Source organism: Aeromonas sp. CA23 (genome assembly GCF_002587065.1).
GTDB classification, from domain to species: domain Bacteria; phylum Pseudomonadota; class Gammaproteobacteria; order Enterobacterales; family Aeromonadaceae; genus Aeromonas; species Aeromonas bestiarum.
This window is the reverse complement of record NZ_CP023818.1, coordinates 386,961-444,498: the sequence shown is the minus strand read 5'-3', so window position 1 is coordinate 444,498 and position 57,538 is coordinate 386,961. Positions and strand designations below refer to the sequence as shown.

The window sequence follows — 57,538 nt, the reverse complement described above, 5'->3', positions numbered from 1 at the left end:
CATGCTGGTGGTGGTTTCCGCCATCGACAATCTGCTCAAGGGCGCCGCCTCCCAGGCTGTGCAATGCATAAATATCAAATTCGGATTTGAACCGGCCACCGGCCTGATTTAAGGACTTAAGGAAGGATTGCAACGATGGACAAACAGACGCTGGTAATCAAGTTGGGTGGTGCCCTGATCGAGAACGACGAGGCGCTGACCGCCCTGTTCGCCACCCTCAAAACCTTTCTGGATGAGCAACACAGACCCCTGGTGCTGGTGCACGGCGGCGGCTGCCTGGTGGATGACCTGCTCAAGGGGCTGGGTCTGACTTCCACCAAGAAGAACGGCCTGCGGGTGACCCCGTTCGAGCAGATCCCCTTTATCGCCGGGGCGTTAGCTGGCACGGCGAACAAGCAGATGATGGCCAAGGCCATCGCCACCGGCATTCCGGCCGTGGGGCTCTGCCTCGCCGATGGTGGCCTGTGCCAGGTAACCCAGCTCGACCCGGATCTCGGTGCGGTCGGCGACTGCAAACCGGGCAACCCGGCGCTGGTGACCGGCATACTGGGGCAGGGCTTCCTGCCGGTGGTGAGCTCCATCGGCATCACGGCCGATGGCCAGCTGATGAACGTCAACGCGGATCAGGCGGCCACCGCCATTGCCGAGGCGCTCGGCGCCGATCTGGTGATGCTGTCGGACGTGAGCGGCATCCTGGATGGCAAGGGCAAGCTGGTGCCGCAGCTGAACAAGGCGACCGCACTGGATCTGATGGAGAAGGGGGTGATCAGCGATGGCATGGCGGTCAAGGTGAAAGCCGCGCTGCATGCCGCCGAGACGCTCGGCAAGCCGGTCTGTGTGGCCAGCTGGCGTTACCCGGATCAACTGCTCAAGCTGCTGGCCGGTGGTGCCGTCGGCACCCAGGTCACCCTCTAACCCGGCCGGAAAAAGGAACATCCGATGCAACATCTTCTGAAAGACAGCGACTTGAACAAATCCCAGATCCTGGCGCTGATCGCCCTGGGCAAATCGGTCAAGGCCGACCCTAAAAAGTACAGCCAGGCGCTGGCGGGCAAGAGTGTGGTCACATTGTTCGAGAAGCCCTCCCTGCGTACCCGGGTCACCTTCGACATCGGCATCGCCAGGCTCGGCGGCCACAGCGTCTATCTGGATCAACAGAACGGTGCGCTGGGCAAGCGCGAATCGGTGCAGGACTTTGCCGCCAACCTGTCGCGCTGGTGTGACGCCATAGTCGCGCGGGTATTCGACCACCAGACGCTTGTTGGATTAGCAGAGCACGGCACAGTGCCCGTGGTGAATAGCCTGTGCAACCTCTACCACCCCTGCCAGGGGCTGGCCGACTTTATGACCATTGCCGAGCACTACGCGGATCTGTCGAAGGTGAAACTCGCCTACCTCGGTGATGGCAACAACGTCAGCCACTCTCTGCTGCTGCTGGGGGCGACGCTCGGTACCGACGTGACCCTGATCTGCCCCAAGGGCCATGGCCCGGATACCCAGATCTTCCTGCAGGCCCAGGCGCTGGCGGTCGATTCCGGCGCCACCATTCACATCAGCGATGACGTGGGGGATATCGAAGGGTTTGACGTGGTTTACACCGATACCTGGGTCTCCATGGGTGACAACACGCCAATGGAGCAGGTAAAAGATATCTTTATGCCTTATCAGATCAACCAGGCCCTGCTCGACCGCACCGGCATCCAGCATGTGCTGCACTGCCAGCCGGCGCACCGGGAGCTGGAGATCACCTCCCAGGTCATGGATGGCCCAGCCTCCCTCATCATGGACGAGGCCGAGAACCGTATGCATATCCAGAACGCCGTGCTGCTGACCCTGTTTGGACAGGGGCACAAGTAACGCGGCAACCGAACCAGAAGCACAACCTTTTATCGAATCATCATGGAGAGAAGTAAAATGAGCGGAATCAACAAGATAGTACTGGCTTACTCGGGCGGACTGGATACCTCGGCCATCATTCCCTGGCTGAAAGAGAACTATGACGCGGAAATCATCGCCTTCGTCGCCGATGTCGGCCAGGAGCGCGACGATCTGGAAGGGATAGAGCAAAAAGCCATCGCCTCCGGCGCGACCAAGTGCATCGTCAAGGATCTGCGCGAAGAGTTCGTCAAGGAGTACGTCTACCCGACCCTGAAGACGGGCGCCGTCTACGAAGGCACCTATCTGCTCGGCACCTCAATGGCCCGTCCCATCATCGCCAAGGCCATGGTGGAAGCTGCCCTGGCGGAAGGCGCCGATGCCATCTCCCACGGTTGCACCGGCAAGGGCAACGATCAGGTGCGTTTCGAAGGCGCCGTGGCCGCCCTGGCCCCGCAATTGAAAGTAATCGCCCCCTGGCGTCTGTGGGACATGCGCTCCCGTGAAGATCTGCTGGCCTATCTGGAAGCCCGCGACATCCCCTGCAAGGCGACTTTGAAGAAGATCTACAGCCGCGATGCCAACGCCTGGCACATCTCCACCGAGGGTGGCGAGCTGGAGAGCACCTGGAACGAGCCGTCCGAAGCGGTCTGGCAGTGGACCGTCTCCGCCGAGCAGGCACCGAACGAGCCGGAATACGTCAAGCTGACCGTGGCTCAGGGTGAAGTGGTGGCGGTCGACGACCAGCCGCTGACCCCGCACCAGATCCTGATGACCCTGAACGAACGTGCCGGCAAGCACGGCGTGGGCCGCATCGACATCACCGAAAACCGCATGGTGGGCATGAAGTCCCGTGGCTGCTATGAGACCCCGGGTGGTACCGTCATGGTCGCCGCGCTGCGCGCCGTGGAAGAGCTGGTACTGGACAGACCGACCCGCGCCTGGCGCGAGAAGCTGGGTGCCGAGTTCTCCCACCTGGTCTATGACGGTCGCTGGTTCACCCCGCTGTGCAAGGCCATTGTCGCCTCCGCCAACGCCATCGCCGAAGATCTCGACGGCGAGGTGATCCTGAAGATGTACAAGGGTCAGGTCACAGCGGTGCAGAAGAAGTCGCCGAACAGCCTCTACTCCGAAGACTTCGCCACCTTCGGCGCCGACGAGGTGTACGACCAGAGCCACGCCGAAGGCTTTATCCGTCTCTACACCCTGGCCAGCCGGATCCGCGCCATGAAGGAGCAGCATCAGGCAATCGGCGGTGATCACACCCACGGCTAAGCCTTGAGGTTTCAAGCCGCAGAAAATCGGTGAGGGGGCTTGGCCCCCTCACTTATAAGCGGCTAAGCGGCGACCTGGTTCTCACAGGGATAACCGGTGAGCTGTGACAAGAGCGGCAGCGCCTCGGCTGCTTCTGTGAGATAACAGGGCCAGTTTCCGAATGATATTGGTGTGTTTTGCTCCCTTCTCCCCTTGTGGGAGAAGGGTTGGGGATGAGGGGGAGGTCATTGGCCATTCCCCTCACCCTGGCCCTCTCCCAGAGGGAGAGGGCACAGAGCCATGGCCGCGTGGATTCCAACATAGAACGTTAAGACCTCATGTGCAGGAAAGCACAGGGCAAGGTTTCAATTACGGCAGGCGCAGGCGCCTACCGACAACGCATTCAAGGAGAGCAGTATGGCACTTTGGGGTGGACGCTTCAGTCAGGGAGCCGATAGCAGGTTCAAGCAGTTCAACGATTCGCTGCGGTTCGATTACCGGCTGGCGGAGCAGGATATCCAAGGCTCCATGGCCTGGGCCCGCGCGCTGGTGACGGTGGGTGTATTGACCGCCGATGAGCAAGGCAAGCTGCAACAGGCGATGGAGGTGCTGCTGGCTTCGGTGCAGCAGGATCCCCAGCAGATCTTGAGCTCGGATGCCGAAGACATCCACTCCTGGGTTGAGAGCGCGCTTATCGCCGCCGTCGGCGATCTCGGCAAGAAGCTGCACACAGGCCGCTCGCGCAACGATCAGGTCGCAACCGATCTGAAACTCTGGTGCAAGGCCCAAGGGGAGCTGCTGCTTGCCTCCATCACCGGGCTGCAACAGGGGCTGGTGGCCTCCGCCCGTGCCAATCAGGCCGCCGTGCTGCCCGGTTACACCCATTTGCAGCGTGCCCAGCCGGTTACCTACGCCCACTGGGCGCTGGCCTATGTGGAGATGCTGGAGCGGGATCACTCCCGTCTGCAGGACGCCCTCAAGCGCCTCGACACCAGCCCCCTCGGCTGCGGCGCCCTGGCGGGCACTGCTTACGCCATCGACCGGGAGGCGCTGGCGCTGGACATGGGCTTCGCTGGCGCGACCCGCAACAGCCTGGATTCCGTCTCTGACCGGGATCACGTGGTGGAGCTGATGCACGTGGCGTCCCTCTCCATGGCGCACCTGTCGCGTTTCGCCGAAGACCTTATCTTCTACAACACGGGTGAGGCGGGCTTCGTCGAGCTGTCCGATGCGGTGACCTCGGGTTCCTCCCTGATGCCCCAGAAGAAGAACCCGGACGCCCTCGAGCTGATCCGCGGCAAGACCGGCCGGGTGGTTGGCGCCCAGATGGGCATGCTGATGAGCCTTAAGGCGCTGCCGCTGGCCTACAACAAGGACATGCAGGAAGACAAGGAAGGGCTGTTCGATGCCCTCGACACCTGGCACGACTGCCTCGATATGGCGGCGCTGGTGCTGATCGATCTGAAAGTGAACGTCGAACGCACCAAGGCGGCGGCCCAGGGCGGCTACGCCAACGCCACCGAGCTGGCAGACTATCTGGTGGCCAAGGGGATTCCTTTCCGTGAGGCGCACCATATCGTCGGCGAGACAGTGGTCTATGCGATCGGCGTGAAGAAGCCGCTGGAAGATCTCTCTTTGCCTGAGTTCCAGCGCTTCAGCCCCGTCATCGGCGAGGATGTCTATCCCAATCTGGAGCTGGAAGCGACCCTGGCCAAGCGGGTCGCCAAAGGCGGCGTCGCCCGGGAGCTGGTGGATGCGGCCCTCACCACCGCCGAACAGTGGCTGGCCAAGCGCGGCTAATTGCCGAGCTGGATGAACCGAAGAGGGCTCAGGCCCTCTTTTTTATATCTGTGCCATCGCCTGCCGACCTCGATTGCGCAAGAATGGACCTCTGCATGGAAGCCAAACCGTCGGCCAAGGAGCCCTTATGTATCAGCCACCCCATTTCGCCGTTACCGATCCCGAGACGCTGCACCAGTTGATCCTGGCCCACCCGCTGGGGGCTCTGATCACCCACGGTGAGCGGGGGCTGGATGCGAACCATTTGCCGTTTGAGCTGGACGCCGGCAGTGGCGAGCAGGGCGTCCTGCGCGCTCATGTTGCCCGCAACAACCCGCTCTGGCAGGAGGCCAGGGATGGCGATGAGGTGCTGGTGATCTTCAAGGCTGCCGACGGCTACGTCTCCCCCAACTGGTATCCGAGCAAGCAGGAGCATCACCAGCAGGTGCCGACCTGGAACTACGCCGTGGTCCATGCCCATGGTCGCATCCGGGTGCGCGACGATGCGCGCTTCGTGCGTCGCCTGCTGGCAAATCTGACTCGTCATCATGAGGCCACTGAGCCCGCCCCCTGGAAGATGGCGGATGCGCCGAGGGAATATATCGAGGCCAGGGTGGCGGCTGTGGTCGGCATCGAAATCGAGATAACCGGGCTGGTGGGCAAGTTCAAACTGAGCCAGAACAAGGAGGAGGCGGACCGGCAGGGGGCGGCCAATACCCTGCAGGCTCGCGGGCAGACCACGCTGGCAGAGGCGATGCTGAGTCCACCACCTTCACTACCCTAGCGTTGCATCCTGCTATCCGGCCCGAAAAAAACGGCAACCCCGAGGTTGCCGTTTTTGGAGCACGTATTGTGGTTATTCTTGTTTTGGGCGTCTTAATATCATTTAGCCAGATTACCCTTACTGAAGATATTTGCTCAGCACGGGATCTTTTAGCAGTATTTCTTTAACTACGAAGTCTGAACCTGATAATGATAGATGGCCATAGTCCCATACTAAAGGCATATTGTCGTCATCTACTTTGGCAAGGCATTCACTGTTATTACAGAGATGATCCAGCAATGAAATATAATGTGATTTTGGGTGGTCTCCAAACGTGGCTTTCATTTTTCTGTCACTATTAAATAATGAACTGTCAAAAGAATTGTCATTAAACATTTTTTCATGTGTGGAGAAATGTCTCAGTGCAATGGTCCTGGGTAAGGATGGTTGCCATTGTGGGACTGGTCCTAGCAGGACAACATTCTTGATACCAAGATTGTACAGGTGATCGACAATTTCGCTGTAATTGTTTTTCTCATGTTCACTCTTCTGTACCATTATGACTACATCAGGTTGCAAGCGAGCAATTTCATGCAAGGCAAACTCATTTGAGCGATCACATGCGATCTTGAATTCGCCTTTGGTTGCCGTATCACTGCCAAGATGTGGCTGGCATGCAGATGTTGCAACTTGATATAATGAAGTATTGCTCTGCAAATGTTGTCTCAACCCATAGGACAAAGCTTGCGCATGTGAGTCACCCCAGAGGAACACCCCTCTTTTACTGCCTTGCAGTTGAGTACATGAGGCTGCGATGTCTCCATTTTTAGCGATATACTTTTCATCATCAAAGAAATCACATTCCAATCTGTATTCTGCTCTTACAGAGGATGATAGGTAATTCTCGCGAGAATACTTGTCAATATATGATGACGATGCTGAAGAGGCCCCATGACGCCACGGATAATTAGCACCTTGAGATAAATATATTCCGCATGAGCTCATGATGATCAATGTTGCAGGGATACATATGAACAGGGGCTCTTTATACTGGCCAAGCTTACCAAGCGCTATTCTGGTAGGATTTTCAACGAAACGATAGGAGCATTCCCCAATGATGATTGACAGTATGATACCTGCAATTATTAATGTTGCACTGTTTGAGGCGCCAAGGTAATTCAGTATTACGACCAGTGGCCAATGCCATAAATAAATTGAATATGAACTGGCACCCAGATGTCTGGCAATGAAGTTGTCGGTAAACCATGAATTTTGTCTACCCGCGGCCAATACCAGCATGGCGCCTGCTGTAGGCAGTAGTGCATAAACACCAGGCCAGCCCATGGCAGCATCAAACGATATGATGGCGATCACAATCATGATCAAGCCGACTGCTTCCATTATTCTGGCTTGTTGTGAAGGAATCGCTCTTGATCTGATCACCCACCACACCAGTCCTCCGGCCAGCATTTCCCAGGCTCTGGTTGGTAGAAGATAAAATGCCGCACTAGGCCAACGCTGTGTAGCGTAAATTGATAGAACAAAAGAAAGCAGACCAATAACTCCTAATGCGACCTGAGTTCCTCGCTTACCCAGCATGCGCCATATCAACATCACACCTAGTGGCAGAATAATATAAAATTGCCACTCTACAGATAATGACCATGTATGCAGCAGCCATTTCTCATGAGACGCTGCATCAAAATAACCAGCCTCGCGCCAGAACTGTAAATTTGATACAAAAGTGGTTGCTGCTGCAGCGTGGGTTGCCAGCATATGATAATCCGCGCTAGGCAACCAGAACCAGCCGAGTATGAGCAAGGCTGAGCATAGCACCAGTAATGCCGGGATTATTCGCCGGGCACGAGCGAGATAAAATCCCCACAGTGAAAACTGGCCACGCTCCATTCCTGAAATGATAATGCGGGTCATCAGAAAACCGGAAATGACGAAAAATACATCAACACCAATAAATCCACCGGCAAAGCCAGGTACGCCAAAATGGTACAGCACAACAGCTATTACAGCCCATGCTCTTAAGCCATTAATATCCTGCCGAAACGACTTTGGCTGGACAGGAATAGAAGGTGTTAGCATCGTTCAAGACTCGAATTAATGCGGAATACCGCAGGCATGAAAAGTCAGCATCATACCACAGACCTTTCTACCATCTTCAGGTGCCTGGACGAAAAATAGTCATCTTGTTAAACAAAATTGTTTTTGCCATATCCATTTCAGACACTGGCATTGAGCAGTTTGCCAACCCCTTCCCCCTTGCCATTGGGCAGGGTCTGCTTGAAGGCGCCGAGCAGCTGATCCAGGTTCAGATCGCTGTTGCCCAGTGTGCCCTTGAGGGTATCGAGTTCACTCTGCAGGGCGTCGAGACGGGTGCTCTGGGTGCCGTTGGCCAGCTGGCTGCGGGCCGTGTCTATGGCCTCGGGCAGCGACTGGCCATTGTTCTCCTGACCCAGGGTCTGCAGCAACTCGCTCATGAAGTGGTTGATGGCGGGGCGGTTCGGCTCGCTGTTGGCGTCCTTAACTCCCAGCCGCTGGAACAGGCTCTGCACCGTGGGTGCCAGGCGATCTTCCTGCACGGGGGACTCGGCCTTGGCCTGTGGCGTGCCGTCGCCGAGCAGCTTGCTGCCGAGCTTGAGGGCAAGGGAGGCGAGGGGAAGCAGGGTGCTGATGGCGATCATGATGTCACTCTCCGGTACGGCTGATGACAGTGACAGAGCAGGGATTGGGCCAGTTTGGTGAAAAATGCAGCAGTCGTGGGCAGGCCGCTGATCCTGTTGTGAATTTAGTTTTGCAGGCCGTAGGGGGGAGGGGCAAGTGTGGGGGAAAGCGGCAACCCCTTGCAGCCCGGAAGCTGGCCGGTTTGCCGCCATCGCTGCCGGTTCACAGATTCTTGAACGGGCGGCGCTTCTCCTCTTCGATGACGATGGCTTCCAGAGTGGCGATCCGCTCCCGCAGTTCCTGGATAAGCACATCCTGTTTGCCGAGGCGATCCGTGATGCGGATATCCCCCAGCTGGTAGCGGGCGCGTTTGCTGAGATAGCCGAACAGCATGCTGATAAAGACGATCAGGACTATGCCTGTCCACATTGTCATGGGTGACTCCTTGTCGATAAATACGCGAGAAAACCGCCTTGCAGGCCCTCTGTTGTCTCATACCCAGAAAGGGGTCGCAATGCCCGCGCTGGTGAGGAGTATGAGCCCTCGGCTCAGGCGTGTGCCTATGTGCAAGCCGCGTCACTCCGTTGATCGGTGCGTCGTGCTGGCGCCTTGGCGATCCTCAGACCCCTTGCCAGAGGGGCCGGCCGAGCCAGAGTCCCCACAGGGTGAGGTGCAGCAGCACGATAAACCAGAACACCAGCCGGTAGCTGCCCTTCTGGGTCTTGTGGCGCAGCCAGTGACGGGCCACCAGGGCCCCGGGCCAGCCGCCGCACAGCTCCAGCAGATGGAGGCGGGATTCGGGGATGCGCCAGCCACCGCGAATGGCCTGCCGTTTGTCGTGGGCATAGGCCAGCGCCGTCAGCAGGCTCATTGTGGTGACTATGGCCAGCGGCCACCAGTTGGCGTCAACCAGGCCAAGCCAGGCGGTCCAGAGCAGGGGAAACAGGGCCAGCCAGATCACAGTGCCAGCTCCCAGCCGCGGGGGGCATCCGGCGTCAGGGTGCGGATCACGCGAGCGGGGTTGCCCACCGCCACCGAGTCCGCCGGTATGTCGCGGGTGACCACGGCACCGGCGCCTATGATGGATCGCGCCCCGATCGTGACGCCGGGGCAGATGATGGCGCCGCCGCCGATCCAGCAGTCATCGCCTATGTGAACCGGCTTGTTGTAGGCGGTCCAGTTGCGCCGCTCCAGATAATCCGTGCTGTGGGTGGCGGTGTAGATCTGCACGTTGGGGGCCAGCAGCACATGGTTGCCGATGTGTACCTCGCCCACGTCGAGTATGGTGATGTTGAAGTTGAAGAAGGTCTTCTCGCCGATGTGGATATTGCGGCCGAATTCGCAGGTGAAGGGGGTGCTTATCCAGCAGGAGTCGGGGCAGTGGCCGAACAGCTCGCCGCACAGGCGCTGGCGCAGTGGCTGATCTCCGGCCGGGGAGGCGTTGAGTTGTGCCAGCAGCGCCTGGCCGCGGATCCGGTCGTTCGCTATCTCCTCGCTCTGGCTGTCCAGGGCGCCGCCCGCCAGTACCTTGTCCCAATCGCTTGCCATGCTCACCTCTCCTCATGTGCCAAGAGGGGCCAGTATACGCCAGCGACCCGGCGGCGTCAGGCTGTCACTTGCTGCAACCTCAGGCGCCCGGCCAGATGAGCGGCAGGATCAGCAGGGCAGAAACGAAGTAGGGCAGCAGCACCCTCAGCCCCAGCCTGCGGCCGCCTATCCCCAAGGCCAGCAGCCCCTTCACCAGCGAGTTGACCAGCCCGGCGAGCAGGATGCCGCGGGCTGCCACCTCCAGCGCCAGCTCCTTGTGGGAGAGTTGGGAGAGCGACAGGGTAATGGCGTCCACGTCCGTGATCCCCGAGACCAGCGACAGCAGATAGACACCTGAGTTGCCCACCTTGCTCTGCAGCAGGGTGGCCATGAAGCCGATCAGTGCCAGCAGCAGGCCGAACTTGATGGCGGTGGCGAGATCGAGCGGGTTGCTGGTCTGGGGCTGCACAGGACCATCGGTCAGCTCCTCGCGCTGGCGCCAGAACCAGAAGGCGAAGCCGTAGACGGTGGCCGCCAGCAGCAGCAGGGGCGCCGCCAGGCGCATCGCCAGCTCGCTGTGAATGAGCAGCACCAGCACCAGCAGCCGCAGCCACATGGTGGCTCCCGCCATCAGTATGCCGGTGGCCAGCAGCCGCTCCAGCCCGCCCTGTTCCCTGTTGAGGCGGGCAAACTGCAAGGTGAGGGCGGTGGAGGAGGCGAGCCCCGCCAGTATGCTGGTGAGCACCAGTCCCGAGCGGGTGCCGAGCAGGCGTACCGCGAAGTGGCCCGAGAACGAGATGCCGGCGATCACCACCACCATCAGCCAGATCTTGAAGGGGTTGAAGGCATCGAGGGGTCCCATCTCCTCGTTGGGCAGCACCGGCAGCAGCACCAGGGAGATGAGCAGGAAGCGCAGAGTGGCGTGGAATTCTGTCTCGCTCAGAAACAGCATCCCCTGCTGGATCTTGCCCTTGAGCCCCATCAAGAGGGCCGCCAGCACGGCGCAGGCTACCGCCTCGCTCGGGCTCAGCAGCACGGACATCAGCCCCAGCAGGTAGGTGAGCAGCATGGCCACCGAGCTGGTGAGGCCGAACTCCCCCTGCCAGCGTTGGGCCAGCCAGACCGAGAGACCGCAGCCCGTCACCACCGCCAGCAGGCCGAGCAGCGGCAGCCAGGGCCCCAGGGTCGGCAGCAGCAGGGCGCAGACACCGCCGAGCAGGCCGATGAGGCCATAGGTCCGCATTCCGGCGATGCGCTGGTTGTCCCCCAGCTGGCGCACCTGCCAGCCGCGCTCCAGTCCTATGATGAGGCCGATGGCCAGTGACACCAGGGCACCATTGACGGGGTCTGCATTGATCCACATAACGACTTCCTTTTCGTTGTGCCATGGCCTTGATCCCATGATGGCACAGCCAACAGGGGGGCAGGGAGGCATGGCTCACAGAGTGTGCGAGTGGCGCCGGTCGGCGGGTTGATATGAGCAAAAGAGATAAGCAAAGCGTTATTTCTTGGTTCTCGGCATAACAAGCCCACGGCATGCTGCATTCAACCCAACGAGATATGGAGTATCACCATGAAACTGCGAACGACCGCCCTCACCCTGCTCTCTCTGCTGGCCCTCGGCCAGGCCAACGCCGCCGAGATCCGCCTGCTCAACGTCTCCTACGATCCGACTCGCGAGCTGTTCCAGGAGTACAACGGCGCCTTCGCCAAGGAGTGGAAAGCCAAGACGGGTGACGATGTGGTGGTGAGCCAGTCTCACGGTGGCTCCGGCAAGCAGGCTCGTGCCGTGGTGGACGGGCTGGAAGCGGACCTGGTGTCGCTGGCGCTGGCCTATGATGTCGACGCCGTCGCCAAGCAGGGCTTGATCGCCGCCGACTGGCAGAGCCGGCTGGCCAACAACGCCTCTCCCTATACCTCCACCATCGTCTTCCTGGTGCGCAAGGACAATCCCAAGCAGATCAAGGATTGGGGCGATCTGGTGCGCAAGGACATCGCGATAGTGACGCCGAACCCCAAGACCTCCGGCGGGGCGCGCTGGAACTACCTGGCGGCCTGGGGCTACGCCCTGAAGAAGAGCGGCAGTGAGGAGGGCGCCAAACAGTTTGTCGGCGATCTCTACAAGAACGTGAAGGTGCTGGACTCCGGCGCCCGTGGTGCCACCACCAGCTTCATCGAGCGCGGCCTCGGCGACGTGCTGCTGGCGTGGGAAAACGAAGCCCTGCTGGTGCTCAATCAGCCCGGCAACCGCGACAAGTTCGAGCTGGTGGTGCCGTCGGTCTCCATCCTGGCGGAGCCGCCGGTGGCCGTAGTGGACAAGGTGGCCAAGAAGCACGGCACGGAAGCGGTCGCCAAGGCCTACCTCGAGTACCTCTACTCCGACGAGGGACAGCGCATCATCGCCAAATACCATTATCGCCCCAGCAATCCGGCGATCCTGAAGGAGACGGCGGCCCAGTTCCCGCAACTGACCCTGTTTACCGTCAAGGATCTGGAAGGGGATTGGGACAAGGCCCAGAAGAAACACTTCGCCCAGGGTGGCCTGTTTGACCAGATTTACCAGCCGGGCGGCTAAGGCGCCCCGCTTCCTTGTGGCATGTTCACCCCGCACTGGCCCCTGTGCCAGCTGATAGGAGCACCAAGATGAACAAGATCCTCCTGGTTCCCGGTCTGCACAACAGTGGGCCGGATCATTGGCAGAGTCGCTGGCATCAATATTTCCCCCACTGGCAGCGCATGGTTGGCCTGCCGTGGGACAAGCCGGACCTGACGGTCTGGAGCGCCAAGCTGGCGAGCAAGCTGCGCAGCCGGCGCGGCCGGGCCCATCTGGTGGCTCACTCCTTCGGCGCCCTGGCGGTCATCACGGCGGCGCGCCAGCAGCCCGACAAGGTGGCTTCGCTGTTCATCGTGGCCCCGGCGGATCCGGCCCGCTTCGGCTTGCCAGACGAGCTGCTGGCGGGTTCCCTCAAGGTGTCGGCCCAACTGGTGGCCAGCCGCAACGATCCCTGGATGAGTTTTGAGCGGGCCGAGTACTGGAGCCGCCAGTGGCAGGTGCCGCTGTTCGATGCCGGCGAAGTGGGCCACATCAATGCCCAGTCCGGCCATGGGGAGTGGAGCCAGGGGCTCAACCTGCTCGGCACCCTCTACCGGCGGGCCGAGATGGTGGTCGAACCGGCGCCGGCCGTGTGGGAGCGGCGCGCGGCCCTCAGTTTCCGTTGATGTTTTCGCTGATCCAGTTCAATACGCCGACAAGGAGAGAGATAGCACCCGACACCACAACAGTTGATTTTTGATGGCTTGGTACATTGCACGACGCTCCATTTTTTAGGTCTTTTATTTATATAAAAGACCTTTTTTTCATTTTATGGCTCTAAAAGCCTGATCCGCCGTTGTTAGATAAAAAAGTGCTTAGCAAAGGCATTATTGGTGTTTGTTGCCCCTAACTGGAATGCGCAGAATCGCTCTATCGAATGTTTTTCATAACAAACGGAAGCGTTATGCGATTTGGTTCTTACTCAGTCCTGCCGGGCTTTGGCCCGACCCTCGGCTTCAGCCTGCTCTACCTGGGCGTGCTGGTGCTGCTGCCGATCTCGGCGCTGGTGTTGTTCGCGGTGAACAACCTCACCCTCGCCGAGTTCTGGCAGGTGATAGGCTCCCCGCGGGTGCTCGCCTCCTTTCGCCTGAGTTTCGGGGCGGCCTTTATCGCGGCGCTGCTCAACAGCCTGTTCGGCCTGATCCTGGCCTGGGTGCTGGTGCGTTACACCTTCCCCGGTCGCCGGCTGGTGGATGCGCTGATCGATCTGCCGTTCGCCATGCCCACCGCCGTCTCCGGCATCGCCCTGTGCGCCATCTTCGCCCCCAACGGCTGGATCGGGCAGTGGGTCGCCCCGTTTGGCATAGAGCTCGCCTACAACCCCATCGGGGTGGTGATTGCCCTCACCTTCATCGGTCTGCCCTTCGTGGTGCGCACCCTGCAGCCCGTGCTGCGGGAAGCCGAGACGGAGCAGGAAGAGGCCGCCGCCAGCCTGGGGGCTGACCGCTGGCAGACCTTCCTGCGGGTGCTGTGGCCGACCCTGGTTCCTGCGCTGATCACCGGCTTTGCGCTGGCGTTTGCCCGCGCCGTGGGGGAGTACGGTTCAGTCATCTTCATCGCCGGCAACCTGCCCATGGTTTCCGAGATAGCGCCGCTGATGATTATGAGTCACCTGGAGGAGTACGACTATGCCGGTGCCTCCGCCATCGCCGTGGTCATGCTGCTCATCTCTTTCATTCTGTTATTGCTGATCAACAAGTTGCAGGCCTGGAGCTGGGCGCGCATAGGAGGTAGCCGGATATGAACGTATTTGCCATCAGCTTGAATGCTGTCCCTCATACCGGGGAAGCCGCAGGCAAACACCGGTCGGATATCTCTGAACGGTGCAGGAGCATGATGTTATTGCCGATCAGCCAAGTGCTGCAGGCCTGGAGCTGGGCCCGTATCGGAGGGAGCCGCATATGAACGCCTCACATTCAAGCCTGGACCTTGCCCTCGACGTGGCAAAGGCCACCCCGGTTCGTCATCCCCCCGTGACCCGTGAACCCGTCTGGGTCAAGTGGCTGCTGATCTCCCTCGGGCTGGGCTGGTTTGCCGCTCTGCTGCTGCTGCCGTTGGCCACCGTCTTCATTCAGGCGCTGAGACCCGGGCTGGCCTTCTTCTGGCACGCCATCAGCGAGCCGGATGCCCTGAGTGCGCTCGGGCTGACCGCCCTGGTCACGCTCTGCGCGGTTCCCCTCAACCTGCTGTTCGGGATAGCGGCGGCCTGGGCCATAGCCCGCTTCCGCTTCCCCGGCCGGCAACTGCTCATCACCATCATAGATCTGCCGTTCTCGGTCTCGCCGGTGATCGCTGGGCTGATGTTCGTGCTGATGTTCGGCAGCCGCGGCTGGTTTGGCGACTGGCTGAGCGAGCACGACATCAAGGTCATCTTCGCCACACCCGGCATCATTTTGGCGACCACCTTCATTACCGTGCCCTTCGTGGTACGCGAGCTGCTGCCCCAGATGGAGGCGCGTGGCCCGGAAGAGGAAGAAGCCGCCATCATGCTGGGGGCGAGCGGTTTGCAGATGTTCTGGCGGGTCACCTTGCCAGGCATCCGCTGGAGTCTGATGTATGGCCTGCTGCTCTGTACCGCCCGGGCCGTGGGGGAGTTTGGTGCCGTCTCCGTGGTCTCCGGCCATATTCGCGGCCAGACCAATACCCTGCCGCTGCACATCGAGATCCTCTACAACGAGTACCAGACCGGTGCCGCCTTCGCGGTGGCCAGCCTCCTGGCGCTGTTCGGGATCTTCACCCTGCTGGGAGAAACCCTGCTGGCCCGGCTGCGTGGGCAGCCCACCAAGTCCCATTGATGTTATTGCGACACGGATCTGGCTGCGCGGTCAGCCCGATCCGGATACCCCATTGATATGGATTGGGGTGTGATGGCGAGCAGGACCGGCCGTACGGGCTGGCCAGCTCGGAGACGCCATCCATCCCGATTTAACGGTTCAGAGAGGCAGCCATGAGCATTCAGGTTCAACAACTCAACAAGCATTTCAATCAGTACGCGGCCCTGGCCGACATCAACCTCGACTTTCACGACGGCGAGCTGGTGGCCCTGCTCGGCCCCTCCGGCTGCGGCAAGACCACCTTGCTGCGGATCATCGCCGGGCTGGAGCAGGCCGACAGCGGCAGCGTCATCATCCGCGGGGAAGATGCCTCGGATCTGCACGTGCGCGAGCGCAACGTCGGCTTCGTGTTCCAGCACTACGCCCTGTTTCGCCACATGACGGTGTTCGAGAACGTGGCGTTCGGCCTGCGGGTCAAGCCGCGCAGCGAGCGTCCGGCCGAGGCGACCATCCGCGCCCGGGTCAAGGAGCTGCTGGATCTGGTGCAGCTCAGCCACGTGGCCGAGCGCTATCCGACCCAGCTCTCCGGTGGCCAGCGCCAGCGGGTCGCCCTGGCCCGCGCATTGGCGGTGCAGCCCAAGGTGCTGCTGCTGGACGAGCCTTTCGGCGCCCTCGATGCCCAGGTGCGCAAGGAGCTGCGCCGCTGGCTGCGCGAATTGCACGACGAGCTGCACGTCACCAGCCTGTTCGTGACTCACGATCAGGAGGAGGCGCTGGAGGTGGCGGATCGGGTGGTGCTGATGAACGCCGGCCGGGTCGAGCAGATAGGCACCCCGGCCGAGGTCTATGACCATCCCGCCAGCTCCTTCGTCCACAGTTTCCTCGGCAGCGTGAACCTGTTTCGCGGCCGGGTGGCGGAGCAGGGCTTTGGCATCGGCGAGCAGCTGCTGGGCGGTCCCATCAGCTCCCATCAGCTGGCTCAGGGCAGTGCGGCCATCGCCTATGTGCGCCCCCACGAGCTGGAGATACTGCCGGCGGATGCGCCCGGCGGGATCAGCGCCACCATCACCCGTCTGCTGCCCATGGGGCCGCGCATCCGGGTGGAACTGCGTGGCAATGGGGATACAAACGGTGCACACTTTGAGGCCGAACTGAGCAAGGAGGCGGCCAAAGCCTTCACGCCGGGGCAGGGGGTGCGACTGGTCGCCAAACAGGCTCAACTCTATCCGGACTACCAGATCTGACGGCCATCGCCGCTTGAAATGAACAGATAGGATGGCGGAGTGAGCCCGCCTGGGATACAAGGGTGTCAGGCCGTTGCCGGACTCGATGAGGAGTCCGGCCAGGCAGATAACAAGAAAACGGCGGCGGGTAACCCCGACCGGCCAGTCAGCGCAGGAGGCGATGACGTGAATTTTCAGCAGTTACGTATTATCCGGGAAGCGGCGCGGCGGGATTACAACCTGACCGAGGTCGCCAATGCCCTGTTCACTTCCCAGTCCGGGGTCAGCCGCCATATCCGCGAGCTGGAAGAGGAGCTGGGGATAGAGCTGTTCATCCGCTACGGCAAACGGCTGCTCGGCATGACGGAGCCGGGCAAGGAGTTGCTGGTGATCGCCGAGCGCATCCTCAACGACGCCAACAACATCCGCAAGCTGGCCAGCACCTTTGCCAACCGCGAGTCGGGCCGGCTGCTGGTGGCGACCACTCACACCCAGGCCCGTTACGCCCTGCCGAGGGTGGTGAAGGCGTTTCGCGAGCAGTTCCCGCAGGTGCAGCTGGAGCTGCGCCAGGGCAGCCCGGAGGAGATAGTGCGGCTGGTGCAGACCGGCGAGGTGGATATCGGCATCAGCAGCGAGCAGCTTGACAAGAGCGAAGGCGTGGTGGCGTTTCCCTACTACCGCTGGCACCACAACATAGTGGTGCCCGAGCAGCATCCCCTCACCGCCGAGCGGGAGCTGACCCTGGCTGCGCTGGCGAACTGGCCCATCATCACCTATCAGGCCGGACTGACCGGGCGGGCACGGGTGGATGAGGCGTTTGCCGAGGCGGGAATCGCGCCGCAGATCCTGCTGACCGCCCAGGATTCCGACGTCATCAAGACCTATGTCGAACTGGAGATGGGGGTCGGCATACTGGCGGACATGGCGTTCGACACCCAGCGCGACAAGGGGCTGGTGCAGCTCGACGGCAGCCGGCTGTTTGCGCCGCACACCGCCTGGATCGGCCTCAAGCAGGGGCAGTTCCAGCACAACTTCGCCTGGCAGTTCATCCAGCTCTGCAACCCCGAGCTGGCGCTGGCAGACATCCAGGCCCGCGCCATGGGCGGCGAGCCGGTCCTCGACTTCCAGATCTGAGTCCTGCTGCGAGATAAAAAACAGGGAGCCATGGGCTCCCTGTTTTTTATCTGTCTATCGATGGAAAGCCCGCCTCTGCGGCGAAGCGCCGTCTGCCTATTTGCCGGTGTGGGGCCCCAGCATGCGGTAGAGGGTGCGATCGCCCTTGATCCTGTGGTGATACAGGGCCGCGACCACGTGCAGCATGACCAGGGTGGCCAGCGACAGGCAAGCGAGGCGATGAACGTCGAAGAAGAAGCGGTTGATCTCGGGAGTGTTGATGGGGTTGGCGATCGGGTAGAGCCAGAACAGGGGATAACCCCGCTCCAGCATCAGGAAACCGCTCAGCAACACGGCGAACATCAGCCCGTAGAGCAGGGCATGGGCCAGCTTGACCCACCCATTATGATGGTCGGCCCCGTTCTCGGGCAACGGATGCCTCAGATGTTGCCAGCCCCAGCGCAGCAGGAAGAGCGGGGTGATCAGGGTGGCCATCGACATGTTCAGCACCGACAGAAACTGAAACAGCCGGGGGTGGCTGTCGATCACCAGGTGCATCAGGTAACCGGCCAGGGTGGCGTAGAGAATGACGACAGCCATCAGCCAGTGCAGCAGGCGACTCAGAGGGTCATAGTAGTTTTTCGTCATAGTGTTGGTCCGATGGGGGATCTCGCGGTGCCCAGGGCAGCGGGATCCCGGATAACAGGCGCAAAAAAAGAGGCCGCTCGGGCCTCTTCTGCTCAGGTGTTGCGGGTTCAGTTCACTTGGGTCCAGGCATCCTGCCAGTTGGAACCCACGCCGGGCTCATACTGGGTCGTTGTGCTCGACCAGATGGTGCACCAGCCACTGTAGGGGAAGGGCTTGCACTGATAGACCTTGCCGTTTTTGGGCTGCAGCACCTTGGTGCCGTTGGTGTAGGACTTGAGCCCCTCCGGGAAGCTGAACTGGTAGTCACCAGCGGACGGATCCTTGAGCATCAGATCCAGGGTCTGCTGCAGAGCTTCGCCACCGGCCTTCGGCTTGCCTTCGATCACCAGCTGATGATGACCGGCGCTGAGCCCGGTCAGCGGCATGGTGAAGCTCTGGCTGCTGTCCTTGATGTCGGCGGAGGACTGGCCTTTGGCCACGCCACCGTGGTCATACAGGGTGTTGGTGACCGCGAGATCCCCTTGCGCCGTGACGGTGAAGTTCAGGGTGACCTTGCCGTTGTCGAGCAGGTATTCGCTCTCCAGACCGCTCACGCTGATGTCGTTGCCCACCGGCGGTTGCAGCTGTTCGAGCTGGACCTCGACCCGCTCCAGCGCGCTGCCTGCCTTCAGGTAAACGGGGTTCTGGCCGTAGACGGGGTTGAACTGGCCGTCGGCGTTCTGCTGACCGGCGCGGATCTGGCTCTGCTCTGCATTGATCTTGCTGGCCAGGGCATGAGCCCAGTTGTTCTTCTGGCCCTGCTCCGTGGTGGTGATGGTCAGCTCGGTCTGCAGATCGGGACGCACGCCATTGGCGTCGAATACCAGGGTTCTGGCCTTGTCACCGGCCGCCAGATCGGTGGAGGGATAGATGGTGCCGCCCTGGCTCCAGTTCAGCGGTGGCTGGGTGCCACTCTTGAAGTTGGCATCGATCAGGTTGTAGAAGCTGTTGCTGGTATCCCCCACTTCCCACACGCCGAGGATCAGCTGATAGCCGGTGCGCTCTGGCAGGGTGCACTGGTGAGTGACCTGCTTGGGCGGCTGCACCATGTTGCCATCCACCACGCAGAAGGGGGTGAGATCGAAGGCGGCGCGGGTCAGCGGCTGGTTCGGATTCCAGTCCTGCTTGGTAAGGTAGTAACGCCAGTTGCGGGTCACGTGGTTGGCGGTGAAGGTCCAGCTGATGGCGAAGGGGCCTGCCTGCACTTCCCGGCGGGTCCAGCGATCGCTGGTCTGGGCATTCAGCTCGCTCCAGCGGGAGCTGCCCGCCGAGGCTATCTGACCATCCTGGGGGCCGGATTGCGGGAAGCCGGAGGGGCCTTCCACGCTCTGGGGCTCATACTGCACAGCACCACACTGGCTGTTGCCGCCCGTGTTGCACAGGTAGTTGCGACTCTCGGGCTGGCTGATGTAGCCGTGGGCGAGCACGCCGCCACTGGCCAGCAGCGCCAGCGCCGCCGCGACGTGATTGAGTTGGATTTTTGCTGCCATACATTCCTCTGTTCGATAGATGTGGGCAGTCAAGTTGGCAGGGGAGTTCCCCGATACACACTTGCGTGTGGCAACCCCGCTATCCTGGACGACGTGTCTTTAGACCGGAGGCTTTGCGTCCTGGCCTTTCAACCAGTTTGCCAAATGACTACATAAAGGGTCATGGTGTCGCGTTTGACGACGACACCATCATGACTAGTTTTGATTAAATAATTAAGTGTAAATGTTTGCAGCCTGACCTCATCGGAGTAGAGCAAACACTTAACTTAATGTTTTTAAATGTATATTTAATCTACGCGCCTTACCGAATATCGTTAATCACGTCGATAAAATGCAAAAATATGACATTTTTTATCAATAAAAAATTCCTGCCAGCTTTGCTGGCAGGAATGGTCGTTGCGACAGGGCGGGACGGATCAGTGGCGAGCGCGGGGGCGTTCGGCCTGATGGCTCTGCCGATGCAGCGGTGCCAGCCGCTGTTCCAGCTGCTGGTCGATGGCGCTGCCGAGCTTGAACACCGCCAGCCGCTCGTCCAGGCTGCGGGATAGGCCGGCCAGCAGCTCGCTCTCCCGGGCCAGTTGCGAGGCGGACTGGGACATCTCCAGCGCCGAGTCGTTGATGCCGCTGACGTTGCGGTTCATGTCCTCGGCCACCATGCTCTGCTGTTCGGCGGCTGTGGCTATCTGGGTCGCCATGTCGCTCACGTGCTGGATGTGGTTGACGATGAGGGAGAGATCCTGCCCCGCCTTCTCCGACTGGCTGACGCTGCTCTCCGCCAGCTTGCGGCTGGCATCCATGGCGCTGGCGGCGGTGACGGCCCGCTGTTGCAGCTGGGCTATGGTGCTCTGGATCTCCTCGGTGGACTGGCGGGTACGGCTCGCCAGCTGGCGCACCTCGTCGGCCACTACCGCAAACCCGCGGCCCTGCTCCCCGGCGCGGGCCGCCTCTATGGCGGCGTTGAGGGCCAGCAGGTTGGTTTGCTCCGAGATGGCGCTGATGACGGCGGTCACCTCGCTTATCTGCATCACCCCCTCCTTGAGCTGATTGACCTGCAGCGTGGCCTGCTCCACCTCGGTGGCCAGCGCCTGTATGCCGTGCACGCTGGCATGCACGTCCCGGTTGCCGAGCCCGGCCTCGCTGGTGGCATCCTGGGTATCGCGGGCGGTATTTTCCGCGTGGCCCGCCACATCCGAGATGGTCGCGCTCATCTCGTTCATGGCGGTGGCGAGCTGAGCCAGCTGATCCCGCTGGCTGTTGACCGCCTGATTGGTCTGCTCGGCGGAGGCGGCGATGCGCAGGGCGGCATCCGCCACGTTGCGGGCACCCTGGCTGGCCTCCAGCAGGGCATGGCGAATGGCATCTAGCCCCTGGTTGGTGCAGGTGGCGACGACCCCCAGCTCATCCTTGCCGTGTATCGGTATGCTGACCACCAGATCCCCGGCCGCCACCTGCTGCATGGCGCGTTTGATCTCGGCCAGCGGATTGACGATGGAGCGGCTGATGGCAAACCCCAGCAGCCCCATCAGCAGGATCACCAGCAGGGTGGCGCCCCCCATCAGCTGGTACTGGGACCAGATGGTGGCCTCTATGTCCTGCAGCAGCACGCCGGATCCCAGGATCCAGCCCCAGGGCTGGTAACCCGCCACCAGCGACATCTTCTGGGCCGCCTCACCCGTGGGGGTAATCCATTGATATTCCAGCCGGCCATGCTGGCCCCCCTTGCCAAGATCCACCATGCGTTGCCAGTGCGCCCCGGCGGTTGCGCCGCTCTGTCCCATCTGCTGACCAACCAGCTCAGGCTTGGTGGGGTGTACCACCACGTGGCGGGTCTCATCGATCACGAACAGATAGTTGTCGCCATCGAAGCGCATGCTGTTGAGCATGGCCTTGGCTTCGGCCTGGGCCTGGGGGGCGGGCAGTGTGGTAGCGAGGGCCTGGATCCGGCTCATGGCGAGATCCAGCACGGCCTGTAGCCGTGCCTCCCGCTCACTCATCAGATTGCGATTCAAGGCACTGGCCGAGATGAGCAGCAGTGCGATGAAGCCGACCAGTGCCAGTGAGAGCAGCAGCATCAATTTGCGGCTCACGGCGATATCACCGAGCTTGAACATAATCTCTTCCTTCTTTCCCGTGCGGGTCTGGTGGTGGCCAGTCATGACGATGGACCTGATTATTTCATTATTAACATTTAATTAACTTTCAATAACTTGTGGTCACTAAACGCTAATTGAGTATTTTGACAACCAGTATAGCCAGCAGACAGAAACCCTCGCTTTTGGTAGCGTGGTCGTGCGCATCCCGGCGCACCATTTGCCGTACAATTTGCAGAAAATGTGAATGAGTTGGCATTTCACCAAAAAAGGAGTGGGCGCCCCGGGGGGCAGCCCCATAACAAGAGGGAATTTATGAGTTCCATTGCCAGGAATTACTTGAACCAGCTCAACGCCGACTACCTGCAGGTACACAGGCGCAAGGAGGACCTGTTCTGGTCCACCTACATGGGCACCAGCGACGATCAGGCCGGCTTCACCGCCGCCGAGCAGGCCTACAAGGCCTTCTGTGCCGATCCTGCGCGCCTGCCGGTACTGCGGGAGATGCAGGCCCTGGCCGAGGAGACGGAACTCAAGCGGGGTCTGGGGGGCTGGATCGCCTTCTTCGAATGCAACGTCATCGAGGATCCTCAGGCCGCGGCCTTGATGGACGAGCTGGTGGCCGCCGAGGCGGCGCTGTTCGCTCGTCGCCGGGAGCTCAAGCTCAGCCTGCTGGACGAGCAGGGCCGCCAGGTGGCCGGCAGCCTGCCCGCCGCCAGCACGGCACTGGCTGCCAGCGCCGATGAAGCGGTGCGCCAGAGCGCGCTCGCCATGTTCCATACCCTGGAGCAGTGGGTGGTCGACAACGGCTATCTGGAGATAGTTCGGCTTCGCAACCGCTTCGCCCGCGCCATGGGCTATCGCGACTATTTCGATTACAAGGTGCGCAAGAACGAGCAGATGAGTCCGGCGCAGCTGTTCGGCGTGCTGGATGACTTCATCGCCCGCACCGAACAGCGGGTGCACCAGAGCCTGGCGGAACTCAAGGCGGCCAAGGGGGAGGCGGCGCTGCTGCCCCACAACCTGCGCTACAGCGTGAGCGGCGACGTGACCCGCCAGCTCGACCCTTATGTGCCGTTTTCACGGGCGCTGAAGGACTGGGTCGAGAGCTTCCGCCGGCTCGGCATCCAGTACCGGGACGCGACCCTCACCCTGGATCTGCTGACCCGGGAGGGGAAATACGAGAACGGCTTCTGCCACGGTCCGGTGCCGAGCTTCTGGCAGGAGGGCCAGTGGGTGCCCGCCGTGGTCAACTTCACCAGCCTGGCGGATCCGGCTCAGGTCGGCAGCGGCTGGAGCGGCCTCAACACCCTGTTCCACGAGGGGGGCCACGCCGCGCACTTCGCCAACGTGACCGGCAACGCCCCCTGCTTCTCTCAGGAGTTTCCGCCCACCTCCATGGCCTATGCCGAGACCCAGTCCATGTTCTGCGACAGCCTGTTGGACGATGCCGACTGGCTCAAGCGCTATGCCAGAAACGCCGTGGGGGAGGCGATCCCCGATTCGCTCATCAAGGCCATGATAGAGGCGCGCCAGCCATTTCGGGCCTTCAACGAGCGCCAGATAGCGCTGGTCTCCTACTTCGAGCGGGATCTCTACGCCATGGCCGATGGCGATCGCACCCCGGCCGCCGTGCTGGCGCTGGCCCGTCAGTGGGAGCGCAAGATCCTGGGGACTGAGAGCCCGCGTCCGCTGCTGGCCATCCCGCACCTGCTCAATCAGGAGTCGGCCTGTGCCTACCACGGCTATCTGCTGGCGCTGATGGCGGTGGAGCAGACCCGCGCCTACTTCCTCAGGCGTGACGGCTATCTCACCGACAACCCGCGCATCGGGCCGGATCTGGCCGCCCACTACTGGGGGCCGGGCAACGGCATGACCCACGACCAGACGCTGCAGAGCCTCACCGGCGAGGGCTTCAGTGCCGCGCCGCTGGCACGGGCATGCAACCTGAGCGTGGCTGACGCCTGGGCGCAGGCCGAAGCCTGCATGACGGCGGCGCAGCAGCGGCCGCCGGCAGGCGAGGGCACGCCGCTCAATGCCCGAATTCGGGTGGTGCACGGGGATCTGCTGGTCGCCGACAACAGCCAGTCGGAGGCGGCCATGCTGGCCGACTTCGAGGCCTGGATCCGGCGCCATGGCGAGACCGAGCCCGCCACCCTGGGTTAGAAAACCCCGGCTGCAAAAGAGCCCTGCCAATTGGCAGGGCTCTCTCTTTATATGACGAGCGGGTCAGTCACATCTTCAGCAGGCTCACCGGCTTGCCCTTGAGGGCGACCAGCAGCTGCCTGCCCGGCAGCTTGTGGCCATCGATCATCATGCTGCTGTGGCTGAAGTTGGCCACCAGCCGGCTGCCGTCGGAGAAGCGGGTCTCCTGTACCCGGCCCACCCCGTCCCGCCAGCGAAAACCCACCAGCGCCTTGTCCCACAGCGCCTCGTGCAGCGGGCCGAACTGGCTGTTTAGCCTCACCAGCTCCGGCAGGCGACTGTCCAGGGTGCTGCGGCTCAGGTTGACCAGGGGCGGCGTGTTGTAGAGCAGGCCGAGCAGGGTGCGCTCCTCCTTGATGCCCGGGAACTTGAGGTTGTCCAGCAGCCAGTGGTGGCTGTTGATCACCGAATCGTGGAACACCGCCTGGTAGAGGGGCAGTCGATCCGCCGGGTTGAACACCGTCTTCAGGTAGCGCGGCTTGAGCCGGGCGGGCTGGAAGAAGACCTGGGGCGCCTCGTCCGGCCACCACTTGCCGAGGTAATAGGGTGACTTGGCCTGCTTGCGCATGGCGGCATCCTCCCAGCCGAAGCCCCAGCTCTGGATGCCGTGGGCAAACATCAGCGGCTTGCTGGTGAGGGCGTTGCCATCCTCCGAACCCAGCACCAGCCCGAGCCGCTCCCCCACCCAGCTCATGCGGGCGTTGCGGTCGGCTATCATGGCCTGACTGCCCTGCTGGTGGGCCGGGTTGTAATCGTTGGAGGCCATGGCGGTGCCGTCCACGTCGAGGAACAGGCTGTTGATGCCGCTGGTCTTGGCCAGCTCGCTCATGCGGCTCTTGGCAAACGGCAGGGTGCAGCCCGGGTTGAGGTAGACCCCCTCGCCGCCGAAGCCCGGCTTGGGTTTGCCATTGGCCTCGACGATGGCGCAGCGCTTGCCGATCTCGATCGGCAGCTGGGCTGTGAGCCAGCTGTCGTTGCTGCCGGGGGGGATGGCGGTATCGTAGGAGTCATAGCTGCCCACCAGATAGCCCTGGCGCTGGGCGGCGGTGAGGGCATAACCCTGCTGCAGGGCCGCCGTCCACTGCGGTGTGCCGAGCCAGAGCTTGCGCAGCCCCGCCTGTTGCAGCGCCTCGACCACAGGCAGCGACAGCCCCTGGCCCCAGCGCTCCTGCGCCACCAGCTGCTCGCCGAACCGGCCCTTGACCCACTGCTGGCGCAGGGCCAGCACCTTGCTCTGGGCCAGGGGGCCCTGCTGGGCGGGCAGCGGCAGCTGGTCGGCAATCAGCCGGTTGAGGCCGGCCATGATCAGGGCCTGCTGCCAGGGCTCGGGCGCCTTGGCGGCCAGCGCCTCCCGCTCCTCGGCATGGAAGTCTTGCAGCCACTCAGGCTTTTGCCGGAGCTTGGCCTGCAGGCCGGGCCAATCCGTCACATCCTGCCGATCGAGCAGGGCATCGCCCCACAGATAGACATGGCTGGCGCCGATCAGCCGCCGACCGGCCGGGATGCGGGCAAACTTGTCGGCCAGGGACTGCCAGGCGCCTTCGCCCTGCAGCCACTCCCGGTAGCGGCGGGCGCCGGCCAGCCAGTCATCCCCCACGCTCAGCCGCACCACCATGGGGGCCTGCTGGTTGAAGCTGCTGAACTCGTGGCGGGCGCTCAGCTGCAGCCGTCCCCCCTTGCGGGTGAAGCTGAGCTGGTTGTCATAAGGGTTCTGCAGGATCCAGCTGTAGGTCTGCTTGCCCGAGTCCTGGCTCCAGAGCGGCAGCTTGAGGTCGTAGTGGGTGTTGAGCTCGGCCAGCTCGTCGCCGACATAGCCGAGCCAGTCGCTGTCGCGTACCGAGAAGCGGCTGCCCTCGCCAAAGGCCAGTGACAGGTGGGTCTGGTTTTTCGGCAGGCTGTACCAGGCCAGCTGACGGGGACTGTCGCTGACCAGTGTCAGCAGCAAGTCGTCGCCGTCCAGCTTGACCTCCACCCTGGCGTCCTGGGCGGGCCAGTGCCAGCTGGCCTGCTGCTCGCCCTGCTGCAACTGATCGACCTGGCGGGCGGGCTGGCCGGCGCTGACCGGGATCTTGTTGACCGAAATGGCCAGGGTGTCGGGATCTATGCGGTAACTTTGCGTCTCACCCTGCAGCGTCAGGGGGGCGGCGGCCAGCGGCGCCGCCAGCAGTGAAATCAGCAGCCAGCCCAGTGCTGGCGCCTTTGTCTGTGAAGCCTTCATTCAACATCCTTGACCTGATTGATGCCATCAGGGTACGCCGTCGTCCGCCCCCCGGTACAGCCAAATCTGCTTAACCCATATGGGGTAAATGGCATCATGCCAGTCCTTTTTGGGGCCGTTTTCATGCGCCAAAAAAGCATCATTCGAACCCTTTCCAAGCCCCCGCCAGCACTGGCTTCAGCGACTCGCCCAGAGGGTGTGAACGTCCACCGCCCATTTTTTCGACGCCCCATATAGGGGGGTGTCAGCCTGCCCGCCGGTTTCTAGCATGTCCGCTCAATTTGAATGCAATTCATTGTTTTATAAGGATTATTTTTGACTGGAGTATCAGTATGAAGAGAGCGAAGTGGGGGCTTGGGCTGGGATTGCTCGCCCTCTTGGCCGGGGTGATCGGCGGGTACCTGTGGCCGCAGCCGGCGGCGCCGGACCTGGAGGCCGGCTACAGCGGCGAGCCGTTGGCGGACTCCCCCGGGTGGATAGAGCCGGCTCAGCTTGCCGTGATGCCGACACCCGAGATCAAGCCGGCGCCGGCAGAGGCAGCCGCCAAGCCGGGCCGGCTGCGTGAGGACGGCAGCCAGCAGCTGGATGCTCCCTGGCAGGCGGCCGAGGTGGATGCCGACTTTCCGCTGGCGGAGCCCGGCGAGGGGGTCGAACAGCCCCAGCCGATCGCCCTGCAGGGCGGCGAGCTTGGACAGGCTCAGGTCGGCGACAGCGTGACCCTGCCGCTGCCGGACGGCAGCACGCTGGAGGCCAGAGTGACCAGGGTTGAGCTGCAGCGGGGCGGGGAGCGCAACTGGCAGGGCGAGATACGGGTCGACGGTGACAGCTATCCGGTCAATTTCACCGTCGGCAAGCAAGCCATCTTCGGGTTCATCGGCACGCCGCAAGGCAGTTACTCCGTCGAGACCCAGGGGGGCAAGGGCTGGGTTTACAAGAACCCGCCACTGGATCTGGGTCATGGCGGCAGCGATGCCCTGATCCCGACTCATCAATAACAACAGAAGAAGGAAAATCACATGCAGAAAACAACCTTGGGGATCATGATCGCGGGTCTGCTCGGCGCCACGCCCGTGCTGGCGGAAACCATAGATCTGATGGTGCTGCACAGCCCCGGGCTGGCGGCCCGTTATCAGGGGGATGCCCAGACCCGGATCCAGCACATGATCAACGTCACCAACCAGATCTATGCCGCCAGCGGCCTGGATCTGACGGTGCGGGCCGTGCACAGCCAGCAGGTGAACTATCCGGATGGCGGCACGGACGAATCCGCGCTTAATGCGGTGACCCATCAGAGCGACCAGGCCTTCAAGGCGGTGCCGACCCTGCGTACCCGCTATGGCGCCGACATGGTGGTGCTGATGCGGCCCAACACGGGTGACCACGGCAGTTGCGGGCTGGCCTGGGTGGGCGGTTCAGCCACCTATGCCGATGGTCGCAAGGCGTATGCCGACGGGGATGTTTCCAAGGAAGCCGGCAACATGTTCAGCCATGTCACCGCCACCGGCTGTGGCGACGTCGTGCTGGCACACGAGCTGGGCCACAACATGGGGCTCAACCACTCCCGGCTGCAGGATGGCACGGGCGGCACCTACCACTATGCGCTGGGGCACGGGGTGCAGGGCTCCTTCGCCACCGTGATGGCCTATCCCTCCAGCTTCGGGGTCTACAGCCACGAGTACAAGTTCTCCAGCCCGGACCTGGTCTGCAAGGGGCAGCCCTGCGGCGTGGATCACAGAGATCAGGCCAACGGTGCCGATGCGGTGCGGGCGCTGCGGGTCACCACGCCCCAGATCGCCAGCTTCTACCCCACCATGGTGACGGAGGCGATGCCGGATCTGGGCGAGCTGGAACACTCGCTCGAGGCGCGTCGTCAGGATCTGGCGACGGCCCAGGCCCACTACCGCCAGCAAGTGACAGCCAGTACCGCGCTGCAGGATCGGCAGCAGGCGCTCAAGGCCAACTTTGATCGCTACGATCGCGAGCTGAGAGCCCTGAGCCAGCGCAACAGGCAGACGGTGCAGGAGATCAACCGGCTGGTGCAGGAGCACAACAGCTACAACGGCAGCTACAGCCCGGACGAGTATCGCCGGATCCGCGCCATCCAGGCGAGTCTGAGCACCCGCATCGATCAGCTGTACGATGAAAACAATGCCCTGATCCGCCAGTCCAACGAGATCAGCCGGCGCTTTAACGCTGAGGTGGCCGAGTACAACGGCAGCTGGGATCGCTACAACCAGCTGACGGCGGCGGTGAAGGGCGCCGAAGGCAAGGTGAACGAGGCGCGCCGCGAGCTGGAGCTGGCCGAACACAGGTATCAGCTGGCGCTGGCCCGCCAGCCGGCCGAGACGCTGCCGGCCTGATGAAAAAGCACGCCCCGCCAATGGCGGGGCGTGCTCTGTTTCACGCGGCAGGATGAGCCCGTCTGGTTCGTAGCCGGATTGGTCCATCCGTTTTCCAGCAGGCTTCAATCACGCCTCTTTCCTGCTTATTTCGCTTTCGCTGACAACTGGGCGAGGGCGGCCTGCACCGCGGCTTCCAGCTGGGGATCGCGCCCGGCCAGCATGTCGGCCGGGGTCAGCGCCACCTGCACGTCCGGGATCAGCTCCTGATTTTCGTACAGCGTGCCGTCGGGGTTGCGCAGCCCCAGGGTCGGGATGCCGTAGGCAAGCCCCGGGATCAGTCTGGATTCGTGGCCATAGACCATGGTGCCCGTGCCCGGCACAGGCTCGCCGATGATGGGGCCCACCTTGAGGGTGCGGTAGTACTGGGGGAAGGCCGAGCCTTCCGAGTAGCTGCCCGCGTTGACCAGCACCACCGAGGGCTTGGTCCACTGGCGGGTGGCGGCGTCCGTCTCCCCCTTGCCGAGCCGTGGCCAGCTGCGGGCCATCCCTTTGGCGCTGCCGTTGCCGGTCAGAAACTCCACCAGGGTATTGGCCAGGTAGCCGCCCTTGTTGAAGCGCACGTCCACTATCAATGCCTCGCGATTGCGCTGACGGCCGAGGGCATCGGCCACCATCTCCTCATAGACGGCGCTGCTCATCTCCGGCAGATAGACGTAGCCGACCCGACCCTGACTCAGTTGCGCCACCTGGGCGCGGCGCTTGGCGACCCAGCCATCCAGTTGCAGGCGGTACTCCTGCGGCAAGTCCATGGCGCTGACATCGAGCTGCACCGGATCCTTGCTCCCCTTGGGCAGCAGGGTGAGGGCCAGTCGCTGGCCGGCCTGGTGATTGAGCAGGGCATCCAGCTCGTTCAAGCTGTGCAGCTCTGCGCCGTTGATGGCCAGCAGGCGGGCGCCCGGCACCAGATCCGTCTCCTGATCCAGCGGGCCGCCGGCCAGCAGGGCCGTCAGTTCGACCCCGGCCTTGCTCTCGCGCCAGTAGCCGCCGAGGCTGGCGGTGTCATCGGGCAACCGCGGGAAGGGCGCCGGGCCATAGCCCCAGGTGTGGGAGACGTTCAGCTCGCCGGCCAGCTCCGCCAGCAGGTTGCCGAAGTCCCGACCATTGCCGATGCCGGGCAGCTGGCGGCGATAGGCGGCCACATAGCCATCCCAGTCCACGCCGTTCATGTCGGCCCGATAGAATTCGTCCCGGGTGAGCCGGGTGATCTGGTCAAAGGCGGCTGTCATCCGAGCCTGCCAGCGCCCGCTCTGCAACAGGGCGAAGGGGTGAGGGGTCGCCTCGCCGGAGGCCATGTCTATCAGGGTCACTTCCCCCTCCCGCACCAGGGTGGCGAGGCTGGCGTCGTCATTGAGGTTGGCCAGCGCCGGGCCAGGCTGTTCGGCGAACAGCAGCTTGGTCTCCCCCTTGCGCAGCTCCTGGGCGTAGCCCTTGATCTCGCTCTCGCCATTGGCATCCGTCTCCTCCACCAGATAGATCAGGTGATCATCGACGATGCGGCTGGCGAGGACGGGGCCGCGTGGTTGCAGCTGCAGCGCTTCCCTGTGTGCCAGCTTGTCGCTCTCGAAGCCGTAACCCGTCTTGGGGGGGGCCTGCTCGGCGAGGAAGTCGCTCTTGGCGGCGCGGCTGCTGTAGAGGCCGAGTAGGCTGCCATCCAGCGGCTCGCCGTCGGCGCCCAGCTTGCCGTACTTGGCGGATTGCCAGTAGAGGATGCCGCCATCCTGACTCCAGGCCGGGCTGCCATCCTGATAACCGTTGAGACTGACGTTGACCGGTGTGGCCTTGGCATCCCGGGTGTCGATGACGGCGATCTCCTGCTGGGCCGAGTCGGGCTGTAGGGTCAGCGCCAGGTGGCGGGAGTCGGGGGCGAAGGCCAGCTCCACCGCATGGCGGGAGGGGTTGAACTCGGCGGCGACCAGCGGTCGCTGCTTGCCACTGGCCAGATCCAGCAGGTGCATGGCCTGACCGTCCACCACGAAGGCGAGCTGCTTGCCGTCAGGGGAGAGGGTCGGCTTGCTGATGGCGACGCCCGGCATGGCCAGCAGCTTCTCCTCGATGAGGGGGCCGGGCTCGCTGAACAGCCGGTCCGGCTGCGCCTTCTTCAGGCGATAGAGGGCGGCCGGGCCATGCTGCTCGGAGAGATAAATGAGCCCCTGTTCCTTGTCCACGTAGCGTGGCGATGACTGTTCGCTGGGGTGGCGGGTGAGCTGGCGTACCCGCTCGCGGCGGGTGTCGACCGCAAACAGATCCCCCTGACTCACCAGGATCACCTCCTCCCCATCCTGGCGGACGAGGGCCTCGTCGATGACGACCGGGGTGTCGCTCTGCTCGTCGGGAGCCTGGGCCGAGAGCGGCCGGATCGTCAGCTTGCGCGGCGTCTCGCTGCCGGCATCGAGCCGGTAGAGCTCACCCTGCCAGGACCAGACCAGATCGCCGTGGCGGGAGGCGCTGAGACCGCGCACCGGATGGCCCTGATAGTGGGTGAGCTGGCGATCCTGACCGCTGGCCAGATCCCGTTGCCAGACGTTGAAATCGCCGCTGCGCTCGCTCAGGTAATAGAGCGCCTCGCCCTTGTCATCCCAGACGGGATCGCTGGCGGCGACCCTGTCTTCGGTCAGCTGGCGATGCTGTTTGCCATCGAACAGCCAGAGGCGAGAGACGGCAAAGGAGCGCTGGTGCTTGCGAAACGGCTGATCCATGCCCGGCATCTGATAAGCCAGCTGGCTGCCGTGGGGGCGGGCCAGGGTCGCGGGCAGGGGCTGGGCCGGGGTCAGGGCGCCGCCATCTATGGGGGTCCAGTAGAGGGCGCTGGCCTGCAGTCCCTCTGCCACGAAGTGATCCGCCTCCGGACTGGTCAGGCGCTGGCTGCTCAGCAGCAGCTGTTTGCCATCGGCGCTGAATGCCTGGGGCAGGTCGGGGCGCGAATCCCGGGTCAGCCGCACCATCTCGCCCCCCTCGCTCGGCACCACGAACACGTCTTCGTTGCCATAGAGGTTGGCGGCGAAAGCAATCTGCTTGCCGTCCGGTGACCAGAGCGGGCGCTGGCTCAGGTAGTCGCTGCCGGTGAGCGGCGTGGCGAGGCCGCCGTCCCCCGCACTCAGGTAGATGCGACCCTGCCAGGTGAACGCAAGCTGCTTGCCATCGGGGGAGAGCGCAGGCTCGCGCAACCAGCGCGGCTCGGCGGCCTGCAGGGGGGCACAGATCAGCAGGATCAGCAAGGAGAGTCTGTATCGCATCGTGGAGGTTCCTGAGGGGTGAAAAGCGCCTTATCTTCCCCCAATCCCCCGCGGGGGACTATCCCGAGATAGGGGGGGTATCCCGTTGTTTTGGCAGTTAATTGTAACAATCTATAAAAGATGGCGCGGGATATGTTTCTCTGGATATATTGAGTATTGATGGCGATCCAATATGATGGCGCTCGCCCGCCACTCGGGGCGGTGCAGTTCAGATGATTTGGTAACAAGAAAAGCCCTTACCAGAGGCTTGTCGAGGGATGGAATGAGAGCCGTATTACTGTGTTTGCTGGGGCTGTGGCCCGCACTGAGTTTTGCCACCTTGTCGGCCGACATGATAGTGGTGAAGAAGTCTTCCTATAGCCTGACCCTGATGAAGGATGGCAAGGAGGTCAAACGCTACTGGATCGCTCTGGGGCCGGCCCCCAAGGGTCACAAGCAGCGAGAAGGGGATCAGCGTACGCCGGAAGGGCGTTACATCCTCGACTACAAGAAGACCAACTCCAACTATTACAAGGCCATCCACATCAACTACCCGAACCTGGACGACATCAAGACGGCCAACGAGCTGGGTGTGCGACCGGGTGGCATGATCATGATCCATGGTCAGCGCAACAGCATAGGCAACACCCGCTTGCAGCCGTCCAACTGGACCAATGGCTGCATCGCCATGCTCAACAAGGATCTGGACGAAGTGTGGAACGCCATCGAACCCGGCACCCCCATCGTCATTCAGCCCTGACCCTCTGCAGCGCGCCACCTCCGGGTGGCGTTCTGTTTTTCGGCTCCCCCTGTTCTGTCTCCATCCTCTCTTTATCCGCAGCCCCTTGGTATCTGTCCCCCTGCTGTGCTAGTTTTTCCGGCTCGCCGTGGATGCAACAAGGATGATCCCATGCCGTCAGCAACAAGCTCCCAGCCCGTCGGGGCCGAGAGTCGCCGCGCGCTCTGGTGGCGCGCTTCCATCGATATTCTGCCGCTCTCCATCTCCGTCATTCCCTGGGGGATCCTGTGTGGCGCCCTGGCGCTGCAGGTGGGGCTGAGCCCGTTGCAGGCCCAGCTGATGTCGCTGCTGGTCTATGCCGGCGCAGCCCAGCTCTCGGCTACCACCCTGTTCGGGGCCGGTACGCCCCTGCTGCCCATCATGGGCTCCACCTTCGTCATCACCTCCCAGCATCTGCTCTATGGCTTCACCTTCCGCCGCGATGTGCTGCCGCTCGCCCTGAGCTGGCGTGCCAGCCTGGCGTTTTTCCTGACCGACGAGATGTTCGCGGTGGCGCTGAAAGACAGGGAGCGCAGCGGTGCCTTCAATCCCGCCTACGCCCTGATTGCGGGCTTCGTCTTCTATCTGTTCTGGAATCTGGCGACCCTGCTCGGCATCGCCGCCGGTCAGTACATAGACGGGCTGGACAAGATGGGGCTGGACTTTGCCATCGCCGCCACCTTCATCGCCATGACCATACCCGCCATGAAGAACCTGCCCATGGTGGCGGCGACCCTGGTGAGCGGCGGCACTGCGCTGCTCACCAAGCCGCTGCTGGCGGAGATCCATATCATCATATCGGCACTGGCCGGCATGGTTGTGGGCTACGTGCTGCACCGGATGAGGAGATGACCATGAGCTGGCTGATGATAGGCCTGCTGGCCCTTATTACCTTCTTCAACCGCTTTGCCTTCTTCTCGCGGCTGACCCGCTATCAGCCGGGCGCCGAGATGGGGGCCTTCCTCAGCTTCTCGGCCCAGTCGGTGTTGACCGCCATCTGGCTGCCCATCGTCTTCAGCTATGAGCCGGGCAAGGGACTGACGTGGGATCCGGACTACCTGGCCGCCACCCTGCTGGTGACGGCGCTGACCCTGTTGCGGCTGCCGACCCTGCTGGTGGTCGTGGTGGGCATGGGGGGCTTCTTCCTGCTGCGCTGGCAGGGGGGGCTGGCGGCGCTGCTGCCCTGGTTTGGCTGAGCCGTGATCCCGCATGGTGGATGTCTTTTATGGATATCCGTCATGTTGTGAATGTCACTTCAAAAAACACCTCCCAAATGTGAGGATTTAGGGACCATCCGCCGAGGAGCTCCCCCATGTCTTTCACCGAAACCTGTCAGCGCATAGTGCGTGATCACCACCTCTCTGCCGCCCAGAAGAGTCATGCCCTGGCGCTGGCCGCCGAAAACGCGCTGCCTTATCCCGAGCTGCCCCCGGCGGTCGCCGAGGCTAGGGTGCAGGGTTTTCTCTGTGACATGTTCGAGGGGCATGCCCCCTACAAGCCGCGCTATGTGCTGCCTGACTATGAAAAGTTCCTGAGTCAGGGCTCCGCCTGGCTGGAGCTGGCGCCGCCGCAGGATTTCGACGAAGCGCTCGATGCCCTGCGCATCCTCTATCACCATGTGCCCTCCGTCACCGGCATGCCGGTCTGGCTGGGGCGGCTCGATCATCTGCTGCTGCCCTTTGTGGGCGAGCTGGATGACGAGACCCTCCATCGCAAGCTGAAGGGGTTCTGGATCTACCTGGATCGGGTGCTGCCGGATGCCTTCATGCACGTCAACATAGGCCCCGATGACAACCGTCTCTGCCGCCTGATCCTGCGCATCGACGGCGAGCTCAAGCAGGTGGCGCCGAACCTGACCCTGTTCCACGATCCGGCGCAGACCCCGGACAGCCTGCTGATGCTGGCGGTGCAGAACATAGCCAGCTGCAGCAAGCCGCACATCGCCAACTACCCGCTCCATAGCAACACCTTCGATCAGCGCGGCTTCGGCATCGTCAGCTGCTACAACGCCCTGCCCCAGGCGGGCGGCGCCAATACCCTGGTGCGGCTCTCCCTCAAGCGGGTGGCCGAGCAGGCCCACGGCATAGATGACTTCATGGGCTGTCTGCTGCCCCACTACTGCCGCCTCGCCTCCCAATTGATCGAGGCGCGCGCCGCCTTCCTCCATCAGGAGTCCGGCTTCTTCGACAGCTTCCTGGTCAAGGAGGGCTTGCTCGATGAGGATCGCTTCGTGCCCATGTTCGGCATCTATGGCATGGCGGAGGCGGTCAATTTGCTGATGGACAAGGAGAATCTGCCCGAGCGCTACGGCCGTGACGAGGAGGCCAACCAGCTTGGCTATCGCATCTCGGCCCAGCTCTCCCGCCATGTGACCGAGACGCCGCAGGTGCACGCCTGGGGCGGCCGCGCCCTGCTCCACTCCCAGGGTGGGCTCAGCGTGGATCGAGGGGTGACGCCCGGGGTGCGCATCCCTTACGGCCAGGAGCCGGATCCGGCCAGCCATGTGCTGGCGCTGGCACCCCACCACGGCTTCTATCACTCCGGAATCAGCGAGATCCTGACCCTGGATCCCACCATACGCCAGAACCCGCAGGCGCTGCTGCAGCTCTGCAAGGGGGCGCTCGCCATCGGCATGCGCGAGTTCACCGCCAACGTGGCGGACAGCGATCTGGTGCGGGTGACCGGCTACATGATCCGCAAGAGCGACGTGGCCCGTTTCGCGACCGAGGGCTCGCGGCTGCAGACCACCTGCCTCGGCGCCGAGGCGAGCGAGCTGACCGGGATCCGCCAGCGGGCGCCGCGGGTAGTAGGGCGCGAGGCGACCCTGTGTGACTACTGAGTGTGGCAGTCGGGCAGGGGCGGCGCGCACAGCGACGGTGAGCCGCTGGCTGCCCTTCTCCTGCGTGGACGGGCCGGGCAACCGGCTGGTGCTCTTCCTGCAGGGGTGCAACTTTCGCTGCCCCGGCTGCCACAACCCGCACACCATGGGGTTGTGCGATCACTGCGGTGACTGCGTGCCCGGCTGTCCGAGCGGGGCCCTGACGCTCGTCGAGGGCAGGGTACGTTGGCAGGCGGCGCTCTGCACAGATTGCGATCGCTGCATCGACGACTGCCCGCGCCATGCCAGCCCCAAGACCAGCCAGATGTCGGTGGCCGAGGTGCTGGCCCTGCTGCGCCGCTACGGCCCGCTGCTGACCGGCATTACCGTCTCCGGCGGCGAGGCCACCACCCAGCTGCCGTTCGTGATTGCCCTGTTCACGGCCATCAAGGCAGCGCCGGATCTGGCTCATCTCACCTGCCTGCTCGACAGCAACGGCTCCCTCGCCGCGACCGGCTGGCAGCGGCTGCTGCCGGTGCTCGACGGCGCCATGCTCGATCTCAAGGGGTGGCGCGACTCTGTGCATCACATGCTGACCGGCCATGGCCGCGAGCGGGTGCTGGCCTCGCTGCAACTGCTGGCAAGCCACGGCAAGCTGGCCGAGCTGCGGCTGCTCCATGTGCCGGGACGCAGCGATTTTCTGGATGCCGATGGCAAGCTGGAGACGGGCCTGGCCAGCTTTCTGCAGAGCCTGGGGCCAGTCCCCATTCGCCTCAATGGTTTTCGCCATCACGGGGTGCGCGGGGTGGCGACGAGCTGGCAGGAGGCGGACAGGGAGGCCTTGACCCGGCTTGCCGCCGCGCTGAGCGAAAGGGGGCTGGGGCCTGTGTCCCTGCCGGCGATCTGCTGAATGGCTACTCGATGCTAATCAATTGATCGCAAAGGTATTTTGTGTGGTTTCTTGGTCGATGTCCGGCGAGCAGGCGGCAAGTTTGTGGCCTGGCTCCGGGTTTTGGGCTCTGTGAGTCTCAAGATGACGTAACTGTGATTGCTGTCTATTTGAGCTCTGGGAAGGGGCGGCTAGAATGGGGCATTCGCCCACCATCAACAGACGAACATGAGTGAATCCAACGCCTTATACCGAGTGCAGTTCATTTGTCACAACGAGCGTTACGAAGTCTATGTCAGGGAAGTGAGCCAGGGTCAGCTATTTGGCTTCATCGAGATCGCGAACTTCGTGTGGGACACCCACACGGCGCTGATCGTCGATCCCAGCCACGAGAAATTGAAGAGTGAATTTGCCGACGTCAATCGCACCATGATCCCCATGCACCACGTGCTGCGGGTCGATCAGGTACGCAAGCAGGGGGCTGCCCGCATCACAGAGCTGGGCAACAACGTCGCTTCCTTTCCCAGCCCCATCTATACCAAGAAGCCCTGAGGCTTTCTCCTCTCTGCGAGCCTTGCCATGGGGATCCCGCTGGCGAGGCTCTCTTCTCTTCGGATCTGTATTGGCGCCCGCAGGATCTGCAATGGGTGCCGCCTGGGTGGGCTAACCCAGTTCCCGGGCCAGTTGCAGGATCCGCTGGCGGAACCAGCGCCGCGCCGGCTCTTCACCGGCCGGGCCATACCACACCAGGCTGTGGGTGACGGCGCCATAGTCGAACGGGACCGGGCGGATCACCAGATCCCGGCTCATGGCTTGCTCGGCCCAGCCTTCGACGGCGGTGAGGATGAGATCGCTCTGGCGCAGCATGGCCGCTGCGCTGCCAAAGTCCGGCAGGGTGGCGCTGATCTGGCGGCGCACCTGCAACTGGGCCAGGCTCTGCTCGAAGAAGGGGTTGGCCAGCTCCTGATCGCGAATGGCGATATGGCGCCAGCTCAGGTAGGCATCCAGATCCCAGGGCTTGTCCAGCGCCGGGTGGCCCGCCCGCAGCAGGCAGACCAGCTTGTCTTCCCGCAGCGTCTCCCATACCAGACCCGGTTGGCGGGGCAGGGGCTGGCTCTGGTCGTGGGGCAGGATCACGAAGTCGAGCTTGCCCGCCGCCAATGCCGCCAGCCCCTGTTCATCCTTGTTCCAGATGTCGGGCACTAGACCGGGCACCTCCCGCATCAGCTGGCCGAGAATGGGGCCCATGGGCCAGACCATGCCGCTTTCGCGCAGGGCGAATTTCAGTTGTCCCTGCCAGGTGGCGGGGTCGAAACCGCCCTGGCTGGTGAGGCTGTTCAGCTCGCTCAGCAGCCGGTGCAGGGTGGGGCCGAGTCGCTCGGCAAACGGGGTCAGCAACAGCTGGTTGCCCTGGCGGTAGAGCAGCTGATCGCCGAGCAGATCCCGCAACTGGTTGAGGGTCTTGCTGACGGTGGAGGGGGTGGTGCAGAGCCGCTCGGCTGTGCGGGTGACGCTCTGGCTGTCGAGCAGCAGGTGCAGGGTGACCAGATGGCGACCTCCCAGCCGGGACAGGGCAATCAGATCCATAGAGACTCCACAAGCGAGACAAGTGCGGGCAGGGGAGGTCGATTGACCCGATGGCGACCCCTCACAGTCACACATGACAGTGCAATCAGGTCCATAGCGGCTCCATAAAATCGGGACAAACAAAAAGCCCCGCCGAGGCGGGGCTTGAGCGGATTAGCCCTTGAGCACGGCCGCCATGGCGTCGGCCACATAGTCGACGTTGCGGCTGTTGAGGCCCGCCACGCACATGCGACCTGAGCGCACCAGGTAGACGGCGAACTCTTCGCGCAGGCGGTCAACCTGCTCTGGCGTGAAGCCGGTGTAGCTGAACATGCCGCGCTGGCTGGTGAAGTAGCCAAAATCGCGGCCAGGCACCTTGGCGCTCAGCACCTCGAACAGCTTCTGGCGCATGGCCTTGATGCGGGTGCGCATCTCGCCCACCTCGTCGACCCAGAGGGCGTGCAGACTGGCATCGTTCATCACGGCCGCGGTAATCTGGCCGCCGTGGGTGGGGGGGCTTGAGTAGTTGCGACGCACGGTCGCCTTCATCTGGCCCAGCACCCGGCTCGCCTCTTCGGCATCTTTGCAGATGACAGACAGGCCGCCGCAACGTTCGCCGTAGAAGGAGAGGTTCTTGGAGAAGGAGTTGCTGACGAAGAAGCTGACACCGGCGGCCACCATGGCGCGAATGGCGTAGGCATCCTCTTCCAGCCCGTCACCGAAGCCCTGATAGGCGATGTCCATGAAAGGAATGAGATTCTTCTCGACCACCAGCGCAATGACCCTGTCCCACTGGGCAGAGGAGAGATCCACGCCGGTCGGGTTGTGACAGCAGGGGTGCAGCAGCACTATGCTTTTTGCCGGCAGGCTGCCGAGGCAGTCGATCATGGCGTCAAACAGTACGCCGCCGCTGGCTTCATCGTAGTAGGGGTAGTCGTACACCTTGATGCCGGCGCCCTCGAACATCGCCTTGTGGTTGTCCCAGGTGGGATTGCTGACCCACACCTCCGAGGTCGGGAAGTAGCGCTTGAGCAGATCGGCGCCGATCTTCAGGGCGCCGGAGCCGCCGATGGTCTGGATGGTGGCGATGCGGCCGGCCTTGACCGCCTCATGCTCGGCGCCAAACAGCAGGTGCTGCACCGCGGTGCGGTAGTTGGCGGCACCCTCCATCGGCTGATAGGGGCGCGGTGCCGGCGCGGCGGCGCGCTGGGCTTCGGCCTGCTGCACCGAGGCCAGCAGCGGAATGCGGCCCTGCTCGTCGTAATAGAGGCCGATCCCCAGGTTCACCTTCTGCGCGCGGGTGTCTTTGTGGAAGGTCTCGACCAGGGTCAGTATGGGGTCGCCAGCATAGGCATCGACGTGTTCAAACATGGGGGGTCCTTGCGAAGTGGAATCCAGGGTAAGGCGATCAACGATCGGCGGTCATGATGGCGTAAAGCGGGCGAGGGCTCAAGTCTGAAACGGACCTGGGATGCCCGGCCGGCCCAGCCCGGCTGTCAAGCGGCCCGCGCTGCCGACGCGTTTCACCGCAGGCATGCAGGCTGGCCGCCAGCGGGCAGGCGGGGGATCCCTTACTTCAGATAGGATCTCAGCACCCGCACCACCTGATCCAGATCCTCCAGCCGCTCGGCCGGGGTGGCCTCCTCGGCGCCCAGATGTTCGCGCATATGCCCCTCAAGCACCTCCAGCATCAGGCCGTTGACGGCGCCGCGGATGGCGGCTATCTGCTGCAAAATGGCGGCGCAGTCACCCTCCTGCTCCAGCGCGCTTTCCAGTGCGCCTGTCTGGCCCTTGATGCGGCGCACCCGCGCCAGCAGCTTCTTTTTGCCGTGAATGGTGTGTGACATGCAGGATCCTCTCGATCAATAAAACTATACTGGGGTATAGTATATTGCATTGTCGCCCTCAGGAGAAATTCATGTCATCCCTCGTCTCATCCCATTGCCATCAACCCGTCGTACACCAGGGCAATCCGCTGGCCGAACAGAAGACCCGCTGGGCCGTGCTGCTCACCGTCATCATGATGGTGGCGGAGATCAGCGGCGGCTGGTTCTACAACTCAATGGCGCTGCTGGCCGACGGCTGGCACATGAGCTCCCACGCGCTGGCGCTCGGCCTCTCGGTGCTGGCCTACCGCGCCGCCCGCCACTTCGCCCGTGACCACAGATTCAGCTTCGGCACCTGGAAAATAGAGGTGCTTGGCGGCTTCACCAGCGCCCTGCTGCTGGTGGGAGTGGCCGGCATGATGCTGTTCGAATCTGTGTTCCGGCTGCTGGATCCCAGCCCGATCCACTATCAGCAGGCCATCGTCATCGCCATCGTCGGCCTGCTGGTGAACCTGGCCTGTGCCTGGCTGCTGAAGGACGATCATGGGCATCATCACGGTCATGACCATGGCCATCATCATGATCATCACGGCCACGATCATCATGACCATGCCGACCACCAGGGCCATCAGGATCTGAACCTGCGTGCCGCCTACATCCATGTGCTGGCGGATGCGGCCACCTCGGTACTGGCCATACTGGCGCTGGTGGGTGGCATGTGGTGGGGGGCCGACTGGCTGGATCCCCTGATGGGCATAGCGGGCGCCGTGCTGGTGGCCGTGTGGGCCTGGGGTCTGCTGCGCGACTCGGGCCGGGTGCTGCTGGATGCCGAGATGGATACCCCGCTGGTGGCGGAGATCCGCGAGGTGATAGCCGAGTTGCCGGAGGCCGAGATCCGCGATCTGCACGTCTGGCGGGTGGGGCAGGAGCAGTATGCCTGCGTGCTCTCCCTGCTGATGGCTGCCCCCATGCCTGCCCGGGAGATCCGCGAGCGACTCGCCATCCACGAGGAGCTGGTGCACGTCACCATAGAGATTGCCCAGCCCTGATCATGCCCGGCTGGTCGCACGAGACATGAAGAAGGGGCCCAGGCCCCTTCTTGTGGTTTGAATCAGTGGTGCTGGCCGTGATCATCGTCCGGCTTGTGCTGCCAGATGGCCCCCAGCAGCAGCTTGAGCAGCAACTGGGGCGGGTTGTCCAGCAAGGATCCCGACTCCAGCTGCAGGTGGCCATCGGCCCGAAAGCCCAGGCTGGCGTGGACTGTGCCATCTTCGCTGCCCACCTGGATGAGACCGCTCAAGGTGCCACGCTCCCCCGGCTGGCAGCGCAGGCGCAGCTCGCGCGGCTCCCCCAGCAGGGTGAAGGCCCGGCAGAGGGGCGGTGTGTCTTCATAGTCGGGCCAGTTGAAGAAGTGGTACTGCTCGGCGAGCACGCCCGCCTGCTGGCAAAATTGGTCAAACAACTGCGCGATCGCCTGATACTCCTGATCCAGCCGTTTGGCCTGTTCCTCAATTCGCTTCATATGCCGTGACTCCCTCTCTATCCACTTGATCGGAAATTGATTTTTCCGGTATGGACTCGTCTGTCTGCTGGTATGGGCCGAAAGTGAGGCCGGGTCTGTGAGCCCGATCCAACTTTCGTTATGAAAACGTTATCTTGTTGAAAATGGTTGGTTTTTTTGCCCTGCTGCTCACATTTGAAACGATTGCCGCTGATTAATATGACACCGCTCGGCAATGACCGGGTACTCGACTATCGAGACTAACTACAGCGGGAATTATAAAAAAATGGATATGAAAAAGACCAAAGTGGCGCTGGTAACAGCCTCACTGCTCGCGCTTTTGTCCGGCTGCAATGACAACAGCTCCTCCCCCACCCCTGACCCCACTGACGGCCCTGTCGCCCGTCTGCCCAATGTGCAACCCCCTGCCGAGCAACTGGTGGCCGGGCCCGATCAGGCGGTGATCGCCCTGGTGGATACCCAGACCAGCGCGGCGCGCGGGGTGGATGGCCCCTTTGCCAACTACAGCCTGCACCTGTGGAACAACGACGCCTGCAGCGCCACCGCCGAGAGCGGCCTCAACGCGGGCTGGGATGACAAGGTCAATACCCCGGCGGCGGCCGACGGCTTCGGTCCCAGCTGGGTGGTGCCGCTGGCCAAGCTGGAAGGCTGCATCAACTTTATCGCCCGCAACGGCGATCTGGCGAACCTGACCGGTGCCGACATGAAGGTGATCTTCAGCGATCACCCGGATCGCACAGTGGCCATCGTCGCGGGCAAGAGCGAGGTCTTCGGCAGCCGTGCCGACGCCTTCACCGCCGCCTTTGGCGTGGCGGGGGCCAGTGCCCATCTGATCGATGGCAACACCCTGATCTGGCAAGGGGGCAAGGACAAGCCCCATGTGCGCCTCTATTACACTGAGTCGGGCACCATCAAGGCCAATGCGGAAGGGGTATTCGACTTCCCCTACATCACTCTAACGGCTACCAGTCTCACTGCCGAGCAGCAGGCCAAGTATCCGCACCTCAAGGATGCCGCCGCCTTCGCCCTGCCAGCAGGCAAGGACCTCAAGCCGCTGCTCAAGGGCGAGCTGGTGGCCATAGGCACAGATGCCGACGGTATTCTGCAGGGGGCAACTCTGGTGCAGAGCGCCGGTGCCCTCGATGCCCTCTATGCCGACGCCGCCGCCAAGCTGGCCTATGGCGCCGTGGTCGAGGGGGGCAATGTCACCTTCCGGTTGTGGGCGCCGACCGCCAAGTCGGTCAAGCTGGCACTGTTTGATGACAAGCACAGGGCGCTGGGCGAGCGCACCATGACTCGGGACGAGGCCAGCGGCAGCTGGAGCGTGCAGGGCGGCAGCGAGCTGGTAGGCAAGTTCTACCGCTACGACATCCAGGTCTATCACCCGGTCAGCCGCAAGCTGGAATCCTATCAGGTGACAGACCCCTACTCCCTGAGCCTGGCGATGAACTCAGAGTTCAGCCAGGTGGTGGATCTCGATGATCCGGCCCTCAAGCCGGAAGGGTGGGACAGCCTGAAGGCGCCCCACAGCCAGCAGAACCCTGCCGACATCACCATCTATGAGGCCCATGTCCGCGATCTGACCGGCAACGACGACTCCACCTTGCCTGCGCACCGCGGCAAGTTCCTGGGGCTGACCGACAGCGACAGCGTGCCGGTCAAGCACCTGCAGGCGCTGGCCAAGAGCGGCGTCAGCCACCTGCATTTGTTGCCGGTGTTCGACATCGCCACCGTCAACGAGGATCCGGCCAAGGTGGCCAACCTTGCCGATGACTTCAGCAAGCTGTGTCAGGTCAACCCCGAGGTGCAGAACTCCAAGTTCGCCAGCCATTGCGGTGGCGGTCAGACCATAGAAGCCGTGCTCACCGATCTGCAGGGGGCCGACAGCAAGGAGAACCCGCAGGTACAGGAGCTTTACGGCTATCTGCGCGGGGTGGACTCCTTCAACTGGGGTTATGACCCTTACCACTACACGGCGCCGGAAGGCTCCTATGCCACCAATGCCGAGGGCAGCCAGCGCATCCTGGAGTTCCGCGAGATGGTCAAGGCCATCAAGCAGAACATCGGCATGAACGTGGTGATGGACGTGGTCTACAACCACACCAACGAGGCAGGCTTGGGTCCCAAGTCGGTGCTCGACAAGATAGTGCCCTGGTACTATCAGCGCCTCAATCCGGAGACCGGCTCGGTCGAGAACTCCACCTGCTGCTCCAACACGGCGCCTGAACACGCCATGTTCGCCAAGCTGATGGATGACTCCCTGGTCACCTGGGCGCGCGACTACAAGATCGACGCCTTCCGCTTCGACCTGATGGGCCACCACCCGAAAGATCAGATGGTGCAGGCGCTGGCCGCGGTGAAGCAGGTCAACCCCGAGATGTACTTCTACGGCGAGGGCTGGAACTTCGGCGAGGTGCAGGATGACAAGCGCTTCGTGCAGGCGACCCAGAAGCACCTGGCCGGCACCGGCATAGGCTCCTTCTCCGACCGGCTGCGGGATGCGGTGCGCGGCGGCAGTCCGTTTGACGGCGGCGACACCATTCGCAAGACCCAGGGCTTCGGCAACGGCGCCCTGGTGGATGCCAACGAGATGGACGGCGTCGAGCTGGCCACGGCGCTGCACCAATCCGACCTGGTTCGCCTCGGCATGGCCGGCAACCTCAAGGATTTCGTGCTGACCGACAAGGATGGCATGCCGAAGAAGGGCTCCGACATCGACTACAACGGTCAAGCTGCGGGTTATGCCCAGGATCCGACCGAGATCCAGAACTATGTCGACAAGCACGACAACCAGACCCTGTTCGACAACCTGATCTACAAGGCGCCGGAAGGAGCCGATCTGGTGCGGATGCAGGGGGTATCGCTGGCCACCGCCATGCTGGGGCAGGGCATTCCGTTTACCCACGCCGGTGTCGAGCTGCTGCGCTCCAAATCCATGGAGCGGGACAGCTACGACTCGGGTGACTGGTACAACAGAGTCGACTACACCCTTGCCGACAACAACTTCAATAAGGGGTTGCCGCGCAAGGACAAGGATGGCGACAACTATCCGCTGATCGAGCAGGTGCTCGACAAACACCTCAAGCCGAGCGGGGCCGACATGGCGACCATGGTGGGCTTCTACCAGGAGCTGGCCGAGCTGCGTCAATCCTCCCGTCTGCTACGTCTTGGCAGCGGCGCCGAGGTGATCAAGCGGGTCGACTTCCGCAATACCGGCCCGGATCAGGTGCCAGGCCTCATAGTGATGACGGTAGATGACGGCATCAATGCGGGTGCGGATCTGGATCCGGCCATCGACGGTCTGGTGGTGATGATCAACGCCACCAATGCTCCCCAGAGCATCGGCGACTTCCGTGACGGCAATGATCAGCCCATCGACCTGAGCACGCTGCAACTGAGCCCGGCCCACCATGCCGGTAGCAGCATAGCCCGCGATGCCGCCGTCAATGGCGGTACCCTGACCCTGGGGGCCTGGTCCGCTGCCGTGTTCGTCAAGCCGCAGGCCGGTGCTCAGGGCGCGGGTCTGCCGGTGAGCAAGAAGACAGATCTGAGCACGGTCCCACCGTTTGGTGACACAGATGTCTTCGTGCGTGGTTTCCTGAACCAATGGGATCCGGTCAACAAGATGATCTTTGGCGGCAACTTCACCTACGAGTTCACCACAGAAGTGACGGCCGACAAGCTGGGGATGACCCAGGTGAAGATTGCCGGTAGTGACTGGGGCGGTTCGATCAACTACGGCAAGTGCAGCAACACCGACCAGCTGGCGGTAGGCCAGATCAGTGTGCTCTGTGCCAATGGCGGTGATTTGCCGTTCAATGCTGACAAGGCGGGCAGCTACAAGTTCGTCTTTACCGCCATGAACAAGGAGAAACCAAGCTTGAGTGTCAGCTTTACCGCACCCACCGCGACCAAGTAAGCAGCCCCATCGAGCCCGGGGCTGGCTCGGCGGCCCAGGGTTGAATTCCACCTTGCCAAGGGTGGGATAACGCCGAGAGCGTAAGCAAAGCGCGACTGCCAACCGGCAGCCGCGCTTTTTCTTTGTCGTCGTGGGCGAGGCAATAAAAAAGCCGCCCCACTGGGGCGGCTGTTGGTTGTGCCGTTAACGGCTGGCTTAGCGCTTGCGCAGCAGGCGCAGGGCGTTGGCCGTCACCAGGGCGGTGGCGCCGGTATCCGCCAGCACGGCAATCCACAGACCCGTAATGCCGAGCAGACTGGTGACCAGGAAGATGGCCTTGAGCCCCAGCGCCAGCGCTATGTTCTGGTGGATGTTGGCCAGCGCCGCCCGCGACAAGCGGATCATGGCGGCGATGCCGCCGAGCTGGTTGTGGGTCAGGGCGGCATCGGCCGTCTCCAGCGCCACGTCTGTGCCGCCACCCATGGCGATGCCGATGCTGGCGCGCTTCATGGCGGGGGCGTCGTTGATGCCGTCCCCTATCATGGCGACCTTCTGGCTGGTTGCCAGCTTGGCTATCTCCTCCACCTTGCCCTCCGGCAGCAGGCTGGCGCGCCAGCCCATGCCGAGTTCGTTGGCAATCGCCTCGGCGGCGCGCGGGTTGTCGCCGGTCAGCATTATGCTGCGCAGTCCCAACCCCTTGAGCTCCGCCAAGGCCGCTGCCGCTTCGGGCCGGATCTGATCCCGCAGCGCCAGCAGGGCCGCCGGCGCTGCGCCCGGCTGGCCGAGCACCACTACCGTCTTGCCCTGCTGCTCCAGGGTGGCTATCTGGGCGTTGAGGGCATGGCTCAGCGAGTCAATCCGGCTCGGCGCCAGCAGTTGCCAGAGGGTGCCGTCGATGCGCCCCTCCACCCCCATGCCGGGCAGGGCGCGCAGATCCTGAGCCGCGGCCAGAGTCAGTCCCTGCTCGGTCGCTTTGGCTACCACGGCCCGGGCCAGCGGGTGGTGGGAGCCCTGCTCTATGGCGGCGGCCAGTGCCAGCAGTTCAGCCTCAGGCCGGCCATTGAGGCTGACCAGCTCGGTCAGTTGCGGTTTGCCCAGGGTCAGGGTGCCTGTCTTGTCAAACGCGACTGTATCTATGTGGGCCAGCCGCTCCAGCGCGGCGCCGCCCTTGATCAGGGCCCCCTGTCGGGTCGCCGCCGCCAGGGCGGAGGTGACAGCCGCCGGAGTGGAGATCACCAGGGCGCAGGGGCAGCCGATGAGCAGCAGCGCCAGTCCGCGATAGACCCACTCGTCCCAGCTCTGGCCGAAGGCCAGCGGCGGCACTATCACCACCAGCAGGGCGACCAGCATCATGGCCGGGGTATACCAGCGACTGAAGCGGTCGATGAAACGCTCTATGGGGGCGCGCTGGGTCTCGGCCTCCTCGATCAGGTGCAGTATGCGGTCGATGGCGTTGTTGCCGGGCTCGGACACCACCTCGAGGCGCAGCACCCGATCCGCCGCCAGACTGCCGGCGGGCACCTTGTCACCCTGGCGACGCTCCACCGGAATGGATTCACCGGTCAGGGCGCTCTCATCAAAGGCGCCGAGGGCGTCGAGCAGACGGGCATCCGCCGGCAGGCGGGCGCCCGGGGCTATCTCTATGATGTCGCCGGGACGCAGCTGGTCGGCCGCCACCTCTTCCCGAACGTCACCGTCGACCGTGGTGCGGATCCGCAGCGCCTTGTCGGGCACCAGCGCCATCAGGGCCGTGACTCCGGCGCGGGCACGGCCGGCGGCATAGGCCTCCAGATGTTCCCCCAGCATGAAGAGCAGCAGCACCATGGCCGCTTCGGCGGTTTCACCGAGGAAGAGGGCGCCCAGCGCCGCCACCGTCATCAGGGTCTCGATGGCGAAGGGGGAGCCGCTCTTGGTCAGGGCCCAGGCCTTGCGGGAGATGGGCCACAGGCCCCAGAGGGTGGCCAGGGTAAACAGCGGCTGACCGAACTCTTTCGGCAGCAGGGCCGCCACCAGCATCAGGCCGGCCAGTGACAGCGGCTGCCAATATTTGGCGAGCAGGCCCATCTGCGGGCTGCGCCGCCTGGCGTTGTCGTCCCCGGGCTGAGTTGCGCCCTTGAGCCGGAAACCCGCGGCCAGCACGGCGGCGGTGACGGGATCGGGGGAGAGGCCGGGGGCCAGATCCACCACCAGCTTCTCGGTGGCAAACAGCACCCGGGCCTGCTGCACGCCAGCGACCCGGCTGACGGCTGTCTCGATCTTGCGGGCACAGCTGGGGCAATCCATCCCCAGCACCTGCCAGCTGTGGCGGCGACTGTCCTGCTCCGGCGCGATTAACGGCTCGGCGGTGTCGGCGGTTTGCTCATGGTGATCATGCCCATGATGGTCATGGTCATGGGGCGGCTGCGGGCTGCAGCAGCCCTGGCTGTGACAGCCTGCTCTGGGGGGCTCTTCGTCCCCCGGCGATTCACTCACCCCCTGATCCTGATGATCATGGGGGGCCTTGCTGGCACAGCTGCTGACCGGCGTGGCACTGTCACAGCAATGGCTGTCGTGCTGATGCTCGTTCTGACTGGTGGCAGACTTGCTGACGGCCTTGATGGGGGCGGCGGCAGCTTGATGGCTGCAGCAGGATTTGCTCATGATGAGTCCCTCTTGGATGGATCCCGCCGGTGCGAGATCTTCGATGACTGAGCCGAGTGTAAACCTTGGTGTTAAGTCCAAGGTCAAGCCCCTTTATCTTGCTGACTGAGCCGGCAGGGGCTAGCTGTCCGGGTCAGGATGAAGCGCCCTTATATCCTTGTGGTTGGCGGGTGTTTGTCACCGCCCGGCACGCCTATACTGGGGAGCCCTATCCTCCCTCGATAATCAAGGACATAACATGAGCAATTCCGTTACCCTGCAAGGCAACCCCGTCTCCGTCGCCGGTCACTTCCCCGTTGCCGGTGAGCAGGCCAAGCCCTTCTCCCTGGTTGCCAAGGATCTGTCCGACCTGACCCTGGCGGCCTACGCCGGTCAGCGCAAGATCCTGAACATATTCCCGAGCGTCGATACCCCGACTTGTGCCACCTCAGTGCGCAAATTCAACGAACAGGCCAGCGCGCTGGAGAACACAGTCGTGCTCTGCATCTCCGCCGATCTGCCGTTCGCCCAGTCCCGCTTCTGCGGCGCCGAGGGTCTGGACAAGGTGGTGACCCTCTCCACCCTGCGTGGTGCTGCCTTCCTGCAGGACTACGGCGTGGCCTTCTCCTCCGGTCCGCTGGTTGGCCTGGCCGCCCGCGCCATAGTGGTGCTGGATGCAGACAACAAGGTACTGCACAGCGAGCTGGTGGCCGAAGTGGCCGACGAGCCGAACTACGCCGCTGCCCTGGCCGCGCTGTAAGTTTGTGAGTGCAAAAATCCCGCCACGGCACGCCGTGGCGGGATTTTTTATGGATGGCGTCTGGTCATCAGGGCGTGCTGGATGACGCCGCCGGGGCCAATGGCTCTGGATGGGGTTGCCACACCTCATAAGGGCGATGCAGCCTGGAGTAGATCTCGGCCAACTTGCCGGACGCGGCCAGCCGGTCGATGGCCGTACTGAGGAAGTGATCCATATCATCACCCGCCCCCCCCTTGGCGATGATGAAGACATCCTCGAAATCGCCGAAGTGTTCCCGGTGGATGTTGGTCAGCCCCAGCTGGCGCAGCACCAGGTCGGCTTCCTCCTGGGCCCAGATGAAGGCATCGATGCGACCGCGTGAGAGCTTGCGCAGCGACTGCTCTATGCTCATGGACCTTTGCAGCGGAATGGGCAGAAAGCCCGGAGTGGCTTCGATCAGCAGATCCCGTTGGGTAGGCTCAACCCCATAGGCCATGTCGGTGGTGACGGGGTGAGCCGTGTTGCTGTAGATGACATGGGTGACTTTGCCAAAGCTGCGGGTGCTGAAGCGATAGGGCAGCATGTCCGCATCGTGCAGATTGCGGATCGCGGGCAGGCTGAAGTCGGCCTTGCCTGCGATGACACCGGCCATGGCACGGGCAATGGGGTATATGGTGATACGGATGCTGACTTCGGGAGACTGCTCATCAATCGCCCGCACCAGATCGACGAAGGGGCCCGTCTTGTCGGCGTTGATGAGGCCAGGCAGCTCGCCAAGATGGGCGTTGAGGATGCGAACCGGTTTGTCCGACGGCGTGGCCGGCGTGCCTGCCAGGGATAGGCTCAGGGTGGTAACCCCCAGCAGGCCGAGCAGGAGAAACAGCAAGATGTAGATATGTCTGGTCATGATCTGGTCACACCCTTGGGAGATGGTTCCAGAAGTGTAGTCAGAGCCGCTTCGGCCAGATCGAACCGGGCTTGCCTGCAGGGCCGCGATGGATGGGGTTTTACTTATCGCTCCCTGCTCACTAGACTTCGCCTCCCACTTCTTTATTCAGCCGATATCTGCGTAGCCCCATGACCTTTAGCGAACTCGACCTCAATCCCGCCCTGCTGGCGGCCCTGCCTGCCAGCCTGCACACCCCGACCCGCATCCAGCAGCTTGCGATACCCGTGGTATTGGCGGGGCAGGATCTGCTGGCGCTGGCCCAGACCGGCAGCGGCAAGACGCTGGCATTCGGGCTGCCGCTGCTGCAACGACTGGATCCCGCCTCCAGTCTGGTGCAGGGGCTGGTGCTGGTGCCGACCCGCGAGCTGGCCACCCAGGTGAGCGCCGCCTTGCAAGGGGTCGCCGAGGCGCTGGGGCTGCGCGTTTTGACCCTGTGCGGCGGCGTGGCACAGGAGCGGCAACAGGCCGAGCTGGCGCTGGGGCCGCAACTGCTGGTGGCGACGCCGGGGCGGCTGCGGGATCTGCTCACTCAGCAAGCGCTGGGGCTGGATGGCCTGCAACAGCTGGTGCTGGATGAGGCGGATCGCCTGCTGGAGATGGGCTTCTGGCCCGACATCCAGTGGCTGATGAATGAGATGCCCGCCGAGCGTCAGACCCTGCTCTTCTCCGCCACCCTGCCTGCCGAGCTGGATGAGCTGGCGACCGGCCTGCTGACAGAGCCGACCCGCATCGAGGCCAATCCCCTCAACAGCCTGGTGAACGAGATCGAGGAGCGGCTCTATCTGGTCAACAAGAGCAGCAAGGTGCCGGCGCTGATCAGCCTGCTCAAGGAGCAGGCCTGGCCGCAGGTACTGGTCTTCATCAGCGCGCGGGACGATGCCGACGGCGTGGCCAGGAAGCTGGCCAGGGCGGGGATCCCGGTTGCCGCCCTGCATGGCGAGAAAGAGCAGGCGGTGCGGGATCAGGCGCTCGACGATTTCAAGGCCGGCAAGGTGCGGGTGCTGGTGGCCACCGACCTGATGGCGCGGGGCATACACGTGGAGGCGCTGCCGCTGGTGATCAACCTGGACCTGCCCGCCAGCGCCCCCGTCTATGTGCACCGCATCGGCCGCACCGCCCGCGCCGGGCGCGAGGGGCTGGCCATTTCGCTGGTGTGCCACGGCGAGAGCGATACCCTGGTGGCGATCCGCACCCTCACCGGCCGTGAGTTGCCGCTGGCGGAACTCGCCGGCTTCCCGGTGACCGACCTGCCCGCCAGCGGGGAGGGCAAGCGCCCCCCGCGGGACAAGCAGGCAAACCGCCGTACCGCCAACAAGCGCAGCGTCAAGCAGTTCAAGGGCAAGGCCTGATTCAAGGATGGACTGCCCGCTTGGGCAGTACCAAAGGACGCCGGTTTCACTATGCTCCATGGGTTCAACCACGGAGGGATAGGCAATGGCGAGTCTGGTAATGGGGCCCCTGCTGGGGCTCGAAGCTGAGACGCAATACAGCATCTGTTTTCTGGCGGGGCCCGGCTGCAAGGGCGCCAGCATCAGGATCAACGGCACCTTGCTGCCTGCCGGCAAGCAGGCGGATACCCCAAAGGGCGGTTTCTGGCGGGCCAGCTGGACGGCCAACCCGGCCGCCGGGGGGGCGAGCGTGGAGTACCAGATCCTGCTGGACGGGGAGCCCGCCCGGGATCTGGCCGGGGACGACCACTGGCAGTTTCATCTGCCGGGGTCGGCGGAGCAGGTGCGCATCGGTTATGCCTCCTGCAACGGTTTTTCCGACTTCAAGCTGCTCACCTCCACGCCTCAGCCCTATGTGATGTGGGATCGGCTTGCTGACGAGCACGCCGCGCACCCCTTCTCGCTGCTGCTGATGGGGGGTGATCAGGTCTATGCCGATTCCCTCTGGACCACAGTGCCCAGCCTCAAGGCCTGGAACGAGCTGGACAGGACCGAGAAGGTCAAGCGCAAGGCGACCCGCACCATGGAGGAGCAGCTCGATCGCTTCTACTGCGATCTCTACTGCAAGCAGTGGGGACGGCCCGAGGTGGCGCGCCTGCTGTCCCGGGTGCCAAGCGCCATGATGTGGGATGACCACGACATCTTCGATGGCTGGGGCAGCTATCCCGAGGATCTGCAGGGCTGCGATGTCTATCGGATCATCTATGCCGCCGCCTCCCGCTATTTCCGGCTGTTCCAGCTGCGCAGCGGCGCCAATGCCTCCCTGCTGGACCCGGTCAACTTGGCCCATTACTCCTGGCTGCTCAGTTTTCGGGGCTACCGGATCCTGGCGCTGGACAACCGGGCGAATCGCACCCAGGCCCGGGTGATGAGCCAGTCCCAGTGGGATCAGGTCAACGGCGCGCTGGCCGGCTGCGACGCGGGCCACCTGCTGGTACTGGCGGGCGTGCCCGTGGTTTATCGGGACTTCTCCTTCACCGAGGCGGCGCTGGATGCCACCCCCTGGGAGGAGGAGCTGACCGACGATCTCAAGGATCACTGGCGGGCCAAGGCCCATCAGGGGGAGCGGGCCCGGCTCATCATGCGGCTGCTGGACAACGCCCGAGTGCGGCGCCAGCAGGATCCGGGCAACAAGACCCTGATCCTCTCCGGCGACGTGCACGTGGGCTGCCTCGGGGTGATCCAGGACAAGCGGGAAGGGGTTACCAATGTGCACCAGCTGGTCTCCTCCGGCATAGTCCATCCCTGTCCCACCCAGTTCCAGTGGATGGGGATCCTCGCCATGACCAACGACAATCCCGAGTACCTCGACGAAAACCGCGCGATCCGCGCCGAGCTGATCAAGCCGTTCGGCGCCCCCGTCTACCTGCGCACCCGCAACTTCGCCACCCTGCTGATGGGCAGCGACAACAAGCTGTGGGCCAACTGGCATTGCGAGAACGGGCTGGCCGCCAGCTACCCGCTGGCCTGAAGGGCTGGCAAACGCAAAGGGCCCTGGCGGGCCCTTTTTCTTTTCAACGTAGGCTCCCCGGGCCGCCTCCCGCTCAGGGCTTGCCCTGTGCCTGGGCGAAGAAGTCGCGCCTAAACTGGCCGAGTACCTCCTCCCTGTGCTGCTGCCAGCGCACGGGATCCATGTTCCCCTGACTGGCCGCCAGCTGCTGCTCCAGCTCGGCCAATTGCTGCTGGTAGTGGCCGCGCTGATCCAGCTGCTGCTGGCGGGTGGCGGCAAAGGCCAGGCTGGCCTCGGCCCGATCGGCGGGCAGGAAGTGGCGGGCCAATGTCTCCAGCTCCTCGTCCCCCCACAGCTGGCGCGCCTGCTGCAGGCGGGCGTCCGGGTTGAACAGATCCGCCGCCAGATCCGGATGATCCGCCGCCCACTCATCCTGCAGCCGGGTCAGGGCGGCCAGCCGCTCCGCCAGGGTCAGCTGCTCACCCTCGCTGGCCAGCTGTGCCAGCGCCTCGGCATAGCGCCCCTGCAACCGGGTCAGGCTCTCCCCCTCGCTCATCCACTGCGACTCCAGTTCACTCAGGTTGGCGAGGCGCTCGGCGAGCGGCTGCTCGCTGTCGCCTACCTCGCTGGCGAGCTGCTGGCTCATCTCCTGCGGCATCTCCCGCCAGCTGGGGTGCGGATCCGTGGGCTGGCTCCCGCTGGCAGCCGGGGTGAGCCGGGTCATGAGGGCCGTCATAGGGGGGGCTGGCGCCTGCTGCGGCTGACGTGCCCCGCGCAGGCTGGCCTGTGCATCGGCCGGCGTCTGCGGTGGTTCATATTGCCAGCCGAGGTTGAGCAGCAAGAGCGAGAGGACTGCCAGGGCCAGCAAGCCGTAGCGGCGCTTCATCGGCTGATCTCTCCCTTGACCGGGAAGTGATCGGAGAGGTTGCTGGCGGGCCAGAGGCTGCCATCGCTGCTGCGCGGGATCCAGACGCTGTTGAGGTTATGGCTGGCGGCGCCGTACTCCCGGCTCACCACCAGATAGTCCAGGTACTCGACGTTGGCACCACCGGAAAGGGGCCCGCCGGCATAGGGGTTGAGCCTGGGGTCGAAGGTGGCCTCTGTGTAGCCGCCATAGGCGGGCTCATGGGCATTGAGGTTGCTCAGCATGTTGGCGTAGTCGTCGGCAAACTTGCGCTTGTTGACGTTGAAGTCGCCGCCATAGATGACGGTGTCACTGGTCGGGATCTTGAGGCTGGCGGCCAGGGTGCGCATCTGGCCGAACTGGATCTGGCGCAGCCGTCTCGCCTCGTCGGTGTCGAAGCTGGCGGTGTGGGTGGCGAACAGGTGCCAGGCCTTGCCGCCCTTGATCACCTCGGCGTACATGACCCCCTTGTCGGCGAAGCAGTCGGTGCCTGTGCATTGGGGATAGACCAGCTGGGCCTCGCGCACGATTGGGTAGCGGCTGACGATCACCACGCCGCCGTCGTGGATGTTGACCCCCGGCTTGTCGAGCACCTTGGTCTGATAGGGATACTCTTTCGCCAGCGCCTGCAGGAAGCCCTCGCGGCGGCCGTCGAACACCTCCTGCAGCAGCAAAGCGTCATAACCCTTGAGGTGCTCGGGCAGCAAGGCCAGCCGTTCGCCTATGCTGGCGGCGATCACCGGCAGGGCCCAGACGTTGTAGCTGGCGACCTTGAGCTTGCTCTCCGCCGGTTCCGGCTGCTCCCGTTTTTGTGGCGGCGTCAGCATATAGTGCAGATCGTCGTAACGGCCGGTGAACTTGGCGGCGAAGGCCAGCTCCTGCGGCCCCTGGGTACGATGCAGGGCGCGATCGCTCTGCCAGCCCGAGCTGGCTGTCGGGGTGTCGCCACCGTGTTGCAATGTGGTGTTCCACCAGGTGCCCTCCATCAGCTGGTTGAGGCGATAGGTGTCGCCCCCGGCCGTGGTGACCCGGGTTTCGAACAGATAGCTTTTGCCCGCCTTCACCCCCTCGTAACGATTGAAGCTGAGCACCATGGCGCTCTCCCAGGGGCCCAGCTCAGTCTTGTGCTGGATCCACTGGCTGCCCACCTGCAGCTGGCCGGAGCCGCTCTGGCGGATCTCCAGCTGCAAGGGCTCGGGGCCGTTGTTGGTGAGGTAGACATCGGTATCGGCCAGCGCCTGCAACGGAAACTGGCTGGCCAGCAGCAGGGCGGCATAACTGAGAGGCTTGTGCATCATTAAGTCCTTTTGGTTGAGGCACGATGGAAAGTGACTGTTATGGCGGGCACAGAGGTCATTTCATTTACATTTTTGTTACAAATAAATGAAAGGCCCCATATGGGGAGAGGGGGCATTGAGGGGAGGGATCAGTGCCCCGCCCGCGTGGAGGGCAGAGCAGGCTCGGCAATCAGGGGCGCGCGTGCCGGCCGGCATGCGCGCCCCTGTGACGGGTCAGTGGAGGAACTGGTTGATCAGGCGGGAGAGGGCGTGCAGCCGCTCCACCAGCAGCGTGATGCCGTCCAGGGCCTGTCTGCTGTTGTCGGCTGTGTGGCTGGCCAGCTGGTGGATCTGGTGGATGCCATGATCCAGGGTGCTGGTGACATCCGCCTGCTGGCTGACGGCCTGGGCTATCTCGTCGCTGGTGTGGGTGACCTGAGCCAGCATGCGGTTGATCTGGTTGAGCACCTCGGCTGTGGTGCTCACATGCTGCTGGCAGCGCTCCGAGGTCTGGGCCCCCTGGGTCATGCCATCGGCCAGCTGGCGGGTGGTCTGCTGCAGCGCCTGGATCATCTCGTTGATCTCGCCGGTGGAGCTGCGGGTCTTCTGGGCCAGCGCCCGTATCTCGTCGGCCACCACAGCAAAGCCGCGCCCCTGCTCACCGGCCCGCGCCGCCTCGATGGCCGCATTGAGGGAGAGCAGGTTGGTCTGATCGGCGATCTGGCTGATCACCGCCAGGATCCCGCTGATCTTCTGGCTGTCGCCGGTCAGCTGTGCCAGTACCCTATGGTTGGCATCTAGCTCCTGATGGAGCTGGTTGACCGATGCCTGGGTGGTCGTCAGCGCCTGCAGCCCCTCGGCCGACACCTGCTGCACCTCGCCCACCAGAGCATTGGCCTGATGGGCGTTGCTCGCCACGTCGCGAATGGAGTGGCTCAGTTGTGTGATGGCGGCGGCCAGCTGCTCGCTCTGGGCCCGCTGCTGTTGCAGGTGGATGTCTATGGTCTGGATATTGCCCCTGTCATCCTCGGCGGCCTGCAGTATCTGCTGGTTGGTGTCGGCGCTGCGCCCCACCACCGCCTTGAGCTCGGCCCGCTTCATGCGCAGGGCCAGCTCGAGAGCCGCCAGTGTGTCTCGCCGTTTGGTGTAGAGCACCTGACAGAGCGGGGTGCCCATCTCCTCGCCAGCCGTGACGGCCAGCCGGCTGAGCCGCTGTTGCAGCCGCCCGCCGTGGATCATCTGGGCCAGCAGCGCCGCCGCAGCGGGCGCTCCCCACAGGGGATTGCCGGTGGCGAGGGCCGCCAGCAGGGCGAACAGGGCCGTGCCGGAGAGGAGCAGGGTGAGCTGGCCCGGCTCCAGGATGAGCCGGCTGAGCCAGGGCAGTGCCTTGCCCGCCCGGATGCGGGCGTAGAGCTGCTCCGCCCAGGCGATGTCCTGCTCGCTCGGGCGGGTACGCACCGACTGGTACTCTATGATCTGCCGCTGTTCGTTAAGAATGGGGGTGACGTAGGCGTTGACCCAGTAAAACTTGCCGCTCTTGGCGCGGTTCTTTACCAGCCCCATCCAGCTTTTGCCCTGTCGCAGTCGTTGCCACATGTCGGCAAAGGCGGCCTTGGGCATGTCGGGGTGACGCACCAGATTGTGGGGGACCCCCTCCATCTCGTCGGCGTTGTAACCGGCCACCTCGCAGAAGTGCTGGTTGGCATAGGTGATGTGGCTGGCGGGATCCGTGGTCGAGATCAGTGATAGATGGTCGGGGAAGCGTATCTCCCCCTCCCGTTGGGTTGTTGTCATGTGAGCATCCTGAGTGAGCCAAGTAACTGATAGTTTTGTTTTTATTTTTGTGATGGTTACCGGCCCATTTTATGGGGCAAAGATGACGCTAACTTGGCTTGGGTCAATTAATCGACATGCGAGCCTGGCAAAAAAGTGCAAATAGAAAGTCTATATCGAGCGGGCAGGCCGCAGGCAGGGGGCAGAGGAGGGGAAACAAGGGCACCCCGGGCGGGGCGCCCGGGATCAGCGGCTGGCCAGGGGGTAGGTAAACAGGGCCAGATGGGCGAAGTTGAACAGGAAGTGGATCGCGATGGCGATGCTCAGGCGACCACTGAACTGGAACGCCAGGCCGTAGCAGGCGCCCGCCAGGGCGGCAAACAGCATCAGCAGCGGGCCGCCGGCCAGGTGAGCGGCGCCGAACAGCAGGCTGGCCACCAGGATGCCGAGCCAGAGCCGGCTGCGGGCAGCCACCCCCTGCTGGATGAAGCCGCGAAACAGCGCCTCTTCCGCCACGCAGGTGAACAGCAGGTTGTTGAGGGCAAACAGCCACCACCAGTGGGGCAGGCCCGCTTCGGGCTTGAGCGCCCCCAGCTGCCAGGCGGTGATCAGCAGAGCCGCCAGCGGCAACAGCAGCAGGGCCAGCGCTCGCCAGCGGATCGCACCGCCCTGGCCGAGCAAGGCGGGCCAGGCCAGCAGCAGGCCGAAGAAGACCAGCGGCTTGTCCAGATTGAGGTACATGTTGAAGGGCACGCTGGCAGGGCCGGCCTGCACCTGATCCAGCACCTTCAGATTGCTGAAGCCGGGGATGAGGTGCAGCATCAGCGCTATGGCCCACAGCAGCATCAGGGTCAGGGCGACGCCACGCCAGGGCTGGGGAAGGCTGGGGGTGCGCCAGGCCAGCAACAGGCCCGCCAGCGTGATCAGCAGGGCGAAGGGGCTGAGATGGTCGAGGTAGAGGGCGGCCAGCAGGGCGACCCCCAGCAGGATCAGGCCAGGCAGGCGTTGCCGGGCCAGACAGAGCAAGACGGCCAGCGCCAGTGCTCCCCAGATGAGCGAATCAGGTAGAGGTAACATTGAGTCTCCAAGGCCGGTAAAAGTCCCGCACCTTAACAAGTCGTCACATCATGACACAAGGCTTAATAGGCTGGTCGGATCCCTGCAAGGGCGAGTCCGCGGCGGCTCGCGGTCATGAAAAAGC

General features: G+C 63.3%; 47 protein-coding genes and 1 riboswitch (1 of these 48 running past the window's edge). Of the genes, 26 read left to right on the top strand and 21 right to left on the bottom strand.

The window, feature by feature from the left end:
• The 6 genes from argC to CK910_RS02030 all read left to right on the top strand — a co-directional run.
• Positions 1-112: the final stretch of an N-acetyl-gamma-glutamyl-phosphate reductase gene (argC, locus tag CK910_RS02055; RefSeq protein ID WP_098980836.1), read on the top strand. Its footprint begins 896 nt before the window's first position; the window shows 112 of its 1,008 coding nt (coding positions 897-1,008); its start codon lies beyond the left edge, outside the window; the stop codon is at positions 110-112.
• A gap of 23 nt (positions 113-135) precedes the next feature.
• Positions 136-915, top strand: a complete 780-nt coding sequence (gene argB / locus CK910_RS02050; protein WP_043142293.1) for an acetylglutamate kinase — start codon at positions 136-138, stop codon at positions 913-915.
• Between the two features lie 24 nt (positions 916-939).
• A complete protein-coding gene (locus CK910_RS02045) occupies positions 940-1,857 on the top strand; it encodes an ornithine carbamoyltransferase (protein ID WP_098980835.1) in 918 nt (305 codons plus the stop codon).
• Between the two features lie 57 nt (positions 1,858-1,914).
• Positions 1,915-3,150, top strand: a complete 1,236-nt coding sequence (locus CK910_RS02040) for an argininosuccinate synthase (RefSeq protein ID WP_042643720.1) — start codon at positions 1,915-1,917, stop codon at positions 3,148-3,150.
• 396 nt (positions 3,151-3,546) lie between these two features.
• Positions 3,547-4,929: an argininosuccinate lyase gene (gene argH, locus CK910_RS02035; RefSeq protein ID WP_098980834.1), complete on the top strand. Its 1,383-nt coding sequence runs from the start codon at positions 3,547-3,549 to the stop codon at positions 4,927-4,929.
• A gap of 127 nt (positions 4,930-5,056) precedes the next feature.
• The gene (locus tag CK910_RS02030; protein WP_098980833.1) at positions 5,057-5,692 is read left to right on the top strand and encodes an FMN-binding negative transcriptional regulator; all 636 of its coding nucleotides are present in this window, start codon (positions 5,057-5,059) and stop codon (positions 5,690-5,692) included.
• A gap of 117 nt (positions 5,693-5,809) precedes the next feature.
• On the opposite strand, the gene CK910_RS02025 is transcribed toward CK910_RS02030, so the two are convergent.
• From CK910_RS02025 to CK910_RS02000, 6 genes are all read right to left on the bottom strand, one after another.
• On the bottom strand, positions 5,810-7,768 hold the full coding sequence (locus CK910_RS02025; RefSeq protein ID WP_098980832.1) for an acyltransferase family protein: 1,959 nt from the start codon (positions 7,766-7,768) through the stop codon (positions 5,810-5,812).
• A 137-nt stretch (positions 7,769-7,905) separates the two neighbouring features.
• The gene (locus CK910_RS02020; protein ID WP_098980831.1) at positions 7,906-8,367 is read right to left on the bottom strand and encodes a hypothetical protein; all 462 of its coding nucleotides are present in this window, start codon (positions 8,365-8,367) and stop codon (positions 7,906-7,908) included.
• A 202-nt stretch (positions 8,368-8,569) separates the two neighbouring features.
• Positions 8,570-8,782: a hypothetical protein gene (locus CK910_RS02015; RefSeq protein ID WP_098980830.1), complete on the bottom strand. Its 213-nt coding sequence runs from the start codon at positions 8,780-8,782 to the stop codon at positions 8,570-8,572.
• Between the two features lie 184 nt (positions 8,783-8,966).
• A complete protein-coding gene (locus CK910_RS02010) occupies positions 8,967-9,308 on the bottom strand; it encodes a DUF1294 domain-containing protein (RefSeq protein ID WP_098980829.1) in 342 nt (113 codons plus the stop codon).
• On the bottom strand, positions 9,305-9,895 hold the full coding sequence (locus tag CK910_RS02005; protein ID WP_098980828.1) for a sugar O-acetyltransferase: 591 nt from the start codon (positions 9,893-9,895) through the stop codon (positions 9,305-9,307). Before CK910_RS02005 ends, CK910_RS02010 begins: the two co-directional genes overlap by 4 nt.
• A 79-nt stretch (positions 9,896-9,974) precedes the next feature.
• A complete protein-coding gene (locus CK910_RS02000; protein ID WP_043557462.1) occupies positions 9,975-11,237 on the bottom strand; it encodes an MgtC/SapB family protein in 1,263 nt (420 codons plus the stop codon).
• A gap of 210 nt (positions 11,238-11,447) precedes the next feature.
• Between CK910_RS02000 and CK910_RS01995 the strand changes: the two genes are divergently transcribed.
• From CK910_RS01995 to cbl, 6 genes are all read left to right on the top strand, one after another.
• The gene (locus CK910_RS01995) at positions 11,448-12,449 is read left to right on the top strand and encodes a sulfate ABC transporter substrate-binding protein (protein WP_098980827.1); all 1,002 of its coding nucleotides are present in this window, start codon (positions 11,448-11,450) and stop codon (positions 12,447-12,449) included.
• Between the two features lie 68 nt (positions 12,450-12,517).
• On the top strand, positions 12,518-13,093 hold the full coding sequence (locus tag CK910_RS01990) for an RBBP9/YdeN family alpha/beta hydrolase (RefSeq protein ID WP_098980826.1): 576 nt from the start codon (positions 12,518-12,520) through the stop codon (positions 13,091-13,093).
• Positions 13,094-13,371: 278 nt separating this feature from the next.
• Entirely contained in the window at positions 13,372-14,211 is an 840-nt protein-coding gene (cysT, locus tag CK910_RS01985) for a sulfate ABC transporter permease subunit CysT (protein ID WP_172955206.1), read from the top strand.
• 157 nt (positions 14,212-14,368) lie between these two features.
• Positions 14,369-15,262 carry a sulfate ABC transporter permease subunit CysW gene (gene cysW / locus CK910_RS01980; protein WP_098980825.1) on the top strand — a complete coding sequence of 298 codons (894 nt, stop codon included), beginning with the start codon at positions 14,369-14,371 and terminating at the stop codon, positions 15,260-15,262.
• 152 nt (positions 15,263-15,414) lie between these two features.
• Positions 15,415-16,485, top strand: coding sequence for a sulfate/molybdate ABC transporter ATP-binding protein (locus tag CK910_RS01975; RefSeq protein WP_043141048.1), 1,071 nt, complete (start codon positions 15,415-15,417; stop codon positions 16,483-16,485).
• Between the two features lie 165 nt (positions 16,486-16,650).
• On the top strand, positions 16,651-17,598 hold the full coding sequence (gene cbl, locus CK910_RS01970; protein ID WP_098980824.1) for an HTH-type transcriptional regulator Cbl: 948 nt from the start codon (positions 16,651-16,653) through the stop codon (positions 17,596-17,598).
• A gap of 96 nt (positions 17,599-17,694) precedes the next feature.
• Here cbl and CK910_RS01965 read toward each other — a convergent pair whose 3' ends face one another.
• The 3 genes from CK910_RS01965 to CK910_RS01955 form a co-directional block, all read right to left on the bottom strand.
• On the bottom strand, positions 17,695-18,225 hold the full coding sequence (locus CK910_RS01965; RefSeq protein WP_098980823.1) for a cytochrome b: 531 nt from the start codon (positions 18,223-18,225) through the stop codon (positions 17,695-17,697).
• A gap of 107 nt (positions 18,226-18,332) precedes the next feature.
• A complete protein-coding gene (gbpA, locus tag CK910_RS01960; RefSeq protein WP_098980822.1) occupies positions 18,333-19,754 on the bottom strand; it encodes an N-acetylglucosamine-binding protein GbpA in 1,422 nt (473 codons plus the stop codon).
• Positions 19,755-19,820: 66 nt separating this feature from the next.
• A riboswitch (cyclic di-GMP riboswitch) is annotated at positions 19,821-19,906 on the bottom strand.
• 264 nt (positions 19,907-20,170) lie between these two features.
• Positions 20,171-21,865: a methyl-accepting chemotaxis protein gene (locus CK910_RS01955; RefSeq protein WP_098980821.1), complete on the bottom strand. Its 1,695-nt coding sequence runs from the start codon at positions 21,863-21,865 to the stop codon at positions 20,171-20,173.
• A gap of 294 nt (positions 21,866-22,159) precedes the next feature.
• Here CK910_RS01955 and CK910_RS01950 point away from each other — a divergent pair, with 294 nt between their 5' ends.
• On the top strand, positions 22,160-24,010 hold the full coding sequence (locus CK910_RS01950; RefSeq protein ID WP_098980820.1) for a M3 family metallopeptidase: 1,851 nt from the start codon (positions 22,160-22,162) through the stop codon (positions 24,008-24,010).
• A 67-nt stretch (positions 24,011-24,077) separates the two neighbouring features.
• Here CK910_RS01950 and CK910_RS01945 read toward each other — a convergent pair whose 3' ends face one another.
• The gene (locus CK910_RS01945) at positions 24,078-26,267 is read right to left on the bottom strand and encodes a glycoside hydrolase (protein WP_098980819.1); all 2,190 of its coding nucleotides are present in this window, start codon (positions 26,265-26,267) and stop codon (positions 24,078-24,080) included.
• Positions 26,268-26,599: 332 nt separating this feature from the next.
• On the opposite strand from CK910_RS01945, the gene CK910_RS01935 reads away from it, so the two are divergent.
• Together CK910_RS01935 and CK910_RS01930 are read left to right on the top strand one after the other, a co-directional pair.
• On the top strand, positions 26,600-27,262 hold the full coding sequence (locus tag CK910_RS01935; RefSeq protein ID WP_172955205.1) for a hypothetical protein: 663 nt from the start codon (positions 26,600-26,602) through the stop codon (positions 27,260-27,262).
• Positions 27,263-27,283: 21 nt separating this feature from the next.
• Positions 27,284-28,627, top strand: a complete 1,344-nt coding sequence (locus CK910_RS01930; RefSeq protein WP_098980817.1) for a M12 family metallo-peptidase — start codon at positions 27,284-27,286, stop codon at positions 28,625-28,627.
• A 125-nt stretch (positions 28,628-28,752) separates the two neighbouring features.
• On the opposite strand, the gene CK910_RS01925 is transcribed toward CK910_RS01930, so the two are convergent.
• Positions 28,753-31,902: a S41 family peptidase gene (locus tag CK910_RS01925; RefSeq protein WP_098980816.1), complete on the bottom strand. Its 3,150-nt coding sequence runs from the start codon at positions 31,900-31,902 to the stop codon at positions 28,753-28,755.
• A 262-nt stretch (positions 31,903-32,164) separates the two neighbouring features.
• On the opposite strand from CK910_RS01925, the gene CK910_RS01920 reads away from it, so the two are divergent.
• The 6 genes from CK910_RS01920 to CK910_RS01895 all read left to right on the top strand — a co-directional run bounded on the left by CK910_RS01920 (position 32,165) and on the right by CK910_RS01895 (position 36,918).
• Positions 32,165-32,641 carry a L,D-transpeptidase family protein gene (locus CK910_RS01920; RefSeq protein WP_042869032.1) on the top strand — a complete coding sequence of 159 codons (477 nt, stop codon included), beginning with the start codon at positions 32,165-32,167 and terminating at the stop codon, positions 32,639-32,641.
• A 150-nt stretch (positions 32,642-32,791) separates the two neighbouring features.
• A complete protein-coding gene (locus tag CK910_RS01915; protein ID WP_098980814.1) occupies positions 32,792-33,511 on the top strand; it encodes an AzlC family ABC transporter permease in 720 nt (239 codons plus the stop codon).
• A 2-nt stretch (positions 33,512-33,513) separates the two neighbouring features.
• Positions 33,514-33,855, top strand: a complete 342-nt coding sequence (locus CK910_RS01910) for an AzlD domain-containing protein (protein WP_043140686.1) — start codon at positions 33,514-33,516, stop codon at positions 33,853-33,855.
• A 116-nt stretch (positions 33,856-33,971) separates the two neighbouring features.
• The gene (locus CK910_RS01905) at positions 33,972-35,498 is read left to right on the top strand and encodes a YjjI family glycine radical enzyme (RefSeq protein WP_098980813.1); all 1,527 of its coding nucleotides are present in this window, start codon (positions 33,972-33,974) and stop codon (positions 35,496-35,498) included.
• Positions 35,499-35,535: 37 nt separating this feature from the next.
• Positions 35,536-36,387: a YjjW family glycine radical enzyme activase gene (locus CK910_RS01900; RefSeq protein ID WP_098980812.1), complete on the top strand. Its 852-nt coding sequence runs from the start codon at positions 35,536-35,538 to the stop codon at positions 36,385-36,387.
• A gap of 207 nt (positions 36,388-36,594) precedes the next feature.
• On the top strand, positions 36,595-36,918 hold the full coding sequence (locus CK910_RS01895) for a DUF1820 family protein (protein WP_043140690.1): 324 nt from the start codon (positions 36,595-36,597) through the stop codon (positions 36,916-36,918).
• Positions 36,919-37,029: 111 nt separating this feature from the next.
• Here CK910_RS01895 and CK910_RS01890 read toward each other — a convergent pair whose 3' ends face one another.
• From CK910_RS01890 to CK910_RS01880, 3 genes are all read right to left on the bottom strand, one after another.
• Complete coding sequence (locus tag CK910_RS01890; RefSeq protein ID WP_098980811.1) at positions 37,030-37,953, bottom strand: LysR family transcriptional regulator; 924 nt, start codon at positions 37,951-37,953, stop codon at positions 37,030-37,032.
• A 153-nt stretch (positions 37,954-38,106) separates the two neighbouring features.
• Positions 38,107-39,303 (bottom strand): amino acid aminotransferase, encoded by a 1,197-nt coding sequence (locus tag CK910_RS01885; protein ID WP_098980810.1) that lies wholly within the window; start codon positions 39,301-39,303, stop codon positions 38,107-38,109.
• Between the two features lie 200 nt (positions 39,304-39,503).
• Complete coding sequence (locus CK910_RS01880) at positions 39,504-39,779, bottom strand: metal/formaldehyde-sensitive transcriptional repressor (protein ID WP_005313657.1); 276 nt, start codon at positions 39,777-39,779, stop codon at positions 39,504-39,506.
• 71 nt (positions 39,780-39,850) lie between these two features.
• Between CK910_RS01880 and dmeF the strand changes: the two genes are divergently transcribed.
• Positions 39,851-40,807, top strand: coding sequence for a CDF family Co(II)/Ni(II) efflux transporter DmeF (dmeF, locus tag CK910_RS01875; RefSeq protein WP_098980809.1), 957 nt, complete (start codon positions 39,851-39,853; stop codon positions 40,805-40,807).
• 62 nt (positions 40,808-40,869) lie between these two features.
• Here the strand turns inward: dmeF and CK910_RS01870 are convergent, their stop codons facing one another.
• Positions 40,870-41,280: a hypothetical protein gene (locus CK910_RS01870; RefSeq protein ID WP_043140700.1), complete on the bottom strand. Its 411-nt coding sequence runs from the start codon at positions 41,278-41,280 to the stop codon at positions 40,870-40,872.
• Positions 41,281-41,545: 265 nt separating this feature from the next.
• Here CK910_RS01870 and pulA point away from each other — a divergent pair, with 265 nt between their 5' ends.
• Positions 41,546-45,199 carry a pullulanase-type alpha-1,6-glucosidase gene (pulA, locus tag CK910_RS01865; RefSeq protein ID WP_253852793.1) on the top strand — a complete coding sequence of 1,218 codons (3,654 nt, stop codon included), beginning with the start codon at positions 41,546-41,548 and terminating at the stop codon, positions 45,197-45,199.
• Between the two features lie 195 nt (positions 45,200-45,394).
• On the opposite strand, the gene CK910_RS01860 is transcribed toward pulA, so the two are convergent.
• Positions 45,395-47,818 (bottom strand): zinc/cadmium/mercury/lead-transporting ATPase, encoded by a 2,424-nt coding sequence (locus CK910_RS01860; protein ID WP_172955204.1) that lies wholly within the window; start codon positions 47,816-47,818, stop codon positions 45,395-45,397.
• A 238-nt stretch (positions 47,819-48,056) separates the two neighbouring features.
• On the opposite strand from CK910_RS01860, the gene tpx reads away from it, so the two are divergent.
• On the top strand, positions 48,057-48,557 hold the full coding sequence (gene tpx, locus CK910_RS01855; protein ID WP_043140547.1) for a thiol peroxidase: 501 nt from the start codon (positions 48,057-48,059) through the stop codon (positions 48,555-48,557).
• Positions 48,558-48,624: 67 nt separating this feature from the next.
• On the opposite strand, the gene CK910_RS01850 is transcribed toward tpx, so the two are convergent.
• Positions 48,625-49,443 carry a transporter substrate-binding domain-containing protein gene (locus tag CK910_RS01850; RefSeq protein WP_098980808.1) on the bottom strand — a complete coding sequence of 273 codons (819 nt, stop codon included), beginning with the start codon at positions 49,441-49,443 and terminating at the stop codon, positions 48,625-48,627.
• Positions 49,444-49,613: 170 nt separating this feature from the next.
• Here CK910_RS01850 and CK910_RS01845 point away from each other — a divergent pair, with 170 nt between their 5' ends.
• The gene (locus CK910_RS01845; protein ID WP_098980807.1) at positions 49,614-50,834 is read left to right on the top strand and encodes a DEAD/DEAH box helicase; all 1,221 of its coding nucleotides are present in this window, start codon (positions 49,614-49,616) and stop codon (positions 50,832-50,834) included.
• Between the two features lie 85 nt (positions 50,835-50,919).
• Positions 50,920-52,404 carry an alkaline phosphatase D family protein gene (locus tag CK910_RS01840; RefSeq protein WP_098980806.1) on the top strand — a complete coding sequence of 495 codons (1,485 nt, stop codon included), beginning with the start codon at positions 50,920-50,922 and terminating at the stop codon, positions 52,402-52,404.
• A gap of 73 nt (positions 52,405-52,477) precedes the next feature.
• Here the strand turns inward: CK910_RS01840 and CK910_RS01835 are convergent, their stop codons facing one another.
• The 4 genes from CK910_RS01835 to CK910_RS01820 all read right to left on the bottom strand — a co-directional run bounded on the left by CK910_RS01835 (position 52,478) and on the right by CK910_RS01820 (position 57,414).
• On the bottom strand, positions 52,478-53,269 hold the full coding sequence (locus CK910_RS01835; protein ID WP_098980805.1) for a hypothetical protein: 792 nt from the start codon (positions 53,267-53,269) through the stop codon (positions 52,478-52,480).
• Positions 53,266-54,582, bottom strand: a complete 1,317-nt coding sequence (locus CK910_RS01830) for a sphingomyelin phosphodiesterase (RefSeq protein ID WP_098980804.1) — start codon at positions 54,580-54,582, stop codon at positions 53,266-53,268. The genes CK910_RS01835 and CK910_RS01830 overlap by 4 nt, the downstream gene beginning before the upstream one ends.
• Positions 54,583-54,798: 216 nt before the next feature.
• Positions 54,799-56,358 carry a methyl-accepting chemotaxis protein gene (locus CK910_RS01825; RefSeq protein WP_098980803.1) on the bottom strand — a complete coding sequence of 520 codons (1,560 nt, stop codon included), beginning with the start codon at positions 56,356-56,358 and terminating at the stop codon, positions 54,799-54,801.
• 225 nt (positions 56,359-56,583) lie between these two features.
• On the bottom strand, positions 56,584-57,414 hold the full coding sequence (locus tag CK910_RS01820; protein WP_098980802.1) for a CPBP family intramembrane glutamic endopeptidase: 831 nt from the start codon (positions 57,412-57,414) through the stop codon (positions 56,584-56,586).
• Between the last annotated feature and the right edge of the window lie 124 nt (positions 57,415-57,538).

Bases quoted from the DNA above. Each gene is read 5' to 3' on its own strand.
- argB (WP_043142293.1), top strand. From the start codon at position 136: ATGGACAAACAGACGCTGGTAATCAAGTTGGGTGGTGCCCTGATCGAG.
- CK910_RS02045 (WP_098980835.1), top strand. From the start codon at position 940: ATGCAACATCTTCTGAAAGACAGCGACTTGAACAAATCCCAGATCCTG.
- CK910_RS02040 (WP_042643720.1), top strand. From the start codon at position 1,915: ATGAGCGGAATCAACAAGATAGTACTGGCTTACTCGGGCGGACTGGAT.
- argH (WP_098980834.1), top strand. From the start codon at position 3,547: ATGGCACTTTGGGGTGGACGCTTCAGTCAGGGAGCCGATAGCAGGTTC.
- CK910_RS02030 (WP_098980833.1), top strand. From the start codon at position 5,057: ATGTATCAGCCACCCCATTTCGCCGTTACCGATCCCGAGACGCTGCAC.
- CK910_RS02025 (WP_098980832.1), bottom strand. From the start codon at position 7,768: ATGCTAACACCTTCTATTCCTGTCCAGCCAAAGTCGTTTCGGCAGGAT.
- CK910_RS02020 (WP_098980831.1), bottom strand. From the start codon at position 8,367: ATGATCGCCATCAGCACCCTGCTTCCCCTCGCCTCCCTTGCCCTCAAG.
- CK910_RS02015 (WP_098980830.1), bottom strand. From the start codon at position 8,782: ATGACAATGTGGACAGGCATAGTCCTGATCGTCTTTATCAGCATGCTG.
- CK910_RS02005 (WP_098980828.1), bottom strand. From the start codon at position 9,895: ATGGCAAGCGATTGGGACAAGGTACTGGCGGGCGGCGCCCTGGACAGC.
- CK910_RS02000 (WP_043557462.1), bottom strand. From the start codon at position 11,237: ATGTGGATCAATGCAGACCCCGTCAATGGTGCCCTGGTGTCACTGGCC.
- CK910_RS01995 (WP_098980827.1), top strand. From the start codon at position 11,448: ATGAAACTGCGAACGACCGCCCTCACCCTGCTCTCTCTGCTGGCCCTC.
- CK910_RS01990 (WP_098980826.1), top strand. From the start codon at position 12,518: ATGAACAAGATCCTCCTGGTTCCCGGTCTGCACAACAGTGGGCCGGAT.
- cysT (WP_172955206.1), top strand. From the start codon at position 13,372: ATGCGATTTGGTTCTTACTCAGTCCTGCCGGGCTTTGGCCCGACCCTC.
- cysW (WP_098980825.1), top strand. From the start codon at position 14,369: ATGAACGCCTCACATTCAAGCCTGGACCTTGCCCTCGACGTGGCAAAG.
- CK910_RS01975 (WP_043141048.1), top strand. From the start codon at position 15,415: ATGAGCATTCAGGTTCAACAACTCAACAAGCATTTCAATCAGTACGCG.
- CK910_RS01965 (WP_098980823.1), bottom strand. From the start codon at position 18,225: ATGACGAAAAACTACTATGACCCTCTGAGTCGCCTGCTGCACTGGCTG.
- gbpA (WP_098980822.1), bottom strand. From the start codon at position 19,754: ATGGCAGCAAAAATCCAACTCAATCACGTCGCGGCGGCGCTGGCGCTG.
- CK910_RS01955 (WP_098980821.1), bottom strand. From the start codon at position 21,865: ATGTTCAAGCTCGGTGATATCGCCGTGAGCCGCAAATTGATGCTGCTG.
- CK910_RS01950 (WP_098980820.1), top strand. From the start codon at position 22,160: ATGAGTTCCATTGCCAGGAATTACTTGAACCAGCTCAACGCCGACTAC.
- CK910_RS01945 (WP_098980819.1), bottom strand. From the start codon at position 26,267: ATGAAGGCTTCACAGACAAAGGCGCCAGCACTGGGCTGGCTGCTGATT.
- CK910_RS01935 (WP_172955205.1), top strand. From the start codon at position 26,600: ATGAAGAGAGCGAAGTGGGGGCTTGGGCTGGGATTGCTCGCCCTCTTG.
- CK910_RS01930 (WP_098980817.1), top strand. From the start codon at position 27,284: ATGCAGAAAACAACCTTGGGGATCATGATCGCGGGTCTGCTCGGCGCC.
- CK910_RS01925 (WP_098980816.1), bottom strand. From the start codon at position 31,902: ATGCGATACAGACTCTCCTTGCTGATCCTGCTGATCTGTGCCCCCCTG.
- CK910_RS01920 (WP_042869032.1), top strand. From the start codon at position 32,165: ATGAGAGCCGTATTACTGTGTTTGCTGGGGCTGTGGCCCGCACTGAGT.
- CK910_RS01915 (WP_098980814.1), top strand. From the start codon at position 32,792: ATGCCGTCAGCAACAAGCTCCCAGCCCGTCGGGGCCGAGAGTCGCCGC.
- CK910_RS01910 (WP_043140686.1), top strand. From the start codon at position 33,514: ATGAGCTGGCTGATGATAGGCCTGCTGGCCCTTATTACCTTCTTCAAC.
- CK910_RS01905 (WP_098980813.1), top strand. From the start codon at position 33,972: ATGTCTTTCACCGAAACCTGTCAGCGCATAGTGCGTGATCACCACCTC.
- CK910_RS01895 (WP_043140690.1), top strand. From the start codon at position 36,595: ATGAGTGAATCCAACGCCTTATACCGAGTGCAGTTCATTTGTCACAAC.
- CK910_RS01890 (WP_098980811.1), bottom strand. From the start codon at position 37,953: ATGGATCTGATTGCCCTGTCCCGGCTGGGAGGTCGCCATCTGGTCACC.
- CK910_RS01885 (WP_098980810.1), bottom strand. From the start codon at position 39,303: ATGTTTGAACACGTCGATGCCTATGCTGGCGACCCCATACTGACCCTG.
- CK910_RS01880 (WP_005313657.1), bottom strand. From the start codon at position 39,779: ATGTCACACACCATTCACGGCAAAAAGAAGCTGCTGGCGCGGGTGCGC.
- dmeF (WP_098980809.1), top strand. From the start codon at position 39,851: ATGTCATCCCTCGTCTCATCCCATTGCCATCAACCCGTCGTACACCAG.
- CK910_RS01870 (WP_043140700.1), bottom strand. From the start codon at position 41,280: ATGAAGCGAATTGAGGAACAGGCCAAACGGCTGGATCAGGAGTATCAG.
- pulA (WP_253852793.1), top strand. From the start codon at position 41,546: ATGGATATGAAAAAGACCAAAGTGGCGCTGGTAACAGCCTCACTGCTC.
- CK910_RS01860 (WP_172955204.1), bottom strand. From the start codon at position 47,818: ATGAGCAAATCCTGCTGCAGCCATCAAGCTGCCGCCGCCCCCATCAAG.
- tpx (WP_043140547.1), top strand. From the start codon at position 48,057: ATGAGCAATTCCGTTACCCTGCAAGGCAACCCCGTCTCCGTCGCCGGT.
- CK910_RS01850 (WP_098980808.1), bottom strand. From the start codon at position 49,443: ATGACCAGACATATCTACATCTTGCTGTTTCTCCTGCTCGGCCTGCTG.
- CK910_RS01845 (WP_098980807.1), top strand. From the start codon at position 49,614: ATGACCTTTAGCGAACTCGACCTCAATCCCGCCCTGCTGGCGGCCCTG.
- CK910_RS01840 (WP_098980806.1), top strand. From the start codon at position 50,920: ATGGCGAGTCTGGTAATGGGGCCCCTGCTGGGGCTCGAAGCTGAGACG.
- CK910_RS01835 (WP_098980805.1), bottom strand. From the start codon at position 53,269: ATGAAGCGCCGCTACGGCTTGCTGGCCCTGGCAGTCCTCTCGCTCTTG.
- CK910_RS01830 (WP_098980804.1), bottom strand. From the start codon at position 54,582: ATGCACAAGCCTCTCAGTTATGCCGCCCTGCTGCTGGCCAGCCAGTTT.
- CK910_RS01825 (WP_098980803.1), bottom strand. From the start codon at position 56,358: ATGACAACAACCCAACGGGAGGGGGAGATACGCTTCCCCGACCATCTA.
- CK910_RS01820 (WP_098980802.1), bottom strand. From the start codon at position 57,414: ATGTTACCTCTACCTGATTCGCTCATCTGGGGAGCACTGGCGCTGGCC.